Raw genomic sequence first — 57,671 nt, forward strand, 5'->3', positions numbered from 1 at the left:
GTGAACGACGATCCCAACGCGCTCGCACGGGTCTGGGTCGACGTGGTTGCAGAACTCACGAGTGATGACCCCGGAAGTAATCTTCCGGCTTTGAGCAGCAAGCAGAAGGCATTTGTCCGTCTGGTGAGGCCTCTTACACTTGCTCAGGGTTTTGCACTCCTCTCGGTTCCATCGCCATTTGCTCAAGAGACGATCGAGCGCGATCTACGCGAGCCGATCCTGCAGGCACTCGGACGCCACCTCGGCGGCCAGGTCGAGGGACTCGGTGTCCGCATCGCACTCGAAGACGATGCCGACGCACCCGCCGAACCGGTCGAGGAGCGCACGGGCAGCCGTCAGTTCGAGTCGGTCAACTCATCGGGCGCATACCGTCGGCGCAGATTCACCGAAGGCGACGGCGAACCTTCGGACTCCGAGACTGCCGAGACCGAAGAAGTCGACGACGACCGCGAAGCACTCGCGAGCGTTCACGAATCGTGGCCGTCGTACTTCACGAAGCCGCCCGCTACTCCTTCTGCTTCGGGGTCCGGCGCCAACAGCCTCAACGCGAAGTACACCTTCGACACTTTTGTGATCGGATCGTCCAACCGATTCGCTCATGCCGCTGCCGTCGCGATCGCGGAGGCGCCGGCGCGTGCCTACAACCCCTTGTTCATCTGGGGAGCTTCGGGCCTGGGCAAGACGCACCTTCTTCACGCCGCCGGCCACTACGCACAGCGACTGTTCCCCGGCATGCGGGTCAAGTACGTCTCGACCGAAGAATTCACCAACGACTTCATCAACAGTCTTCGTGACGACCGCAAGGTCGCGTTCAAGCGTCGCTACCGGGAAACGGATGTCCTGCTGGTCGACGACATCCAGTTCATCGAAGGCAAGGAAGGTATTCAGGAGGAGTTCTTCCATACCTTCAACACCTTGCACAACGCGAACAAGCAGATCGTCGTTTCCTCGGACCGTCCGCCCAAACAGTTGGCAACCCTCGAGGAGCGTCTGCGGACGCGCTTCGAATGGGGCCTGATCACCGACGTTCAGCCGCCTGAGCTCGAGACGCGTATCGCGATTCTGAGCAAGAAGGCGAGGATGGATCGCCTCGAGGTCCCGCACGACGTCCTCGAGTTGATCGCCAGCCGTATCGAGCGCAACATTCGTGAACTCGAGGGCGCGTTGATCCGCGTCACCGCTTTTGCCTCGCTCAACCGCCAGCCGTTGGATCTGACGTTGGCCGAGGTGGTCCTGCGCGATCTGATGCCCGATTCGTCGAGCCTCGAGATCAACGCGGCGACGATCATGGCGGTGACGGCCGAATACTTCAACATGTCGATCGACGACCTGTGTGGGCCGGGTAAGGCCCGGCCACTCGCTCAGGCCCGCCAGATCTCGATGTATTTGTGCCGTGAGCTCACTGATTTGTCCTTGCCGAAGATCGGTCAGACGTTCGGCCGTGACCACACGACGGTCATGTACGCCGACAAGAAGATCCGTAAGGAAATGACGGAACGCCGCAAGGTGTACGACCAGGTTCAGGAGTTGACCGCAAGGATCAAGCAGCGCTCCAAGCGTTGACCTGCACTTATTTCGATCGATGCCGCTCGAGGCAGAGGTTCCCTCGAGCGGCATCGGTGTATTCGAAGGGTTCCACGTGCGGTCCCCTCGAGGGCGGTTGGCCACCTCGAGGGACGACACGCCGGAGTCAGACACGCCGATGAGAACAAACTCTTCGTTTCTTGTGAAAAGTATTCACATCTGTGGATAAGTGTGTTGATAACTCCGAAAGTCTGTGGAGTTCTCGAGGAGGAATCCGAAAACTTTCAGAGAGTGCACAGAGGGGGTCGATTGGTCCTCGAGTCTGTCCTCGAGAAGTGCACAGGCCCTCGAGGGGACCTACCAGCGTCGACAACCGTTGCTCCACAGATTGCACAGGACTTATTACTACTACTGAGAATTTCCTAGGAAAAGCTCTTTGAAAATAGTTCTGGGGACAACTCCTGTTGAGAACCTCGCCTCAGGCTGCGCTCGCCGCGGCTTCGGCTTTCCACTTGCGCCCTCGAGGGCATACGGTGGGCATCGCTTGGTCTGTGTCAGACTTCAAGTGAGCTGATGCAGATCCGCAGCAGACGAACATGCCTACCGAGAGGAATAACCCGGCGATGGAGCTTGGAAGCCTGAAGTTTCGCGTTTCCCGGGAAGAGTTCGCTGATTCAGTAGCGTGGGTTGCTCGTAGCCTGCCCTCGAGGCCGCCCGTGCCGGTTCTCGGCGGAGTTCTTCTCGACGCAACCGAAGCCGGCCTCACCGTTTCCGGGTTCGACTACGAGGTATCCGCGCAGGTCCGTGTCTCGGCAGATGTCACAACTGCAGGTCAGGCACTCGTCTCCGGTCGCCTCCTCGCAGATATCACCAAGTCGCTTCCCAACAAGCCGGTCGATGTGACCCTCGAGGGCACTCGCGTGCTCATCTCCTGCGGAAGCGCCAAGTTCTCCCTGCCTACGATGCCGGTCGAGGACTACCCCCAGCTTCCGACGCTTCCGCAGCAGTCCGGGTCCATTCCCGTCGACCTGTTCTCCGAAGCCATCAGCCAGGTAGCCGTTGCAGCCGGCAAGGACGACACCCTTCCGATGCTCACGGGTATCCGTGTCGAGATCGAACAGAATTCGATCGTCCTCGCCGCTACCGACCGCTTCCGTCTCGCCGTGCGTGAACTCGAGTGGACTCCGGCCAATCCCGACGTCCAGGCTGCTGTTCTCATCCCGGCCAAGACTCTGTCCGAGTCCGCGAAAACGCTTGCCGGCAATGCAAATTCGCCGGTCGAGTTGGCTCTCGGTTCCGGTACGACCATCGGAAACGACGGACTCCTCGGCATCGTCAACGACGGACGCCGCACCACGACGCGCCTCCTTGACGCCGAGTTCCCGAAGTTCCGTCAGTTGCTGCCCGCTCAGCACACCGCGATGGCAACGGTCGAGGTCACGCCTCTCATCGAAGCCATCAAGCGTGTAGCACTCGTCGCCGAGCGTGGCGCACAGGTTCGCATGCAGTTCTCCGCTGACGGCCTGCTCCTCTCTGCGGGTGGCGACGACGCCGGCCGCGCGGAAGAGACGCTCAACGCGTCGTTCCAGGGCGAAGCACTCACCATTGCGTTCAACCCCGGTTACCTGATCGACGGGTTGAATTCGCTTCACAGCGAAAACGTTCTGTTCGGCTTCACCACTCCCAGCCGTCCGGCTGTTCTTCGCCCCGCGGCCGAGGAAGAGCCCACGGCAGACGAGTCCGGTAACTTCGCTGCGCCCTCGAGCGAGTACACGTACCTGCTGATGCCGGTTCGCCTTCCGGGCTGAGTGGAACCCCGCACTTCAGTTCGCGCCTGACCAGGGAGAACAGTATGAAGATCGGACTCGTAGGTCTCGGCAAGATGGGCTTCAACATGCGTGAGCGCTTGCGCGCGCATGGCCTCGAGGTGATCGGATACGACCCTCGACCGGAAGTCACCGACGTCGAGTCTCTTGCCGAACTCGCTGCTTCCCTCGAGGGACCTAGAGTCGTCTGGGTGATGGTTCCGGCCGGTGACATCACCCAGAGCACCATTGCCGAACTGGCGGATGCCCTCGAGGGCGGCGATCTGGTCATCGACGGTGGAAACTCTCGCTTCACCGACGACGCTGTCCATGCCGAGTTGTTAGGTGCCCGTGGGATCGGTTTCCTCGACTGCGGTGTCTCCGGTGGCATCTGGGGCCGTGAGAACGGCTACGGCCTGATGGTGGGCGGATCCGAGACCGACGTGGCGAAGGCAATGCCGATCTTCGACGCTCTGCGCCCCGACGGCGACGCTGCAGACGGCTTTGTCCACGCCGGCCCCGTCGGTGCTGGTCATTACGCGAAGATGGTGCACAACGGCATCGAATACGGCCTGATGCAGGCGTATGCCGAGGGGTACGAGCTCCTCGAGGCGGAAAGCCTGATCGCGGACGTTCCCGGTGTTCTCCGAGCTTGGTCGAAGGGAACCGTCGTACGTTCGTGGTTGCTCGATCTGCTTGTCGACGCCCTCGAGGAGGATCCGGAGCTTGCGCAGATCACGGGCTATACCGAGGATTCCGGTGAGGGCCGCTGGACGGTAGAGGAAGCCATCAAGCACGCTGTCCCCGCTCCCGTCATCTCCGCTGCTCTGTTCGCGAGATTTGCTTCACGACAGGATGATTCACCGGCCATGAAGGCGGTGTCGGCCTTGCGCAATCAGTTCGGTGGTCACGCCGTCAAGAGCGCCTCGCCCAAGAATTCGGCTTCTGGAAGCTAAGTGTTCGTTCGTAGATTTTCGCTGCGTGACTTCCGATCCTGGGATTCGCTGACGCTTGACCTCACGCCGGGAACAACCGTGTTCCTCGGTTCCAACGGGCACGGTAAGACGAACGTTCTCGAGTCACTCGGGTATCTGTCGACGCTGTCGTCTCATCGAGTGTCCACGGATGCACCGATGATCCGCAGCGGTTCGACCAGTGCTTTTGCCGGTGCAACGGTGGTCAACAATGGGCGCGAACTGACCATCGACGTCGAACTGATCGAGGGAAAGTCCAACCGCGCCAGGATAAATCAGTCTCCGATGCGTCGTCCGCGGGAAGTGCTGGGGATTTTGCAGTCGGTGATGTTCGCGCCGGAGGATCTGTCGTTGGTACGTGGTGATCCTGGTGATCGTCGACGCTATCTCGACGAGTTGTTGACGTCGCGGATTCCCCGAATGGCTGCTGTCCGTGCGGATTACGACAAAGTGCTGCGTCAGCGCTCAGCCCTACTCAAAACTGCTGGTGCGGCTTTGCGTCGCGGTTCTCGTAGTGGTGAGTCCGACAACGTCCTCTCCACCCTCGAGGTGTGGGACGGGCATCTGGCCGCTCACGGCGCACAATTGTTGGCCGGGCGCCTCGAGTTGGTCCATGATCTGGCGCCGCATCTGGCGGAGTCGTATCGTTCCATCGCACCCGAATCCCGGCCGGCGTCGATTCGATACAAGAGCAGTCTGGGGTCCTCGTTGGATCCCGAATTCACCGATCCTGCAAGGATTTCCGGTATCGACGACGTTGCGTACCTCGAGGAGAGATTCCACCACGAGTTGGCACAGATGAGGTCGAAGGAAATCGATCGCGGAGTGTGTCTGGTCGGTCCGCATCGGGACGATCTGGAGCTGATTCTCGGTGACAGCCCGGCGAAAGGCTTTGCAAGCCATGGTGAATCGTGGTCTTTTGCGCTTTCGCTGCGGCTGGCAGGTTTTGCCCTGTTGCGCGCCGACGGCAGCGACCCGGTCCTGATGCTCGACGACGTATTCGCGGAGTTGGACCGTCGTCGGCGTCGTGCGCTCGCCACCGTTGCAGCCACCGCCGAACAGGTGCTGATCACGGCCGCCGTTCCCGAGGATGTACCGGACGAACTCGAGGCGGCCAAGTTCGGCGTCGAAGCCTCCGATACCGGAGACGGTCGGATATCCCGGATAGTGCCCGTAGGCTCGACGGATCAGGAGGTCGAGTTCGATGACTGAAGACAGCAGCGCGGCTCCGGAGCCCGAGCTCAAGGGGATCGATCTGGCGCGCCGTGCCCTCGAGGAGGCACGCGCGACAGCCAAAGCCAACGGCAAGGCCGTCGGGCAGGGGCGCTCGTCGCCCAAATACGGAAGTGGCCGTCCGCGTCGACGCAGCGGTTGGTCCGGCCCCGGCCCGGATGCGCGGGACCCTCAGCCGTTCGGTGCTCTCACCAGCGCTATCTCCAAATCGCGTGGGTGGTCCCCCAAGGTGTCCGAGGGCACGGTCCTCGGTCGGTGGCCGCAGGTCGTCGGAGAAGACATCTCCGCGCACGCCGAGCCGATCTCTCTGAAAGAAGGTGTTCTCAGCATCTCCGCCGAGTCGACGGCGTGGGCTACCCAGTTGCGCATGATGCAGTCCCAGATTCTGGCCAAGATCGCTGCTGCCGTCGGTGACGGCGTCGTGAAGACACTGCGGATCACCGGTCCGAGTGCGCCTAGCTGGCGCAAGGGAGAAAGGCATGTGAAAGGCCGCGGACCTCGCGATACGTACGGCTGAGGAAAACTCAACCAGGCCCTGGTTCTACCTATTACTTCGTGTTACAGTTAAAACTCGCTAGTGAGTGAACTGTGTCACAAGGCTGTCGTTCCCCACCGATCGGCAGGCATGAAGGAGTAGCTAGATGTCGCAGAAGATATCGACACCCGCTTCGTCGTTCGCCGAGCCGGATCACATCCTGTTGCAGGCTCGCAATGTCGAGTTCGACTGGTCCGATCTGCCCATGCACTGGATTCCGGGCGATCCGTTCAGCACACACGTTCTCAACGTGCTCCATCTGCTCCTCCCTGCCGGTGAGGAATGGTTTGTCGAGACCTTCAAGGAAGCTCTTCCCCTCATCGAGGACGAGAAGCTCCGTGAAGACGTCGTCGGATTCATCGGCCAAGAGGCGATGCACTCCAACGCGCACTCGGGCGTCCTGGTCCATCTCAAGGAGAACGGCCTCGATCCGACGCCGTACACCCAGCAGATGGAATGGACCTTTTCGAAACTGCTCGGACCGCGTCCGATGACAGGACTGCGTGCCGAGAATCACCTGGTGGAGCGCTTGGCGATCATCGCGGCAATCGAACACATCACGGCTTTTCTCGGCGACTGGGTGCTCAACGCCAAGGGACTCGACAAAGCCGGTATGCACCCGACCATGCTCGATCTGCTCCGCTGGCACGGTGCCGAGGAGGTAGAACACCGCTCCGTCGCGTACGACGTGATGCGCTACTTCGACAAGCGCGAGACACGCCGCATCCGAACCCAGATCGTCGTCACGCCGGTACTGGTGTGGCTGTGGATTCGTGGCACCAGGTTCCTGATGCGCAACGATCCCGAACTTGCCGCTCAGGCCCCCAGCCGTCGACGCCCCCACCTGTCCGATTTCATCGCGGCGGGTAAGCGAGGCACAGTTCCCACGTCGTTCGAGCTGGCCAAGCGGATGTCGACCTACTTCAGCAAGTCGTACCACCCCAGTAAAGAGGGCTCGACCGCCCAGGCGGTGCAATACCTGGCGTCGTCACCCGCAGCCCAGGCGGCCGCACGGTGATTTCACTCTCGAGGGTCAAGGACGTCATCTCCGGTCACGACGGGTTGCCGCGTTTTCCGGCTCCACCCGATCTGTCCGGGAAGAACCGTCCCGACCGCGCCATGCGCATCACGGAGTTGTTGGCGGACAAGTACCTTCGCGTGTTGACGGCCTACGACTACAACCCCGATATCGCGGGCCACAACCCTGACACGGCCATGAACATGGTGGTCAGCAAGCGTGAGGTGGTGGCGACCGACGAGAACGTCGTTCGCCTGCGCTTCGAATCCGCGGACGGCTCACCGATTCCGCCGTGGCATCCGGGTTCGCACCTGGACTTCCATCTACCTTCGGGTCTGCGGCGTCAGTATTCGCTGTGCGGCGACCCTGCCGACCGCACGGGGTACAGCGTCGCGGTGCGCCGGATCCCCGACGGCGGTGGCGGTTCCATCGAGATGCACGCTCTCCAGCCCGGTGAGCACGTCACGGTACGCGGACCACGCAACGGCTTCCCGTTTGTCGGAGAAGGCAGCGCGTTGTTCGTCGCCGGCGGCATCGGTATCACGCCGATCATCGCAATGGTCCGTGCGGCAAGAGAATTGGGGATGGACTGGTACTTCGTGTACTCGGGCCGCTCCCGTGAATCCATGCCGTTCCTCGACGAGATCGCAACCTGGGATCCCGAGCGTGTCTTCGTGCGCCCGGACGACGAGTTCGGATTGCCCACCACCACAGACCTTCTCGGACGAGCGCCGGTCGGCGGCGCCGTGTACTGCTGTGGCCCGACGCCGATGCTCGATGCCGTCCGCCGCGGTTTCCGCGATACACCCTCCACCGCTTTGCATTTCGAGCGGTTCGGGGCTCCGCCGGTGATCGACGGCAAGGAATTCGAAGTGCAGCTTGTCAATTCGGGTCAGGTACTCGCCGTGCCCGCCGACGAGTCCGCGCTCGACGTCATCAAGAAGGCATTGCCCGGTGTCGGGTACTCGTGTCAGCAGGGTTTCTGCGGAACCTGTCGTGTGAAGGTGCTCGCGGGTAAACCCGATCACCGCGAAAGGCGTCTGACCGACACCGAACAGGAAACGGAGATGCTCATCTGCGTATCCCGTTCCGACGGTGGACGTCTCGTTCTCGATCTCTAGATATTTCCCGACTCCGAAGGGTTCGACAATGTCGAAGCACTCTCCTGTCCATGCCGTGACCGCGCGTCGCGTGACCAACGGTTCCGTCAGCCTGGCCGTGTTCGAGCAGGGCAAGGCGGACGGCGAGACCATCGTCCTGGTGCATGGTTGGCCCGACACCCATGAACTGTGGAACCGCATCGTGCCTTTGCTGGCAGACGACTTCCGCGTCGTCAGCTACGACAGCCGCGGGGCCGGTGAGAGCACAATCCCCTCGAGGGTGCAGGACTACCAACTGAGCGCACTGGCCGGCGATCTTTTTGCCGTCATCGACGCGGTCAGCCCGGGCAAGCCGGTGCACGTCCTCGCGCACGACTGGGGATCCGTCGAAACGTGGGAAGCGGTCTGCGAGCCGGGTGCCGAAGAGAAGATCGCGTCGTTCTCGTCCATCTCGGGCCCCAATCTCGATCATCTCGGCAAGTGGATCCGGGCGAGCGCGTCCAAGCGTCGTTTCCTCGGCCCGGCGGCGCAGGGAATTGCGTCGGCCTACACCGTTCTGTTCCAGATTCCCGGGCTGTGCACCCTTCCGTTGCGTCTGTGGTTCTCCAAGCACTGGCCGGCATTTCTGGGCTTCTTCGACGGTCTGGACCCCCGTGTGGTCAACACCGCGCCCACCATCGCCGACGACATGGTGAACGGACTCAAGCTTTATCGCGCTAACATCCGGCCGTCTCTCGGCAAGCCGCGGGATCGGTACACGGACGTGCCTGTTCAGCTCATTCTGAACAAGTACGACAAAGCCGTTCGTCCGGTGGGATACGAAGACACCGAAAAATGGGCCTCCGACCTGCAGCGACGTGAAATTGCCGCGGGACACTGGTCACCGTTTTCACATCCGGGCGAGGTTGCCGAACATGCGCGGGCATTTATCGCGAGCCTGAGAGAGCGTCGCTCGGAGAAGCAAAGTTCCTAGCGTTTCACCTTCCGGGGATCGTAAAAATTCGTCTGCGGCGCAGCCAGGGGTGTCATTGGCCGCTTCTAGTCGGTGCTTACCAGTAAGATGGTCAACGGTAACTAGCGGCAACATTCTCGAACCCGCTCCGACGACACCCGCAAGGGCTTGCTGACGGCTGCGCTCGAGTATTGACGGAGAAGGAGAGCTACCCACCCGTGGCTGCCCAGAAGTCAGATACAAGCACTTCCAGCAAGGACTACAACGCGTCGTCCATCACCGTCCTCGAAGGACTCGAGGCGGTACGTAAGCGTCCAGGCATGTACATCGGTTCCACCGGTGAACGCGGCCTGCACCACCTCATTTGGGAGGTCGTCGACAACTCGGTCGACGAGGCGATGGCCGGACACGCCACCAAGGTCGAGGTCACCCTCCTCGAAGACGGCGGAATCCGCGTCATCGACGACGGCCGTGGCATCCCGGTCGGCATGCACGCCTCCGGAGTCCCCACCGTCGAGGTCGTGCTGACCCAGCTGCACGCCGGCGGCAAGTTCGACTCCGACTCCTACGCCGTCTCCGGTGGTCTGCACGGCGTCGGTATCTCGGTGGTCAACGCGCTTTCCACCCGGCTCGACGTCGACATCAAGGTCGACGGCTACCGGTGGCAGCAGACGTACACCGATTCCAAGCCGGGAGAGCTCGTACAGGGCGACCCGACGAAGGAGACCGGCACCACCGTCAGTTTCTGGGCGGATCCCGAGATCTTCGAGACCACCCGCTACAACTTCGAGACCGTTGCGCGTCGTCTGCAGGAAATGGCCTTCCTCAACAAGGGCCTGACCATCACGCTGACCGACGAGCGCGCCGAGGTCATCGACGACGAAGCTGCCGAGGTGGCCGAGGCTCCCAAGTCTGCTGCCGAAGAAGCCGAAGAAGCTGCTCAGGCAGCGCCGCGTAAGTCCAAGACCCGTATCTACCACTACCCCGGTGGACTCGAGGACTACGTCCGGCACATCAACAAGAGCAAGACCCCGATCCACAACTCGGTCGTCGGATTCACCGCCAAGGGCACCGGCCACGAGCTCGAGGTCGCAATGCAGTGGAACTCCGGCTACTCGGAGTCCGTGCACACCTTCGCCAACACGATCAACACCCACGAGGGTGGTACCCACGAAGAGGGCTTCCGCGCCGCACTGACCGCAACGGTCAACAAGTACGCGCTCGAAAAGAAGCTGCTCAAGGACAAAGATCCCAAGCTCACCGGTGACGACATCCGTGAAGGACTCGCGGCCATCATCTCGGTGAAGGTCGGTGAACCCCAGTTCGAGGGTCAGACCAAGACCAAGCTCGGCAATACCGAGGTCAAGTCCTTCGTGCAGAAGGCGTGCAACGAGCACCTCGCGCACTGGTTCGAGGCGAACCCCGCCGACGCGAAAACCATTGTGAACAAGGCTGTTTCGTCGGCGCAGGCCCGCGTCGCCGCACGTAAGGCGCGTGAGCTGGTCCGCCGTAAGAGCGCGACCGACCTCGGTGGCCTGCCAGGCAAGCTCGCCGATTGCCGCTCCAACGATCCGGAGAAGTCCGAGATCTACATCGTGGAGGGCGACTCCGCAGGCGGCTCGGCCAAGTCCGGCCGAGACTCGATGTACCAGGCGATCCTCCCGCTCCGCGGAAAGATCATCAACGTCGAGAAGGCGCGTATCGATCGCGTCCTCAAGAACACCGAAGTCCAGTCGATCATCACCGCGTTCGGCACGGGCATCCACGACGAGTTCGACATCGCCAAGCTGCGCTATCACAAGATCGTGCTCATGGCCGACGCCGACGTCGACGGTCAGCACATCGCAACGCTGCTGCTCACGCTGCTGTTCCGCTTCATGCGGCCGCTCGTCGAGCACGGCAAGGTCTACCTCGCGCAGCCGCCGCTGTACAAGCTCAAGTGGCAGAAGGGTGCGCAGCCGGAATTCGCGTACTCCGACCGCGAGCGCGACGCGATGGTCAAGGCCGGCCTCGAGTCCGGCAAGAAGATCAACAAGGACGACGGCATCCAGCGCTACAAAGGCCTCGGCGAGATGAACGCCAAGGAGCTGTGGGAAACCACGATGGACCCGACGGTGCGCGTTCTGCGTCTCGTCACGCTCGACGACGCGGCTGCTGCCGACGAGCTGTTCAGCGTGCTGATGGGCGAAGACGTCGAAGCACGACGCAGCTTCATCACTCGCAATGCCCGGGACGTTCGTTTCCTCGACGTGTAGGCCTGCGGCCCTGTGCGTGGTTGAGGAGTCCCCGGACTCCTTTTCCGCGCACAGGGGCTTGCCCCCTCTTTTAAGAAAGTGAGCTCATGACCGACACCACGTTGCCACCGGACGGTCCGCAACACGACCGGATCGAACCGGTCGACATCCAGCAGGAAATGCAGAACAGCTACATCGACTACGCCATGAGCGTCATCGTCGGTCGCGCTCTGCCGGATGTCCGCGACGGACTCAAGCCGGTGCACCGCCGCGTGCTCTACGCGATGTACGACAACGGATATCGCCCCGACCGCGGATACGTGAAGTCTGCCCGACCGGTCGCCGAGACCATGGGTAACTACCACCCCCACGGCGACTCCTCGATCTACGACACGTTGGTCCGTATGGCCCAGCCGTGGTCGCTGCGTTACCCGCTCGTCGACGGTCAGGGAAACTTCGGATCCCGCGGCAACGACGGCGCAGCCGCCATGCGTTACACCGAGTGCAGGCTCACGCCGCTCGCGATGGAAATGCTGCGCGAAATCGACCACGAGACAGTCGATTTCACCCCGAACTACGACGGCAAGACGCAGGAACCGACGGTTCTGCCCAGCCGTATCCCGAACCTTCTGATCAACGGTTCCAACGGCATCGCCGTCGGTATGGCCACCAACATTCCGCCGCACAACCTGCGTGAAGTTGCCGAGGCCATCTACTGGGCGCTCGACAACTTCGAAGCGGACGAGGAAGCCACCCTCGCGGCCGTCATGGAGCGCATCAAGGGACCCGACTTCCCCACGCACGGGCTCATCGTCGGTGGACAGGGCATCCAGGACGCCTACACCACCGGCCGTGGCTCCGTTCGTATGCGCGGCGTCGTCGAGATCGAAGAAGATGCCAAGGGCCGCACCACGATCGTCATCACCGAGCTGCCCTACCAGGTCAACCCGGACAACCTGATCACCTCCATCGCGGAGCAGGTTCGTGACGCCAAGATCGGTGGCATCTCCGACATCCACGACGAGTCCTCGGACCGCGTCGGCATGCGCATCGTCGTCACCGTCAAGCGTGACGCCGTTGCCAAGGTCGTGCTGAACAACCTTTACAAGCACACCCAGCTGCAGACCAGCTTCGGCTGCAACATGCTCTCCATCGTCGACGGAGTGCCGCGCACGCTGCGCCTCGACCAGATGATCCGTCTGTACACGGCGCATCAGCTCGAGGTCATCGTCCGTCGTACCAGGTACCTGCTTCGCAAGGCACAGGAGCGCGCCCACATCCTGCGCGGTCTGGTCAAGGCCCTCGACGCTCTGGACGAGGTCATCGCCTTGATCCGTGCGTCGCAGACCGTCGACATCGCTCGCGCCGGATTGATGGAACTCCTCGACGTCGACGAGATCCAGGCCGACGCCATCCTCGGCATGCAGCTGCGTCGTCTGGCCGCCCTCGAGCGTCAGAAGATCGTCGACGAGTTGGCAGAGATCGAACTCGAAATCGCGGACCTCGAAGACATTCTGGCTCGCCCGGAGCGTCAGCGCGCGATCGTTCGTGACGAGCTCAAGGAAATCGTCGACAAGTACGGCGACGACCGTCGTACCCGCATCATCGCCGCCGACGGAGACGTCAACGACGAGGATCTGATCGCCCGCGAAGACGTCGTCGTCACGATCACCGAGACCGGTTACGCCAAGCGCACCAAGACCGACCTGTACCGCTCGCAGAAGCGCGGCGGCAAGGGTGTTCAGGGTGCCGGCCTCAAGCAGGACGACATCGTCTCGCACTTCTTCGTCACGTCGACGCACGACTGGCTGCTGTTCTTCACCACGAAGGGCCGCGTCTACCGCGCCAAGGCTTACGAACTGCCCGAGGCGAGCCGTACAGCTCGCGGTCAGCACGTTGCCAACCTGCTGGCATTCCAGCCGGACGAACGCATCCAGTCCGTCATCCAGATCAAGACGTACGAAGACGCGCCTTACCTGGTGCTCGCCACTCGCAACGGTTTGGTCAAGAAGTCCAAGCTCACCGACTTCGATTCCAACCGCAGCGGTGGCATCGTCGCCATCAACCTGCGCGGTGAAGACGAACTGGTCGGCGCTGTCCTCTGCTCCGCCGAAGACGACCTCCTTCTCGTCTCGGCACAGGGCCAGTCGATCCGCTTCTCGGCCACCGACGAGGCACTGCGTCCGATGGGCCGCGCCACTTCCGGTGTCCAGGGCATGCGTTTCAACGGTGACGACGAGCTGCTCTCGCTCAACGTCGTTCGTGAAGGAACGTTCCTCCTGGTCGCCACGTCGGGCGGTTACTCCAAGCGAACCGGCATGGAGGACTACCCGGTGCAGGGTCGCGGCGGCAAGGGCGTGCTCACGATTCAGTACGACAAGAAACGTGGCACTCTGGTCGGTGCGCTCATCGTCGACGACGACGACGAGCTGTACGCGATCACCTCGGGCGGCGGCGTCATCAGGACGGCTGCCAAGCAGGTTCGTAAGGCGGGACGCCAGACCAAGGGCGTGCGTCTGATGAACCTCGGCGAAGGCGACACACTGCTCGCGATTGCGCGCAACGCCGACGAGCCCGAAGAGCTCGCTGCAGAGACCACCGACAACGCAGACAATGCCGATGGAGCTAAGGAGTCCTAGTGAGCACTCCCAACCAGCCGGGCAGTGACCAGAAGAGCGAAAGCACTTCAGGTTCGACGCCACCGAAGCCGGAGCAGGCAACTGCTCCGGCGGGGCCGCAGACCTCGAAACCTGCAGCTCCAGCGGACGGCGGACCCAAAGCTTCCGAGGCAGCTCCGGCGCCCAAGGCACCGGAGCCGCCTCGCGGCCCGTCGGCTCAGAAGCCGGCGGGTGGGGCTTCCGACGTCGCGGGTGCGGCCAAGGGTCAAGCTCCTTCCGCTCCTTCTGTGGCTCCGGCTGCGCCGGTAACTCCGGCAAAGGGTGACGGTCAGGCTCCGCCGCAACCGGTGGCCAATCAGGCTCGTGGCAGCCAGGCGCCGCCGTGGCAACGCGGACCCCAGCCGTCGGGTCAGCCGCAGGGGCAGCCAGCTCAGAACCCCGCTGCTCAGAACCCCGCTGCTCAGAACCCGGCGTCCAAGGCCCCGGCGTCGAAGGCTCAGCCACCGCAGAATCAGGCTCCGCAAAGTCAGCCGCAGACCAACATCACGCGCCCAGCCGGCGCTGGTGCTCCTGCGGGTCGACCGGCAGCTCCTGCCGGGGGTAAGCCGCCTGCGGGTCCGCAGCGTCCTGCAGCGGCAGGCCCGGCGCAGGGTGGTCCGGCGCAGGGTGGTCCGGCCAAAAACCCCGCGCAGGGTGGTGCGCCGAAGGGACAGCCACAGGCGGGTCGCCCCGCTGCCGGTGCACAGACGGGTCGTCCTGCCGGCAACCCGTCGGCACGTCCCGTCGTGACAGGAACGGCGGCTGCCGCAGCTACCGGTGGCGTCGCCGGCGCGGCAGCAGCCAAGGCTGTTGCACCCTCGGGCGCAAATCCCAAGGCTGCAAACGCCACGGTCGCTAATCCGAAAGCAAAAGCCGCCGCGATCGACGGGCCGACTCGGCACATCGATCGCAAGGATCTACCGAAGGACATGCCTGACCTCTCCGAGGCCAAGCATCCGTTGCCTGCTGCGGTGAAGGGTGAGAAAACTCACGCCGTATCGGCTTCGGTCGTGGACGGTGCGCCACTGCGCGCAACGGTCCAGATCCGTCGTATCGACCCGTGGTCCACGCTCAAGATCACATCCGTGATCTCGGTGTCGCTGTTCTTCGTGTGGATGGTGGCCGTCGGACTGCTCTACGTCGTTCTCGACGGCATGGGCGTCTGGGATCGCCTGAACAACGCGTTCACCGACATCGTTGCCGACGGCGGCTCCGACGGTCTGGTGACGGCCGGCCAGGTGTTCGGCTACGCCGCACTGATCGGTATCGCGAACATGGTGCTTTTCACGGCACTCGTCACGATCGGATCGTTCATCTACAACCTCTGCAGCGACCTGGTTGGCGGCGTCGAGGTAACTCTCGCCGACCGCGACTGACCTGCGAAAACATTGCTCCGCCGGGCCCGTTTTGGTGTCAGCGGCCCGGTGGGGTAATCTTTGGAATCGGTTCAGGGGCCTATAGCTCAGGTGGTTAGAGCGCTTTACTGATAATGAAGAGGTCGGAGGTTCAAGTCCTCCTAGGCCCACTCCCATGTGCCGAAGAAGGGTTGCTGGAATGAAGGTTTTCCTGCTTGTCGGGGCCGGAATTCTGGTAGCTCTCGGGGTCACCAAGCTGATCAAAAGTCAGCGCGGAGACAAGGTTTGGCACGATTTGGAAACAGGATAGAACCTAGGTACTCTGACTCCGGTCAGAAAACCGAACGGGGCCTTAGCTCAGTTGGTAGAGCGCTGCCTTTGCAAGGCAGATGTCAGGAGTTCGAATCTCCTAGGCTCCACAGTAAGAAAACACCCTCCCGGGATCCGGGAGGGTGTTTTTGTATGCCGATGTACCCGATCTCTGCTCGCCCCGGCCGGTGCCCGACTTGTGTGGTTCCACCCCACCCCTTCTTGAGCGAACGGCACTTTCGGCGCACTGGAGGCGATGAACATGCCGTTCGCTCGGAGTGGGGTGGCCGGAACCGCGCCCACTATGGACCGTTCGTCCCGAATTCTCCGGAAAGTCTAGTGGTCATAACCAGCCGGGCGTAGCGTGAGGAGAACCCAATTTCAGGAGGTTCGTAGTGCTTCACAACGACATTCCCAGCCACGGTGAAATTGCCGCACTCGCGGAGGTGGAGGGGCCCACCTGCATCACCATCGTGACTCCGACTGAAGATGCGCCTCAGGATTACGACAAAGCGCGCATCGCCTTCAAGGACCAGGTCCGCTCGGCACTCGCATCGGTGGAGGATCCGGCCGAGCGCAAGCAGTTCGAGGCCGAATACGCAGAACTCGACGACGACGACGATTTCTGGCGCTTCCAGTCGCGCTCATTGGTCACGTACGCGACGCCGGACCGTCTGGTGACCTTCCGCCTCCCCAACCGTCTGCAGGCGCTCGAAACGGTCAGCGATCGGTTTCATCTCAAGCCACTGCTCCGTTCGGTGACGTTCCCCCAGACGGCGTTTGTTCTCGCTCTGGCAGAGGGTTCGGTGCGACTGATCGAGATCGCCGCCGATCAACCGGCCGACGAGGTCCGTGTTCAGGGAATGCCGAAGAACGCTGCGGATCACGCGGGCAAGTCGTCGATCAACAGCCGTACCGAAGCGGGTCGGCTCTCGGGTTCGGACAGCCGAAAGCTGCGCGTCAATCAGTACGCCCGCGCAGTCGATCACGAGGTCCGCGGTGTGCTCGCCGGCCGTGACGTCCCCTTGATTCTGGCCGCTGCGGAACCCATCGCGTCGGTGTATCGCTCCGTGAATTCGTACCGCCACCTGGTCGACAAAACCGTCGAGGGAAACCCCGAAGCCTTGTCGACGCAGGAAGTGGCGGACGGTTCGCGTCCGGCGCTCGACGACTTCCATGCCGAGCAGCTGGCGGCGGTGCGGGACACCTTCAATGTGCGCACGGAACAAGGTCGCACTCAAACCGACGTCGCCGACGTGGCAACAGCCGCGACGTACGGACAGGTCGACACCGTTTTCATCGACATAGATTCCGTCGTACCCGGAAGTCTCGATCCCCAGACGGGCGCTCTCACGACCGGTGAGTCGACCAACGGAAGCACCTACGGGGTCGTCGACGAGATCGCTCGTCGTGCGCTCCTGACGGGTGCGCGGGTGCTCGCTGTTCGCGCGGAGGACATTCCGGGCGGCGGCGCAGTTGCCGCGATTTTGCGCTTCGCCCCGTAAACAGACTGGACGCGTGTGCGCCTCGTGACCTGATTCGGGCACGGGGCGCATACGATTCCGGCATGAAACGTGTGTGGGAACGGCTGCGCCTCTACTGCAAGACGCTGCACCCGGTCGGGCTTGCCTTTGCTCTGGTCTTCTTCACCTGGTCGATGAGTCCGTCCCTGTTGCCGCGCGCGTGGTACCTGCAGGGCGTTGCGACGGGCATCTCGCTCGCCATGGGATACGGCGTCGGCGTGACGGTCGCCTGGATGATCCGCAAGTGCGGCGTCGAACCGCAGTGGTCGGATCGCACCAAGAAGATCGGCTGGCGAATCCTGTTGGTCGCGGCCGTCATTCTTGTGCCGACGTTCTTGGTCCTCGGTTCGTGGTGGCAGCAGATCGTTCGCGATCTCGTGGAAGCTCCACGCACCAATCAAGCGAATTATCTTCTGGTGCTGATGATTTCGCTCGGAATCTGGTTCATCCTGCTCGAGGCAGGCCGTGGTCTTCGGTTCACCACCAACAAGCTCACCGCCGTCGCACTACGGTTCGTTCCCCTCGAGGCGGCGAAGGTCGGCAGCTTGATCGTCATCTTCGCCCTCGGCATCTTCATCGTGAACGGTGCGCTGTACAACGGGCTGATCGCCTTCGCGAACTGGAGTTTTTCCGGTGCGGATCACGAAACACCGGACGGCATCGAACAGCCCATGATTGCAGAGCGGAGCGGTTCGCCGATGTCCGCCGAGGCTTGGGATTCTCTCGGCCAGGAGGGTCGCACCTTCATGGGTAGCGGTCCCACTGCAGCCGAGATCTCTGCATTGACCGGACGTGAAGCGAAGCAACCGATCCGGGTGTATGCCGGACGTGAATCCTCGGACTCGATCAACGGTGTCGCACAGCGGGTCGTCGACGAGTTGGAGCGCACCGGCGGATTCGACCGCGGAACTCTCGCAGTTGTCACGACCACCGGTCGCGGTTGGGTGAACGAGGACGTCGCGTCGGCGTTCGAGTACGTCGAGGGTGGGGACACGGCGATCGCGTCGATGCAGTACTCGTTCCTTCCGAGTCCGTTGGCCTTCATCGCCGACCGTGAGACGCCGATGATCGCCGGCCGCGCGCTGTTCAACGCGGTCTACGCCAAGTGGATCGACTTGCCCGTTGAGACGCGACCCGAACTGGTTGTCTTCGGTGAGAGCCTCGGCTCCTACGGTGGCCAGGCCGCATTCGCCGGCGCTCAGGACATGATGACGCGCGTCGACGGCGCACTGTGGGTCGGAACCCCCAACTTCACTGCTCAGTGGCAGGAAATCACGGACAGTCGTGACTCGGGCTCACCGGAGATTCTGCCGGTGATCGACGGTGGCCAGGCAATTCGGTTTGCCGGTGATCCGGAAGATCTGGAGCTGAAGTCGGACTGGGACGACGATCGCATCGTGTACTGGCAGCACGCCAGCGACCCGATCACGTGGTGGTCCTTCGACCTGCTGCTCAACAAGCCGGACTGGCTCAAGGAACCGCTGGGTCGCGACGTGGATCCGGGAATGACATGGGTTCCTCTCGTGACCTTCTGGCAGGTCACCCTCGACATGGTCTTCTCGGCTGACGTCCCGTCCGGGCACGGTCACAATTACGGCGAGGATGCAGCGGACATGTGGGCCAAGATCCTGCACCCCGAGGCCTGGACCTCGGCTGATACCGACAAGCTTCGTTCGCTGCTGACCACCAATCTGGAGCCCACGAAGTAGTCGTAAACGGTTGTAATTCAGCCTGTTAAGGCGAAAACCTCACGAAAAAGTGTTACGTGAGGTATGTGTTACTCTGCGTTCGCTGTGTGCCAAGCCACAGCGCAAGCGAACGTGGGGAGATCGAAACGTGAAGAGCAGAGCATGGTGGGCGGCCGGGGTCTCCGTCGCGGCACTGGTCATGGGTGCTGTGACGGCCCCTGCCGCAACGGCGGAGCCGGCGGATTTCTACACGCCGCCGTCGGAGCTTCCGGCAGGTGCCAACGGAGATCTCATCAAGAGTGAGCCGTCACCACTGCTGCTGAGCGTGCCCGGATCGAACGGTGCGTGGCCGGCAACCGCCACCAAGATCATGTACCGAAGCGAGGACGCCAAGGGCGCCCCCGTTGCCGTGACGGGCACCTATCTCGAACCGTCGAACCCGTGGACCGGGCAGGGGGCGCGTCCACTGGTTGCCGCAGCGGTAGGAACGCATGGGCAGGGCGATCAATGCGCACCATCCAAGCTGTTCAACACCGGTATCGAGTACCAGTTCCCGACGGACGTCATGGTCGGCTACGAGTCCATCTGGGTGAACACGTTGCTGCTCAACGGCATTGCCGTCGTCGTCACCGATTACGAGGGCCTCGGAACTCCGGGCGATCACACCTACGTCAACCGTGAAGCCGAAGCACACGCGGTTCTGGACTCAGTGCGAGCCGCTCAGCAACTCCCGAACACGAGCATTCCCGCCGACGGCCCCATCGGACTGTGGGGTTACTCGCAAGGTGGTGGAGCTGCCGCTGCCGCAACGGAATTGAAGCCGTCATATGCTCCCGAGCTTGATCTCAAGGGCACGTATGCAGGCGCTCCGCCCGCCGATCTGGCGGCGACGCTGCAGCAGGTCGACGGCACGTTCCTCACCGGAGTGATCGGATACGCGCTCAACGGGATCCTTGCCCAGTACCCCGAGGTTCAGTCGCTGCTCGACGCCGAGATCAACGATCGCGGCCGACAGATGTTGGCCGCCACCAAGAACCAGTGTGTCGCCGAAAGTGGATTGCAGTTCGGCTTCCAGCAGTCGTCGAGCTTCACCAATTCCGGTGAATCACTCTCCGCAGTTCTGGCGCGTCTACCCATGGCGCAGGCAATCCTCGACGAGCAGAAGATCGGCAAGCTGACGCCGGAGTCGCCCGTGCTCATTCAGCATGGCCGCTCCGACGACATCGTTCCGTTCGGCCAGGGACAGCAACTGGCGCGAGACTGGTGCGGCAAGGGCGCGACGGTGCAGTTCTCCGTCAACGAACTGCCCCCGATCATTCCGGGACTGGCAATCAATCACGCGACGCCGTACCTGGTGGGTACCCCCGAATCCATCGGATACATGATCGATCGCTTCAACAATGTCCCGGCGCCGTCCAACTGCTGACGGCCAGGCATCGAAAAGCCCCGGAACACAGTGTGTTCCGGGGCTCTTGTATGTCGACTACGCGGTCTTCTCGGCCGAGTTCTCCTCGAGGCGCGGGGGTGCGGAAGCGACCGGCGGATGCTCGCGTCGGCGGCTCTTGAAGAACACCGCGCCACCGATCACCGCAACACCGGCGATGACGAACACCGTGACGCGCTTGCGGCCGCGAGGCTTCTCGGTGCGTTCCGCGGACTTCGTGGGGATAGCCTTTGCGCGCTCGACGCCCTTCTTGGCGAGGACTTTGCCCTGACGGCCCAGGAACAACCCGACCTGCCCAGCGCCGCGAGCGACCGACGTGGCGACCACCGCAGCGATGCGGCGAGCGTTGTCGGCTGCCTCGGACTCTTTGATGCGAGCCGCTGTCTCTTCGAGGTAGGCGGCAGTCTCGTCGAAGGTGTCCTCGACGCGGGCGCGCGCGTGATCGAAGGTGTCGGGCAACTGCGTGCTGAGGGACTCGGTCACTCGTGTCATGACTTCACTTTGCCACAAGGGCTGTGCCGGGGTAGGTCGGTCGCAGATCGGACTTACGATGGATGAATGTCGACCTCCCCTGCACGGTCCCGTCGAAGCCCAGGCCGACCTGCGATTACGTCGACAGACGAGATTCTCGATGCAGCGGAACGGGTGGGTTTGGACCGCCTGACGCGGGCGGAGGTCGCACAGGTCCTGGGCGTTTCCGCTGCGACGATTCGCCATCACGTCGACTCGACAGATCGTCTGTACTCGTTGGCGTGTGCGAGAGCTTTCGGACGTCTGCAGTTGGATTCGGATTCGAAGTCCTGGCAGGACTACCTTCGGACGTTAGGTCAGCGGTTCGCTGAACTCGTGACTGCCACGCCTGGGCTCGAGGACTACGTGCTTCGAGGGCCTTACGAAGAGCGCACTCTGGACCAGTTCGAGCGAATCATGAATGAGGTACTTCTACGGAAGCCTGAATTCGACCGTGCAACAGCACATTTGCTCGGCTCTCGGACACTGATCATTTCGGCGGCACTGCATACACCGGCGCGCAATCGTTACCCGGATTCGCAGTATCCGAAGCCGGACACTCTCTCGGCTGTTGTTTCCTGGACGCTCGACGCCTTCCTTGTCGGTGCCGAAACGATGATCGATTCCGGCCTCGTTCCTGCGGTCGTTCCAACTCCTGACGCGTCTTGGACTCACATTTCGGATCACTGATGCCCTTCCGGGATAGGAAGGTTAGGCAACCCACATTAATTATTGCTACTGTGGCAATTATGAATAGACACAGGTGGAGGCCAAGATTCCTCGGCGCGGCCGGGGCCGCGTTAGTGCTCGCCCTCGCTGGATGTTCGTCATCGAACACGAACCCGGACGCTGACGGAAGTCCCGCAGCGAGCGGAAGCTATCCGGTGACCGTGAGCACGGAATCCGGAGACGTGATCATCGAGTCGGCACCTGAACGGATCGTGACCTTGGGGAACCCGGCGTTCGAGAACGTCGTGGCGCTGGGATCGCACCCCGTGGCCGCGAGTGTGACCAACATCGACAAGCTTCCCTATCTGGCGGACTACGTGGGAAACGAGGCGCTCGACGAGTCCTTGGCTGACATCTATGCAGGGCAAGTGAATTTCGAGCGGATGCTTGCGGTCGAACCGGATCTCATCATCGCGCCTGCCTGGCCGGTTTTCACCGAGCCCGCCACGTTGGAGCGGCTCCGAACGATCGCTCCCACTTTGATATTCGACATGCAGGACGCAGACAACGATTGGAGAGTCGGCGTTCAGCAGGTCGCGGATGCGTTGGGCAAATCCGAGCAGGGTGGCGAGTTGATCACCTCGGCAGTCGACGAATTTACAGGTGTGGCTGAGTCGAACCCAGGACTTGCGAAGCGGCCGTACTCATTCGGGCTCTACTACAAGGAGCAGATTTCGTTGGGATCGGGCGGAAACATACTGCGCCTCTTCGGAATGAAGCCGGCGGAGGACCAAGCCGCGGTGGAATCGACGGGAACTCCGGTGACGTATTCGGGTGAGACTGCGGGTGACGTCGACGGTGAAGCGGTACTTCTGATGCCGTCACCACGGGATTCCATCGCGAACCTCGAACAATCGCCTTTCTGGGAGTCGAATCTGAAATCCCGCGTCGTATGGCTCAGTGATGCGCAGGGTGAGGCGATCAACAATGCGGGTGTACTTGGAAAGACGTGGCTGCCGGGAAACCTGGGTACCGCGTTGGGACAGTTGGGTTAGTCGAGCGTGGACAGGGCGAGAGAATCCCGGCTACCTGCGGGCATGGTCATGACCGTTGCCTCGATTGCCGAGGTTGAACAGCGAACGGACGACACCGTTCGAGTTGTGTTGCAGTCGAGCGAGTTCGGAAACCTGAGCGTTCGTGGGGCGGCGCCGGTGTTCAAGTTGTTCGTGCCTCGGGAGCCGGCGGACGAGATGATGCTCCCCACCTTGGGGTCGGACAAACTCGCGGTTCCCAGTTGGGAGGCCGACCCCCGGCGTCCGATCGGGCGTTCCTACACAGCAATCGATTTCAATCCTGGCGATCGAAGGATCACGTTCGATGTCATGGATCTTGGGAAGCCGGGTTGGTGGCTCAACCGGACGGGCGTAGGCAGTCGCGTTGGGGTGATCGGATTCAAACACGAACTCGTCCTTGTTCCGGGCGTCACTGACGTCGTTGCAGTCGGCGACAGATCTGCGCGCCCTGCTGTCGGATCCTTGACGAATCTCGCCGAACAAGTCCGAATACACAGTTTCACGGGTCCGTCAGGCGAGCACGGATTCCCTGATATCGAGTGGGTGGACATAGTCGATCGGACCAAGGCGCAGACAGAATCGACAATGTTGTGGATCGGCGGAGAGAAAAGCTGTGTCGCCCGCTTGCGCAACCAAGCGATCGAAAACGGCCTACCGCCGTCCCGGATTGTCGCATTGCCGTACTGGTCGGCGGGGCGAACGCGCGACGAGTTCGATCATGCTCTGTACCGGCTGTACCAACGCGCAGCTGCGGACGGAATCGACATTTCCGATCCGGTCGTTGCCGCCGACATCGAACTGCAGTGACGCATGCCCCGTCGCACGGAATTGGCAGGCTCACATCCGCGAGAACGCCGGCAATGGCACGATGGTGGTGTGACTTCAACTCATCAGACCGCAACCGCAACGCTGCACACGAACCGCGGCGACATCAAGATCGCTCTGTTCGGCAACCATGCGCCGAAGACCGTCGAGAACTTCGTCGGCCTCGCCGACGGCTCGAAGGAGTACACCACCGCAAACGCCGCCGGCACCAAGACCGGCCCGTTCTACGACGGTGCCATCTTCCACCGCGTCATCGACGGCTTCATGATCCAGGGTGGCGACCCCACCGGAACCGGCACCGGCGGCCCGGGCTACAAGTTCGGTGACGAGTTCCACCCGGAACTGCAGTTCGACCGTTCCTACCTGCTGGCCATGGCCAACGCAGGCCCGGGAACCAACGGCTCGCAGTTCTTCATCACCACCGGCCCGACGCCGCACCTGAACCGTCGCCACACCATCTTCGGTGAGGTTCTCGACGACGATTCCAAGAAGGTTGTCGACGCTATCTCCTCCACCGCCGTCGATCGTGGCGATCGTCCGGTCGAGCCCGTCGTGATCAACAGCATCACCATCTCCTGAACAGGTAAAACAAGCAGATGACGAACCCCGGTTGGGGCGGCGGTGCGAGTGAGGGCATCCCGCCCCAACCGCGGTGCGTCCGCCATCCAGATCGACCCACCGCACTTTCCTGCAATCGTTGTGGACGTCCGGCGTGCCCGGACTGCCTCCGCGAGGCGGCGGTGGGATACCAATGTGTTGACTGTGTAGCTGCCGGCCAACGCGATGTCCGCCCCGTTCGGGGCGTCGCCGGAAACACCGTGAGCCCCGCCCGTGCGATCCCGATCGTGACGTACACCTTGATGGGGCTCAACGTCCTGGCGTTCCTCGCCACCTTCGCGCAGTCGCGAAGCATCATGAACAATCAGGTCGGCTCGTCGATCTTCGCGAACTGGGCACTCAATCCGGGTCTGGTCGCCAGCGGTGACTGGTTCCGGCTCATCGGCTCCGGGTTCTTGCACTTCGGCATCTTGCACCTCGCGGTCAACATGTACGCCCTCTACATCCTGGGGCGCGACACCGAAATCGTGATGGGCCGCTCCCGGTACGTCGGCATCTACCTGGTTTCGCTCCTCGGCGGTTCCGCCTCGGTGATGGCGTTCCAGCCGGTGTTCTCCTCGCTCACGGCCCTGTCCTGGACCGCTGGAGCGTCGGGTGCAATCTTCGGCATCATGGGCGCACAGGCCGTCCTTCTACTGCGTTTGCGTCGAAGCCCGGTCCCGATCATCTCGGTGATCGCGATCAATGTGATCATCAGCATTTCGCTGCCCGGGATCTCGTTCTGGGGTCACGCGGGAGGTCTGGTGGCAGGTGCTGCAACGGCCGCTGCATTCCTGTACGCCCCGCAGTGGTTGGGCGCCGGTGAGAACCGCGTGAAAGCAGTGCGTATCGGCTGGATCGCTTTTGGTGCCGTCACCGTGGTGACAATCGGAGTCATCGTGCTCCGCGTCGTCCAACTGCGCGAACAGTTGGGAATCAGCTAGCAAGAATCCTAGGGCCCAGCCGTTCTATGGCTCAGCCGCCGATGATGGACTCGCAGGCGAACGTGATCTCGAAGCTCGACGTCGCCGTCGGGTTGCCCTTGTCCCGGGCGCCGATTCCCTCGCCCGTCACCACGAAGGTACTGCCGTCCTGCTTGGCACTGGCAGATCCGCCGGGCAGGCCTGGTGCGTATCCGGCGGTGTACGGCAGACCGTTCGATCCACCCTCGCTTCCGGCGATTCCAGCAGTCTGAACCGTGCCGGATTCATCGACGATGGCCGAGACGGTCAACATGCCGTAGGTGGCATTTTCCGCGTCGAGCAGTGTCATAACTGTCGTGCCGCCGTCCTTTGCGCACTTCGTCTCGAATTTGGCGTCGAGTGTCTTCCCGCCGACGGTGGCCGAGGATGTAGCGGACGAGGCGCCGGCAGCGCTCTTGTCGGAGTTGGTCTTGTCGGAGTCGCTGCCGCAGGCGGAGGCGAATAGAGCGACCGCCGCGATGGTGGCAGCGACTGCGGTGGAGGACCGGCGGGTCATCGTGGTCCGAACCAACTTCGTCATGTTCTGTCCTTCAAGTCACGCGGTGCGTCCGCACTTGCTCTGGCTGTTTCGCCGACAACACTAGCCAGTGACTTGGTGCTCGTAGCTCTAAACCCCCAGCTCAGACGGGTTTGTCGCCTTCGGCTGTTCAGGGACGTTCGTCGGGCTGCCCGGGATCATCTGTCGGATCTTTGGGAGCAATCGCACATGCAGAGACGGCTTCTGTAGAGATTGTCCACATAGGTTGGGCTCGGTCGTGCTTCTACTGTGGCTTGAGTCACTTCGTAGATAGCAACGCTGACCTTTTCCGAGGAGTACCCCTGCCATGACCTCCACCGATAGCACCACCACTGACGGTGGGGTTGCGCCGAGCGAGATCGAATCTCGCGTGGTGAAGAAGGTAGCGCGACGACTGATCCCCTTTTTGATCCTGCTCTATTTCGTGAACTATCTGGATCGTACGAACATCGCTTTCGCCAAGCTCACCATGAGCGCCGACCTCGGTATGACCGAGACGATGTTCGGGCTCGCATCCGGTCTCTTCTTCGTCGGCTATCTGCTGTTCGAGGTGCCGAGCAACCTGGCCCTGCACCGCTTCGGCGCCCGGCTGTGGATCGCGCGGATCATGCTCACCTGGGGCATCCTCGCCGCTGCGCTGGCATTCGTGCCGAATGTCGGCAGCCTCTATTTCCTCCGCATACTGCTGGGAATCGCCGAGGCCGGCTTCTTCCCCGGAGTTCTTCTCTACCTGACCTTCTGGTTCCCGAAGAAGTACCGCGTGCGCCTGATGGGTCTGTTCCTGCTGACGCTTCCGCTCTCGTCGGCGCTCGGTGCCCCGCTCTCGGCGGCCATCATCCAGTACGGCGACGGACTGTTCGGCCTCGCCGGATGGCGCGTGATGTACCTGATCGAGGGTCTGCCCGCCGTGATCTTGGCGTTTGTCGTCTGGTTCTACCTCACCGATCGTCCCGCCGACGCAAAGTGGTTGACCCTCGAGGAGCGCACCTGGCTGATGAAGTCGATGGCCGACGAGGAGAAAGAACTCGGCGACGCCGGTCACCAGTCGGCCGGTAAGACCCTGCGCGATCCCCGCGTCATCGGTTTCGGTCTGGTCTACTTCGGAATCACATACGGGCTCTACGCTTTGAGCTTCTTCCTGCCCAGCATCGTCGCGGGATTCAAGCAGACGTTCGACACCGATTTCTCGCTCGTCGAGACAGGCCTGATCGTGGCCGTCCCCTACGCGATCGGCGCTGTCGCGATGGTGCTGTGGAGCCGCCATTCCGACAAGACCGGTGAACGAATGTGGCACGTTGCAGCCCCGACGCTCCTGGGCGCGGTATCCATTCCGATTGCGCTGTATCTGGATTCACCGTTCACCGTCATGATCGCGGTCTCGCTCACCGCCGTCGGCGTGCTCTGTGCGCTCCCCGTCTTCTGGTACCTGCCCACCACGTTCCTGACGGGAGCCAGTGCGGCCGCGGGTATCGCAATGATCAACTCGATCGGCAATGCGTCGGGCTTCGGTGCTCCGTACATCACCGGCTGGCTCACCGATGTGACCGGAAATGCCAAGGCAGGACTGTGGGTGGTGGGCGCCGTGATGCTCTGTGCCGCAATCCTTGTGGTGGCGCTGGCAAAGCGATCGAGCAAGCCCGCTCAGATCTGACCGAGTTTCCCGGCACTGGCACGCAGCCGGATCAGGAGCGCAAGATCGAGCGCCTGGTCCGGCTGACGCCACTGTGTACCGATCAACCTGTCGATCGACTCGAGCCGTTGGTACAGGGTGTTGGCGTGAATCGCGAGCGCGGCGGCGGTCGCGGAGTGCTTGCAGTTGTGCGACAGGTACGACGCGAGGGTGTCCAATAGCGGAACGCCGCGTCGCTGCTCCTCCTCGAGGAGAGGACCGAGGGAACGCTCTGTCAGGGCTTCCAGTTCTTCGCGGCCGGTGCGGCTGAGGAGAATTCGGTAAATGCCGAGTGAACTTGCCGGTTCCACGTGGGAGGCCCGCCCGAGAGTCTCGAGGACGTCGACGGTGTGCTGCGCCTCGACATACGCCCGCGCCAGACCTTCCGCTCCCACCGCGGGATCGGCGATTCCGACGGTCGGGTTCTCCGCCGGCTGCACCCACGCCGCCGCAACTGCTGCCGGTGACATTCCGGGAATCAGTGCGATGACTCGTGAACCATGTTCGGCAACAACGGTTCCCGAGGGGAATGCAATTTCCTCGATACTGCGACGCGCACGGTCGACGGCGTCGGCCGGGCGGGCCACCACGACGATGTACGAGCGGTCAGGATTGAGCCCGGCCAGGCGGAACTGACCGGTGACCTCGGCCGGCGTCGGCGCAGGCCTGGTGATCAGATCGACCAGAAATGCATCGCGTGCTCGGCGGGTGGCTTCCCGGGCTGCCCGTTCGCCGACCAGTGCCAGCGCAATGGCGGGAGCAGACCTTTCGAGTGCCAATCTCATGGCGGCGGTGGGTTCATGACGCGAGAGTAGGAACAGAACTCCGAGTTGGTCACCGGCACTGCGTACTTCGGTGGCGAACAGGAACTGCTCACCGACGGTGAGCGTCACCTCCTGCTCGCGTCGGTCAGCGGCAAAGATGTCGAAGACCCGATGCACGCTCTCGCTCACCCGTTGCAGTCCCGGTGGAATCTCGGATGTTCCGGTCACGAAGAACACCGGCGAACCCGTCGACGCCGAGGTTTCCTCCACGAGTTCACGGACTCCACCGCCGCGCAGGACAACTTGTGTGAGCGATCGGTCCCAGGTCAGTGTCTGTTCGAGAAGTGCTGTGCGCTTAGCAAGTTCGGTGTTCGCTGCGTTCACTTCCGCAACCGTCGCGCGATAGCGTTCGAGAGAGCGGGCATTCTCGATGGCTACCGAGGCATGAGCTGCGAGGGCGGACAGCAACGCAACTTCCTCGTTGCCGAATCGGCGCTCCTGACGCTTGCACGCGCAGAGGGCACCCAGGATCTTGCCGTTCAAAGTCAGCGGAACGGCCAACAGGCCGCGCATGTTCTCGGCTCGCGCTGCGTCGTCGGCGGGCCCGATGTGTGCAAACGAGGGATCGTTGCGGTAGTCGGGAGACCAAGCAGGAGAAGAATTCTCGACCACACGACCGATGAGGCCTTCTCGGAACGGAACCGTGAGGCCGAGCAGTTGCGAGGTGTACGCCCCGCTGGTGACTTCGATGATCAGGATGTCGTCGTGGATCAGTGCGAGGTACGAAAGATCTACGCCGAGTAGCCGTTTGGCCTGGTCCACGATCTCCTGCAGAAGGGCGTGGTGATCGTGCATCGTGGTCAGCAGCGACGCGATGTCGTTGAGTGCGCCCAGCTCGGTGGCACGTTGTCGGCGCTGAGCCAGGAGACTACGCAGTTGGAGTGCGGATCGGGCTTCTCGCTCGATTTCGGCAGCGGCCTCGGGGGCTGACCCGGCGGCCAACTGATCGCGGTGTTCGATCAGTTCCTCGGTGGATGCCTCGGCCAGGAGAAGCTGTAGCCAGTTCTCGTGCATCCGCACTCCCTTGTCAGGCCAACTTGTCAGGCCAACGATGAGTATGGAGAGAATGTCCATACGGTTTCCGGTTTCTCGGAGTAAATCTACATGGGGTGGTGTAGCCGCCGTCACTATCGTGGAGACATGACACTCCTCGAGGCGCTCGGCTCGCAGATCGATGCGGATCGACTGATCACCGACCCCGACATCATGGCGAGTTACATCCACGACGACGCCGAGTGGGCTCCCTACGAGATGCCTGTCGCAGTGGTCCGCCCGCGCACAGCCGAGCAGGTACAGACAGTTGTGCAGGCGTGCATCGCCCACGGTGCGCCCGTCGTCACGCGCGGCGCCGGAACCGGTCTGTCGGGCGGAGCCAATGCAGTCGCCGGCGGCGTCGTGATCGCCTTCGACGCGATGAACGCCATCAAGGAGATCAACACCCTCGAGCGTTTGGCCGTGGTCGAACCCGGAGTGGTCAACGATCACCTCCGCGACGCCTGCGCCGAGCACGGCCTCTGGTATCCACCCGATCCGGCGAGCGCACCCTGGTCGACGATCGGCGGCAACGTCGCGACCAATGCCGGCGGCCTGTGTTGCGTCAAGTACGGCGTCACCAAGGACTACGTACTGGGCATGCAGGTGGTCACCGGAACCGGTGAGCTGGTTCGGCTCGGGCGTCGAACTGCCAAGGGAGTGGCTGGGTTTGATCTCTCGGCACTCATGGTCGGCTCCGAAGGCACTCTCGGGGTGATCACCGAGGTGACCGTCAAGCTTCGTCCTCAGCGCGATCCCGAACGCACCATCGTCGGATACTTCGACTCCATCGTTGCTGCGGGCAAGGCAGTCGAAGCCGTCGCCGCAGACGGTCTCACGCCGTCGGCCCTCGAGTTGATCGATCGGCAGTGCCTGCTTGCCGTCGACGCCTGGAAGAACATGGGCCTCTCGGCCGATGCCGAGGTGGTCCTGCTCGGCCGAATCGACACACCGGGCGAGATCGGCGACGCCGAAGCCGAGCGAATGTTGGCCTGTTTCAACCGTTCCGGGGCTACCTGGAGCGCCAGATCCACCGACCAGGAGGAAGCCGACGCCCTGTTCTCCGCCCGGCGTCTGGCATACCCCGCCCTCGAGCGGCTCGGCCCGGTGCTCACCGAGGACATCTGTGTCCCCAAGGCAGCGGTCCCGGAGATGTTGGCACGGATTGAGGCCATTTCGGCCCGGCACGACACGCACATCGCGAACATCGCGCACGCGGGTGACGGCAACCTGCACCCGCTGCTGATCACGCCACACGGCGACGAAGCGGCGCGGAGGCGCGCTCAGGCCGCTTTTGCCGAGATCATCGACAACGCCCTCGAGTTGGGCGGAACCGTCACCGGTGAGCACGGCGTCGGCCTGTTGAAGATGGGTGGCCTGGCGCAAGAACTGTCACCGGCCGTCGTCGCGATGCATCATGCAATCAAGGGCGCACTCGACCCTCACGGAATCATGAACCCGGGCAAGGTGATCTGAAAGGCTGGCTCCGTAACCGAATCGGTTTCCGGAGTTACGCCGTCGAAATGACGAGTTCCTACGCTCGAGTTGAACCGTTTGGCCAACTCGACGTATGGAGTCATGAATGTTCTCTTCCGATTTGACGCTGGCAAGTGTTGTTCCGCGGCGCGTGGAGACGGTCGAGGCCGTCCGGGCGGCAATCGCTCTCGACGGCGCCGCGGTCTTCGGTGGCCTGCACACCGAGGAAGATGCCATTGCTTTCGCGTCGAAGTTGCTCGGTGAGAAGTGCATTCGCGTCGGCCGCCAGTTCGAGGCGAGTGCCAAGAGTCAGGATGCCGAAGCAGCTGTCGTCGACACGCAACCGGTGGACGAACGCGGCCGTAAGCGCTCGTTCGGTATCTCCGGCGAGCGGATGACCGCCCACAACGACGGTTTCGCGTTCGGCGATTACGCTCCCGACTATCTGTTTCTGTGGTGCAAGCGCCCGGCGTACCCGAGTGGCGGCGACTCGTTTCTCATCGACGCGGTCAAACTGACCCAATTGCTCGCCTTCGATCCCGCAACAGCGGAGCTGGCCGAATTCTGTTGGAGCACAGACATCGACCATTCGGAACCGAACTTCCCGCAGAACACATTTGCGCCGATCGCCAGGACGGTGCCGAGTGGACGCAACCAGGTTCGCTATCACCCGTACCTCGCGCCGATCGCCGGTGAATCGGAAGTAGCGCAGTGGCCGCTGGTGAAGCAGTGGAGTGAGGCTGTGATTCACGTGCGCGACAGCGGTCCGATGTTCCGCGCCGAAGCCGGCGAGATGATCTGCATCGACAACTACCGGGTACTGCACGGCCGCGACGGATACACCGACCCCGGCCGTGAGCTGTACTCGATCTGGGGATGGTCGAGCGACGCAGTCGCGGTGCCGCAGCAGGCTCTCGACATCGTGCAGCCGGACCTCGCGGCACTGGCCATGTAACCAGCGCTTATTTCTCGAGCGGCACCAAACCGTGGACGGCGAGCACGTCCAAGACGTCCTCCGGCGACGTGCCGAGATCCCAGCGTCCGAAGATCAACAGCTTCTCCGTGTCGGTGGGACGGTCGACGATGTCGATCTCGAGCATAGGGACGCGTCGACCCAGACGCGGGTAGCGGACGAGACGGACCCGGTCGATCTGTTCGCGGGTGAACTCGTGGCGGGCGCGCAGTCGCTGCACCGCCATCGACTTGGTTCCCGCGTCTTCGATCACAGCCAGGCGGGGACGCTGACGCAGGGCGAGTCCGCCCATCACGAACAGACCGATCACCGCGAGGGCGAGCAGGAAGCGGCCGGCCGGCTCCGTGGGCGCGATTATCGAGGCGATCGCGAGGGCAATTCCGCCGCCGAACATCGCGTAGACAACACCCATCGGAGTGGCCCACGAGATCACCTCCGTGACGTTGTCACGAGGCTGTGGATGAAATTCATCCTCGAGCATGTGGATAACTTCCTAGGTTGTCCACAGGAGTTATCCACAATGGGGATGAATGACACCCATGTAATTGAATGACGGTCACGATCCGGGTCGAATCAGATACTCGCTGGTCAGCGCCATCTCATGGTCATCACAAGGCCGACAACCATGAAACCGAAGCCGACGAGGAAGTTATAGTTTCCCAAGTCGTTCATCCACGTGATCGAATCCGCGGCCAAGTAGTACACAATCAGCCACGCCAGGCCGACAAGCATGAATCCGAGCATCACCGACACGTACAACGTGCTCGACGGACCCATCTTCACCTTCACCGGAGTGCGGTTTGCCGGGTTGACTGTGTAGTCGTTCTTCTTACGGACCTTCGACTTGGGCATGACGTCCTCGCTCTACGGTGTGACCTGCATGTGTTACCTACACGCTAACGTAGCTGTGTCCAGTTGGTCACCGGCCGACCTGCACAATCCGGGAGGAGCCACGTGTCTTCGGGTGAATCTTCACGAACCGTCTGGCACATCGGTGTACTTGCCGTCTGCCTGGTAGCCGGTCTGATGGTCGCCACGGCGCAACGATCCGCCGAGGAGAACCAGCTCCAGGTCACCGAAAGCACCAGGCTTTCCGATCTGGTTCGCAGCGCCCAGGCCAATGCCGAAAAAGTCTCGGCCGACCGGGACGAACTTGCCGCTCAGCTCGATTCGCTGCAGCAAGACGCCGCTCGGTCCGACGCCGGAGTGGCCGCCGCGCTCGGTGACATCAAGAACATCTCCGCCGACGCGGGACTGACGGAGATGACCGGCCCGGGTGTTGTCGTCACCATGACGGACGCCCCGCGCAACGCCGACGGCAAGTATCCGGTCGACGCCACCCCGGACGACCTCGTCGTGCATCAGCAGGACGTCCAGAGCGTGTTGAACGCACTGTGGGCCGGCGGGGCCGAAGCGGTGGGCATGCAGGACCAACGGATCATCAGTACGTCGGCGCCGCGGTGCATCGGAAACACTCTTCTTCTGCACGGCCGTACCTACAGCCCGCCGTATGTGATGAGCGCGATCGGCGACGTTGCGCGCCTCGAGGCGGCACTCGCTGCCGAACCGGGCATTCGGATCTACAAGCAGTACGCGACCCGCTTCGGCCTCGGGTACACGCAGGCAACGCCGTCGCAGATCACGGTCCCCGCCTATACCGGCGGATAGCACAGGCGTTTACCCTGCTCTCATGAGGATTCTCGTCGTCGACAACTACGACAGCTTTGTGTTCAACCTGGTGCAGTACCTCGGCCAGCTCGGAACCGAAGCCGTGGTCTGGCGCAACGACGATCCACAACTGACGGCAGACCTCGAAGGTGCAGTAGCGCAGTTCGACGGCATTCTCCTGAGCCCGGGCCCCGGAACTCCGCAGCGCGCGGGAGCGACGATGGATCTGGTGAAGGTCTGCGCCGATACCAAGACTCCGCTGCTCGGCGTCTGCCTCGGACATCAGGCGATCGGTGCGGCTTTCGGCGGAACCGTCGACCGCGCGCCCGAACTGCTTCACGGCAAGACGAGTCTGGTTCACCACAAGGACGTCGGCGTCCTGGCCGGGCTGCCCGATCCGTTCACCGCTACCCGCTACCACTCGCTGACGGTTCTCGAGGACACCATTCCCGAGGAACTCGAGGTGACCGCCCACACCGAGAGCGGCGTCGTGATGGCGATGCGCCACCGCGAACTGCCGATTCACGGCGTCCAGTTCCACCCCGAGTCCGTACTCACCCAGGGTGGACACCGGATGCTCGCGAACTGGCTCGCAGTCTGCGGTGAGGCGCCGCCGGAAGGGCTCGTCGCAGCCCTCGAGGCCGAGGTCGCGTCGGCGCTCGGCGGCGCATTGCCCGCAATTCTCTGACACCTGTCCACAAAAAAGTGCCTCCCGGAAATCTCCGGGAGGCACTTTTTCACTTTGCTAGCGGCCGGGGATTCCGAGCGCTCCGACGCTGACGGTGATGACTGCGTCCTTGGAGATCTCCGAGCCCGGAGGCTGCGTCTGCGAGACGATCTTGCCCACCATTTCCGGGGTGAGCGTCGTGCTCTGGTTCTGCACCAGCTGCGATGCAGTTCCCGCCCAGCCGGCTGCGCGAAGCGTGCTCAACGCCTCCGACACCGTCTTGTTGGTCAGATCAGGCATCGCGACCTGGTTGCCGTTGGACACTCGTAGCGTCACGGTCGAACCCTTGGTGGCCGAAGTACCGCCGGTCGGGTCGGTCGAAACAACCTGTCCCTTGGGCAGTCCCGAATCGATCTCCGTGATCTGGACGACGAACCCGGCACCTTCGATGTTGGGCCTCGCCACCTCTTCACGCTGACCGGTGACATCCGGGACACGAACCTGCTCCGGTCCGGTGCCGACGGTGATCGAGACCGCGGAATCGAGAACAACCGACACTCCGACGGCCGGGTCCTGATTGACGATCTTGTCGACCTCGGCGACGGTCGATGCCGCCTTGCCGATGGTCGGATCAAGTCGGAGTCCGACGGAGTTGAGCTTCTTCTCCGCGTCGTCCTGGCTCAGCCCGGTCAGGCGTGGGATCGCGACCTGCTCGGGTCCGGTGGACACGTCGATGGTGACGGTGCTGCCCTTCTCGATACGCACCCCGGCAACCGGACGCGTCGTGATGACGTTTCCGGCGGCGATCACCTTGTCCGTCTTCTGCTGACGCTCCACCTGGAATCCGGCGTTGGTCAGCGTCGCCTCGGCGACGTCGGCGGGCTGGTTGGTGAGGTCGCCCGGAACGGTCACCATCTCGACCTTCGGCGAGTTCACCCGAATGAGGAAGAACGTCACCAGACCGATCACCAGAAGCGCTGCGATGCCCATCAGGGCGTAGCGTCCGCCCTTCTTCTTGGCAGGCGGCTCGGCGGCGCGAGTTGTCCTCGCAGGAACCGGCTCGACCGGATCGGGAGCGGTGCGGTAGTTCCCGGTGTCGGAGCCGACGGCGCCGAGGATGGTGGTGCGGTCCTCGTCGTTCATCACCATCGGAGCACTCGGACGCTGACCGCCCAGGACACGTACCAAGTCGCTGCGCATGTCGCCGGCGCTCTGGTAGCGGTTGGCCGGGTTCTTGCTCATCGCCTTGAGAATGATCGAATCCAGCTCGCGCGGAATGTCGGGATTGATCTCCGACGGCGTCTGCGGATCTTCACGAACATGCTGGTACGCCACGGCGACCGGTGAATCACCCTTGAAGGGCGGCTCGCCCGTCAGAATCTCGAACAGCACACAACCGAGCGAGTACACGTCCGAACGCGCGTCGACCTGCTCACCTCGCGCCTGCTCCGGCGAGAGGTACTGAGCGGTGCCGATCACGGCGGCCGTCTGCGTCATCGGGCTCGACGCGTCGGAAATGGCACGGGCGATACCGAAGTCCATCACCTTCACGGCGCCGGCACGGTTGATCATGATGTTGGCGGGCTTGACGTCGCGGTGCACGATGCCGTTGCGGTGGCTGAAGTCCAAAGCGGCACAGACGTCCGCGATCACTTCCATCGCCTTGCGCGGAGCCATCGGCCCGGTGCTGCGCACGATGTCACGCAACGTGTCGCCGTCGACGTACTCCATGACGATGTACGGCAGCGGCCCGGCGTCGGTCTCGGCTTCACCGGTGTCGTAGACGGCCACGATCGCCGGATGGTTCAGCGCGGCAGCGTTCTGCGCCTCACGACGAAACCGCAAGTAGAACGTGGGATCGCGTGCGAGGTCTGCACGCAGCACCTTGATCGCGACGTCGCGGCTGAGTCGGAGGTCGCGCGCCAGGTGAACCTCGGACATTCCGCCGAAGCCGAGAATCTCACCCAGCTCGTAGCGGGAGGAGAGATTGCGGGGTGTCGTCATTGGTCTTGTCCTAGCGGTTCTTCAGCGTCTCCGGGATCCGCCAACGGCTCAGTGGTCGTTGTGGTCGTCGTTGTCGTCGTGGTGGTGGTTGTGGTCGTCGGAGTTGTTGTGGTCGTGGTCGGCGTTGTCGTGGTGGTTGTCGGCTCGGTCGTTGTGGTCGTCGGCCGAGTCGTCGTTGTTGTCGGCTCGATGGTCGTCGTCGTCGGCCGAGTCGTCGTCGTGGTGGGCTTGGTCGTCGTGGTGGTCGGCAACGTCGTGGATGTGACGACGGGTGGCGTCGGGTCGCTCGGACCGTCGGTCGCGATCCAGACTCCGCCGATGATCAACGCCAACAAGATCAATCCGCCGCCGGCCCACGCCACGGCCTTCTGTCCACTGGTCAGTCCGCCGGCTGCCGCGTCGTCCGCAACAGCTGCGCCCGTCACCGGGCCCGCGTACGTCGGCGGCATGACCTGCGTGGCACCCGTTGCCGGCAACGCGCTCGCGGCACCGGTGGCGAGCAGACCGGGCGGCGGTGGACGTCTCCCTGCCCGAACGGCTGCAACGGCGTCGGCGAACTCGCCGCCACTGGCGTAGCGGCCGGCCGGATCCTTGGTCAACGTGATGTCGATGAGCTCGCGGATGTTCGGCGGCAGGTCGGCCGGCATCGGCGCCGGGGTTTCCTGCACGTGCTTCATCGCGACGGTCAGCGCGCCGTCACCGGTGAACGGGCGTCGACCCGAAAGTGCTTCGTATCCGACGATTCCCAGCGAGTACACGTCACTCGCCGCGGTCGCGTCCTGACCGAGGGCCTGCTCGGGCGCGATGTACTGGGCGGTGCCCATCACCATTCCCGTGCGCGTGACAGGTGAGTTCTCGACGGCCTTGGCGATGCCGAAGTCCGTGATCTTCACCTGGCCAGTCGGCGTGATGAGGATATTGCCCGGCTTCACGTCGCGGTGCACGACACCGGCGTCGTGTGCGACCTGCAGGGCGCGGCCGGTCTGCTCGAGCATGTCGAGGGCATGCGGAACGGCCAGGCGGCCGACGCGTGCCAGGACAGCGTTGAGCGGCTCGCCGTTGACGAGTTCCATCACCAGGTACGCCGTGGAATCACCCGAGCTGTCGCGGGTCTCGCCGTAGTCGTAGATTCCGGCGATACCGGGATGGTTGAGCTGTGCGGTGGTGCGGGCCTCGAAGCGGAAGCGCTCCAAGAACTCCGGATCGGAAGAGAACTCGGACTTGAGTACCTTGACGGCGACGCGACGGTTGAGCCGGGAGTCGGTGGCTTCCCACACCTGACCCATCCCACCGGTGGCGATGAGACGGATCAATCGGTAACGATCGGCGATCAAAGCGCCGTTGTTCAACGCCACGGTTCAGCCCCCTTGGATTCCGGCTGCGATGACTGCACGACCGATCGGCGCAGCAACCGAGCCACCGGTAGCGGCGAGTCCGCGGTCACCACCGTTCTCGACGATGACGGCCACGGCGACCGTCGGATTCTGCGCCGGTGCAAAAGCGATGTACCACGCGTGCGGCGGGGTTTCCCGCGGGTTCACGCCGTGCTCGGCGGTACCGGTCTTGGAGGCGATCTGAACGCCGGGGATCTTGCCGTCGCCGCCGGTGAAGTTCTCCGAGCCGATCATCAGATCGGTCAGCGTGGCCGCAACTGCCGGCGAGATCGCCTGACCCATCGACACCGGTGACGGCGTACTGAGATCGGTCAGGTCGGGTGCCTGCAACTGGGAGATCAGGTTGGGCTGCATCCGCACACCGCCGTTGGCGACGGTCGCGGCGATCACTGCATTCTCGAGCGGGGTCACCGCGACGTCGCGCTGGCCGATGCTGGTCTGGCCGAGAGCCGCGTCGTCGGAGATGTCGCCGACGGTGCTGTCTGCAACCGGCAGCGGGATCGCGGGAGTGTTGGGTCCGATGCCGAAGGCGCTGGCCTCGTCCTTGATGGCGTCGGCGCCGTCCTTGATGCCCAGTTCGACGAAGGCGGTGTTGCACGAGCGCGCAAACGCGTCACGCAACGACGCCGTCGGGTTGGGGCCGCAGGTGCTGCCGTTGTAGTTCTCGAGGGTCGTGCTGGTGCCGGGCAGCGTGATCTGCGGAGCCGCGGTCAGCTGGTCGTCCGGCGTCGCACCGTTGCCGAGAGCTGCGGCCGTGGTGAGCACCTTGAACGTCGAGCCGGGCGGGTAGGTCTGCGAGATAGCGCGGTTGACCAACGGATCGTTGGGATCGGCATTGAGCTCGTCCCACGCCTTCGTGGTTTCGGCGCCGTCGTGGCTGGCAAGCAGGTTCGGGTCGTAGCTCGGAGTGCTGACCATCGTCAGGATGCGTCCGGTGCTCGGCTCGATGGCGACGACGGAACCGGTGTAACCCTTGCTGGTCAGCTGGTCGTACGCCACCTGCTGCATCGCCGGATTGAGCGTCGTGACGACGTTGCCGCCGCGCGGATCGCGTCCGGACACCAGGTCGAAGAAGCGCTGACTGAACAACCGGTTGTCCGAGCCGTTGAGAATCGGATCCTCGGTGCGCTCGAGGCCGGCGCTGCCGTACTGCATCGAGTAGAAGCCCGTGACCGGTGCGTACGGGTACGGATTCGGATACTCACGCAGGTACTTGTACCGGTCGTCGGTGGCGCGGGAGGCGGCAAGCACCTGACCGGAAGCCGAGATCTGACCTCGCTGGCGTGAGTACTCGTCGAGCAGCACCCGCGAGTTGCGCGGGTCGGCTCGCAGGTCGTCAGCTTTGATGACCTGTACGTACGTGGCGTTGGCGAGGAGCGCGACGACCATCACCATGACGGCCATCGCGACGCGGCGCAGTGGAGTGTTCATACGCGCGGCATCATCTCGGTATTGGCGTCAGCGATTGGGGGCGGACCTTTCTTCTTCGTCACTACCGGCGCACGAGCCGCGTCCGAGATCCGGACGAGGATGGCCAGCAGTAGGTAGTTCGCGAGCAGCGACGAGCCGCCGTACGACATGAACGGTGTTGTCAGACCCGTCAGCGGGATCAGCTTGGTGACGCCGCCGACGACAACAAAAATCTGGATCGCGATGGTGAACGACAGACCGGCGGCGAGCAGTTTGCCGAAGCTGTCGCGCACTGCCAACGCCGTACGTAGGCCGCGCACGATGAGAAGCAGGAACAGCATCAACACAGCGGCCAGGCCGATCAAGCCGAGCTCTTCGCCGATCGTCGCGATGATGAAGTCCGTCTTCGCGAACGGAACCTGGTTGGGCCGGCCACTGCCCAGACCTGTTCCGGCGATACCACCGGTGGCCAGGCCGAACAGCGATTGCGAGATCTGATATCCGGTATTGGCGTAGTCGCCGAGCGGGTCCAGCCAGGTGTCGACGCGCACCCGCACGTGGCCGAACATCTTGTAGGCGAAGAAGAATCCGATGGCGAGCAGTCCGCCGCCGATCACCAGCCAGCCCACACGTTCGGTCGCGATGTAGAGCATCACCAGCACGGTGCTGAAAAGCAGCAACGACGTACCGAGGTCGGTTTCGAAGACGAGCACGCCCACCGAGACTATCCAGGCGAGCAGGATCGGACCGAGGTCTCGGGCACGCGGAAAATCCATGCCCAGGAAGTGTTTACCGGCCGAGGTGAACAGGTCGCGCTTGGCGACGAGCACGGAGGCGAAGAAGATGATGAGCAGGATCTTCGCGAACTCACCTGGCTGAATGCTGAATCCGGGCAGGCGAATCCAGATTTTTGCGCCGTTCACGCTCGAGAACTTCGCCGGCAGGATCGCGGGAATCGCCAGGAACACCAGGCCTGCGAGGCCGAGGGTGTAGCTGAACCGCGCCATCAGGCGGTAGTCCTTCAAGAACACGAGCAGCAACACGAATCCGGTGATCGCCAGTGCAGTCCACATGACCTGCTGGTTCGCATCCGGTGACGGTGCCTCGACGCCGTTGTAGAGCGCTGTCTGTTCGTCGGCGAGGTCGAGTCGGTGGATGAGCACCAACCCAAGGCCGTTGAGCAGGGCGACGATCGGCAGTAGCAGTGGATCTGCGTACGGCGCATACCGCCGAATTGCCAAGTGCGCGATCAGGAACAGGCCCGTGTACGCGAGCGCGTACTTAGCCAGATCGAGAGTGATCTTCTGTTCCTGGCTCGCTTCGACGAGCAGAAGCGAGACCGTCGTGATGATGACGGCGAAGCCCAGGAGCAGTAGCTCCATGTTTCGACGGGTCGACTGGACCGGCGCCGGGGCAAAACCTCCGGGCGGACTCGGAAAAGCCGTCCCCGCAGCTGCGTTGGACGACATCAGTTGACCGTCCTGCAAGTCTGACCGGGAACTTCGGTCGGCGTAGGCGTAGTCGTGGGTGCTGCCGTCGTCGGCGTAGCAGGCTCCGCGGGCGGTGCGGGGGGCGGCGTGGTCTCCGGTGCCGGCGGGGGAGTGGGCGTGGCCGTCGTCGTCGGAACCGGCTCACAACGAGGCAGCAGATCGCCGCCGATGAGACGGATCATCTGGCTCTGCGCATCCTCACGCTTGCCGGACGGCAACCCGGCGCGCACCTGCTCCTGCGCCGACGGCTGCAGATCGGTGACCTCGAGGATGTTGCAGTTGCTGGGAATCGCGTCGGGGGAGACGAGGGTCAGGACGTCGTCGTCGCCGACGCAACCCACCAGATCCGCGTCTTGCAGCGAGTAGCCGAGCACCGAACCGGGGATGCCGCGCAGCACCGTCACGCGGCCGTTGTCTTCGCCGACGTAGTAGTTGTTGCGGATGACGGCGCGGCCGATCACGGCGCCGACGCCGACCAGCGCGATCAGCACCACGGCGAGGACCACCCACCACAACCGGTTCCGCTTCTTCTTCGGTTCCGGTTCGGGTTGGGAGACAACTCGCTTGGGCGTCGCGCGCGGCGGACGCATGGCAGCGGCGCGGCCGGCAGCGGTGTTGGGGGGAGGGGCGTCCTCTTCCTCTTCCGTCGACGCGGCGCCCGCGACGATGGGATGCGACTGGCCGTAGTCGAGGTCGATGACATCGGCGACGACGACGGTGACGTTGTCGGGACCGCCGCTGCGCAGCGCCAATTCGATGAGACGGTCGGCGCACTGCTCCTGAGAGCCCTCGCGCATCGTGTTCTCGATGGTCTCGTCGCTGACCACGTCGGAGAGGCCGTCGGAGCAGAGCAGGTAACGATCGCCGGCGCGGGCTTCGCGCACGGTGAGCGTCGGCTCGATCTCGTTGCCGGTCAACGCCCGCATGATCAGGGATCGCTGCGGGTGCGTGTGTGCCTGTTCGGCGGTGATCCTGCCCTCGTCGACCAACGACTGCACAAAGGTGTCGTCGCGGGTGATCTGCGTCAGGTGGTCGTCGCGCAGCAGGTAGGCGCGCGAGTCGCCGATGTGCACGAGACCGAGCTTGCTGCCGGAGAAGAGGATCGCGGTGAGCGTGGTGCCCATGCCGTCGAGTTCGGGTTCTTCCTCGACGTGATCGGCGATGGAATCGTTGCCCTCGCGGGTGGCTGCCTCGAGCTTGCCGAGCAGATCCTCGCCGGGCTCGTCGTCGTCGAGATGCGCCAGGGCGGCAATCATCAACTGCGACGCGACCTCACCGGCCGCGTGCCCGCCCATACCGTCGGCCAAAGCCAACAGGCGGGCACCGGCGTACACGGAATCTTCGTTGTTGGAGCGCACGAGACCGCGGTCGCTGCGCGCCGCGTAGCGGAGAACAAGGGTCACGGGCGTAGCTCGATTACCGTCTTGCCGACGCGAACCGGGGTGCCCAGCGGGACGCGCACCGCAGTGGTGACCTTGGCGCGGTCCAGATAGGTGCCGTTGGTCGAACCGAGATCCTCGACGTACCAGTCGGCGCCGCGCTGCGAGAGTCGTGCATGGCGCGTCGACGCGTAATCGTCGGTGAGAACGAGTGTCGAATCGTCGGCGCGGCCGATCATCACCGGCTGTGAGCCCAGGGTGATGCGGGTACCGGCGAGGGCGCCCTGCGTGACCACCAGGTACCGAGGCACCTTCGCCTTGCCCAGCGAGGGCAGGACCTTTCCCGCGCGGGTGTACCGCGGCGGAACCCTGACCCCGGAGCCGGCATAGATGTCGGAGCGGAGAGTGCGGAGGACTGCCCAGACGAACAGCCACAGTAGGAGCAGGAAGCCCGCCCGTGTGAGTTGCAGAATCAGGCCCTGCACGGCTGTCCACCTCCTTCTATGGCTCGAGCCCCGCCGCAGCGGGGTTCGAGCATTGTCGACTGGCAGCATCATAGGGGGCTCTGGGCCCCGAAGATCACGATACTGACAGCCGCGTGACGGCGGCGCGCCGACGGACCGCCGAATGTTCGATTGTTATCGGAAAAATCCTGGCGTCCGTTTCTCAGCTCAGAGAATGCGAACCAGAATCTCCGAGTGACCTGCACGAATGATGTCGCCGTCTGCCAGCTGCCAGTCCTGGACCGGTGCTCCGTTGACGGTGGTGCCGTTCGTGGATCCCAAATCGGACAGCATCGCGGTGCGGCCGTCCCAACGGATGTCGATGTGGCGACGTGAGACGCCGGTGTCCGGGAGGCGGAACTGAGCTTCCTGGCCGCGGCCGATGACATTGCTGCCGTCGCGAAGCTGGAAGTGGCGTCCGCTGCCGTCTTCGAGCTGCAGGGTTGCCGTCAGGCTCTGGGCCGTCGGTGCGTAACCGCCCTGCGGCTGGGCATAGCCCTGCTGCGGGTAGGCCTGCGTCTGCTCGAAGTTGCCGCCCTGCTCGTAGCCGGCCTGCTCGTACGGCTGCTGTGTGTACGCCTGCTGGTCATAGCCGCCCTGCTGGTAGCCCTGCTGGTCGTAGCCCGGCTGATCGTAGGACTGGCCGTTGTACGGCTGCTGGTAGCCCTGCTGGTCGTAGCCGCCCTGCTGGTAGCCCTGCTGGTCGTACCCACCCTGGTACGCCTGCTGGCCGTAGCCCTGCTGCTCGTACGGCTGCTGCTGGTAACCCTGCTGGTCGTAGCCGCCGCCCTGCTGGTCATAGCCCTGCTGGTCGTAACCGGCCTGCTCGTACGGCTGCTGCTGGTTCGGGTACGCCTGCTGGTCGTAGCCACCCTGCTGCTGGTTGTAGCCCTGCTGGTCGTCGCCCGTGCGGTAACCGTCGCCGCGGTCGTAACCGTTCTGGTACGGCGCTTCCTGGCCCTGCGGAGCGGCGTAACCGCCGTCGTCGTGGGAGTACCCGTTCCGTGCCGGCTGCTGCGGTTCGGGCTGGCGACCCGCCGGTTCGCGGCTTGGTTCGTAGCCTGAGTTCTGCGTCATGGGGCCGGCTCCTGGTTGTGACGGGACTGGATTGGAAACAGGGGGAACAATCGGTGCGGGTCGCTGAGGCGGCCGTTGTGGCGGCCGCGACGAAACCTGCGGAACATGCGACGGCGGCGTTGCCTGCTCGGCGTCACCATCCGGGTCGACGGTTCCGCGGGTGCGGAACTGACCGGTGTGGAGCGTAGGCGAAGGCTCGAAGGTGACCGAGATGTCGCCGTACGTCTGCCAACCCTGATCGCGGATGAAATCCTGCAGGTGTCGGCTGAAAGCTTTTGTCGTCAGTTCGCGATCTGCTGCCAGCTCTTCGTGATCGGAGTTGTTGATGGTGATCACGTAGTTGTTGGGGGCGAGAAGGATTCCGCCGCCGAGGTGCTCGACGCGGTCACGTGCCTCCTGCTGGAGCGCCGCCTCTACTTCCTGCGGCACAACACCACCACCGAAGACCCGCGCGAATGCGTCGCCGACAGCTCCTTGGAGCTTTCGTTCGAAACGCTGCACGATGCCCATCGGGCCCTCCTCTCGCCTCGCATCTACGACAGCAAAATGCTCGGCAAGTAGCGCCGGCACCGCCTTGTCGCGTGTCGTCCAAACTGCTGTACAGGTTCCACGGTACTGTCAAATGACGCTTCGGCAGTACCTGGCCGCTGTTTCAGCATGGTATCGGTTCTGGGCTTTCGGGTGCTCGGTGTTCATCGATTCGTGCCCTGAGCTGCACGAATAGAACTTTCAAAGTTTGTCGTGATAATGTTTCGGCGTTGCTCGGGCGAGTGGCGGAATGGCAGACGCGCTGGCTTCAGGTGCCAGTGTCCTTCGGGACGTGGGGGTTCAAGTCCCCCTTCGCCCACCACAAGACGAGGCCCTAACTCCTTTGAGTTGGGGCCTCGTTTTTTTGTTGTCGGCTAACTGGCCGCAGCCTGAATGAAGCTCAGAACGAAGTCCAATGCGGTGCCCGCAAACGGGTCGCCGACTGGTTGAGGGGCCGCGGCGGGCGCAGGGATCTGAGGGGTCATCATCCCTGGCGGCAGTGTGCCGGGCGGGAGATTGATGATGGCGTTGATGTCGTAGATGGTGTTGCCGGGACCGTTGGTCACCGCGAAAGAGATACTGCCGAAGTCGACGACCGGAGTGTCGGCTGATGCAGTACCCACTGCACTGCCGAAGGTGATCGCGGCAGCGAGCGCGCCAACGCCGAGGGCGGCGGTGGTTCGGGACAAACGAGTAGGCGTTTCGAGTCCATTCACAGATGTGCTCCCTTTCGTGGTGACAGCATCCGTGCGTGGACGCCGAGCAGCCAGGAGATTGCAACTACTGCCGAGGAAGATAACGGACATTCACCCCATGGCGGAGTGGTTCGGCACGAAGTGCTTCGTCGTTCCCAGCAGTCAGAGACTTGGGACTTGCCCAGGAGATTCTTGTCGTCTTGGTTGAACGTCTGTTGGCCGACGAACCCTCAGTAACGGGTAAAACGTGACGTTCTCGCTCGACGCTGACCCTTTTCGTATGTACGTATATCCGTAGATGCGGACATACACGGAAAGCTAAATGGGGGTCCCACAAGGAGGCAACCCGGCGAAGCTCCAGACCGGGAACCTTTGGAAGACATCTCACGGGGTGTAGGAGTCAAGCCGCGATCGGGAGGGGAGGTGGAAATGCGTGCAGTTCGTCGAAGAATTCGCGGGTGGTAAGGCAGTGGTGGAGTTGGCCGAGGAATCGGTTGAACAGGTGTCGTTGGGCTTGGTGGTTCCAGTCTCCGCCGGCGCGGCGAGCGTCGAAATGTCGTCGGGCGCCGGGGGACGCTTGCAGGGCGCTGAACGCCCAGATCGTTCCCGCTGCTGCCAGTCGCCGGTTCTTGACGTGCCGGTGCAGGACGAAGGTTTTCTTCCCGCTGGCACGGGTGATCGGGGCAGCACCGGCGTAGGCCTTGAGGCCGCGCGCGGTCGCGAACCTGTTTCGGTCGTCACCGATCTCGGCGAGCACGCGAGCACCTGCGAGCGGCCCCAGACCGGGAAAGCTGGTGATGATCTTCGCATCCGGGTGCTCGGAGAAGAGCACGCTCACGTGCGCGGCGAGGGTCTCGGCGGCTGTGCAGGCGGCGTCGAACTGCCGCAACAGGGTCATCAGGCTGATTCCCATCGCTGCTTCGATCTGCGGTGGCTGGCGAAGCGCCGGGGCGCGCATGATGGCCCGCAGTCGTTCGACGTCTCGGTCGAGGAATCGGGAACGTCCGGCTCTTTTGAGTGCTGCTTTGAGTTGGGGCCGGGTCAGGGCGGCAGCTGCGGTCGGAGTCGGAGCTGCAGCGAGCACGCTTCGGGCATCAGGGCGGGTCAGCCCGTCTTCGAGCGACTGAAACGCGGTCAACGCTGCCGGGAAATATTCCTTGAGCAGCGAGCGGATCTCGTTGCCGAAGCGTTGCCGAGACCAGACGGCGTCCTGCTGGGCGCGGGCGAGAACCCGAATGGCCAGAGCGCTGTCGGTATCCGCCGGCAGTGGGCGGTGCGCGACGGCGTCGGTGCGCACGATATTCGCCAGCATGACCGCGTCGGCGGAATCGGATTTCGATCCGGAGACCGAATGCCGGGACCGGTACCGGGAGGCCGCGAGCGGATTGATCGGGTAGATCACCCGGCCACTCGCGCGCAGTCCGGCAACCCACAGGCCGTGATCGGTTTCGATCCCGACTGGGATCGGATCTTCGGCGGTGTCGCCGGCTTCGGCGAATGCCTCGAGCAACCGGGCGAACCCGGCAGCGTCGTTGTCGACTCGTCCCCGGCTCACGACTTCGCCCAGGTCGTTGAGGATCGCGAAGTCGTGATGGTTTTCGGCCCAATCGATTCCGCAGTACAGTCCCACCGCGCCTCCCAATGTCGATGTGCAGGTTGCGAACCCGTGTGGTGCACGCGGCGACCTAATTGCAGGACTCGACGGTCCGTCATCTCACCAGCCGTTCGTGACACCAGCGCACCGCAGGGCGCTCGATCTGCCGAAGAGCTCACGGCTCGGGAACACAGAAGAAGAGATCATCCCTGCGGCGGGCTCGTACCACGACATTTCACCACGCCGAATGGTGCACTGCCCGGCGCTGCCTCTCTTCCAGAAGGCGTCGCATGCGCCGGGAAAACCCTGGAGTCCGCCTGGCAGTGCACCCGCAGAAACAGCAGACCAGCGTGAGCGTTGTTGCCCGTCGGTCCGTGCTTCTACACACCAATTAGGAAAAACCCGATCATGAACGACTTTAGCCTCCGGGCTGCCCGTATCCAGCTAGGCGCATTGCTCGCCGCACTCGCACTCGCGATCGTCATTGCACTCGGCATCACCACCGGCGCATTCGTACTTTCCTTCGCCGTACAACGCGACCTTGCAAGGCAAGCGCTGATCCCCGAACACCTGACCTGGATTTTCCCGGCGATCGTCGACAGTGCAATCCTCGGCGCGACCATCGCCATCGTCATCATCAGCAAGCTCAACATGAACAAACGCGACAGAGGCTTCTACATAGCGCTTGCAGTCAGCGTTGTCGTGATCAGCATCCTCGGAAACGCGTACCACGCCTATCACGCAGCAATCGCCGCACGGCAGTTCATCGTCGGTGGGGGAGACCTCGGGTTCAGTCCCCTCGCGAGTACAGCACCGCCCTCGACGTCGAGGCTCAACTCCTGTGCTCGCTGCTCTGGGCGCCGGCTGAGAGCGCGAAACGTGCCGTCGCAGCTCTGACCAGCGCAGACTTCTACCGGCCCGTGAACGCGGCACTGTTCACCGCCATCGAGGAGCTAGTCACTTCCGGCAAACCGCACAACAGTGCCCATGTCTTCGCCACCTTGCAGCAGGAAGGACGCACCAGCGGGCACCTCGGGAAACAACTCACCAAAGCACTCACCGACATCAGCACCATCGGCGTCCCGTCCGCTGAACTCGAGCACAAGATTGCCGCAGTCCTCATCCAGGCCTACCGGCGCGGATTCCGCGAAGCAGCACGATCCCTCGCCCAAGCCGCCGAAGAACTCCCCGAAGACCAACTGTTCGAACACCTGCTCAGCATCGGCCGCGAACGCCGCGCAGCCTCCCAACGCCTCGCAGCCATCCGCGAAGGCCGCCCATGACTAACAAACCGAGAGTGTTGAAACACAGCATCTTCGGAGTCCTCGCGCTCGCCGTCGCAGCCCTGGACTTCACCATCGGCACCAAACACATGATCACCGCCGGAATCATCGCCCTCACCGCCTCCGTCTACAGCTTCACCAAAGCCGCCAGCCTCCGAAAAGCCCCAAACGACAAAGGGAATCGACCATGACGACCGAAAAAGACACCAGCAAACCCGGCTGGAAAGCGCACACCGTCGTCGCGCTGATCAGCCTCGCCGTAGGCATCATCTTCCTCACCGGCGGAACAACCATTTCACTCATCGCCGGAACAAGCCTCCTCGGGCTTGCCGTCTACCACTACGTCGTAGCCCTACGCCTCCGCCGAGAACTCAAGACACCCGCCGAAGAGGAGGGTTGAACGTGAGCGACGACGAACACGATGCCTGGCAACTGCACCACCACGGAGCCAGCTGGGACGACATCGGCACCGAAATGGGATGCAGCCCCACCACCGCGCAAACCCTCGCAACCGCCTACGAGAAACGCACCGACAACGCCGCCGCACAAACCCAAAACACTCTGTTCTGAAAACCCGTCCGTAGGTCCGTGTCGGAGCTACCAGGCACAATCGCCGGAAACGACAGAAAGGAACGCCATGAACAACGAGATCACGAATGGCGGAATTGGCAGCGAACCCGATCGACGGACACTTCGACTTCGCGCACCTGCAAGCAATCCACCGACACCTACTCGGCGACCTGTACGAATGGGCCGGTGAAATCCGCACCATCGACACCGCGCCAGGCGATCTCGGCATCCTCCACGACCCACCCGCCGCCATCCCAGGCGAACTCGACCGAGTGTTCACCGACATCAACAGCGGTGTCTACGTCAACCACCACAGCCACGAAGCGTTCGTCCAGGACCTCGCCGGACACTGGGGAGATCTCACCAGTGTCCACCCGTTCGTCGACGGAAACTCCCGCACCCAAAGGGTTTTCTTCGACCAACTCGCACGCGACGTCGGATGGGCAATCGAATGGCGCGAACTCAGCGCCGACGCCGTCCAAGCCGCCCGCAACTTCGCCTACATCGACGGCGGAACCATCCTCGCCGACGTCCTACGACCCGCGATCAAACCTGTCACCGAAGTGCCCATGGACTCCATCGCCACCGCACCCCGCGAGAACGTCATGACGTTCCCCGCGCACTGGCAGGCGATGATCGAGCACTACGACACCATGCCCGAACAGACCTATACCTGGGCGAGCCAGATCAAACCCGAAGCACCACAACATGACCCACAGACCACCGAGATCCGGCCAGCCCCCAAGCCGGCCGCTCCGGAACCGGAACTAGCCGACCTCGACACCACCAAGTTTCACACCCACTGGAGCCCCGAGGTCGACCACCAACTCATGAACAGCCGCACCATCCCACAACACAGCAGCAGACCAGAAGGACCGAGACTGTGAGCATCATCGGATACGCCCGCGTCTCCACCCTCGAACAAAACCCCGAACTGCAAGAACACGCACTCCGCCAAGCCGGAGCGATCCGCATCTTCACCGACTACGAATCCGGCTCCAAAACGCAGCGCCCCCAGCTCACCGAATGCCTGAACTACCTACGTGACCACGACGGTGATGTCCTCGTCGTCTGGAAACTCGACAGGCTCGGACGATCCGTCCGCCACGTCATCGACACCGTTCACAACCTCGGTGAGCGCGGCATCGCATTCCGTTCCCTCACAGAAGGATTCGATACCACCACCGCAGGCGGCGAATTTCTCTTCCACATCATGGCAGCCCTTGCCCAAATGGAACGCCGCATGATCGTCGAACGTACTCATGCCGGCCTCGAAGCCGCCCGACGTCAAGGTCGACGCGGCGGCCGGCCGACTGTCATGACCCCGGAACGCACTGAACTCGCCCGTGCACTGCGCGAGCAAGGGAGGAGTCTTGACTCCATCGCTTCGACACTGGGCGTCGGTCGGTCCTCTGTCGGCCGTGCACTCCTGACGGCCATCCAATAGCTCGATCTTTTTCGGAAGACGGTAGTTCAGTTGTGAATCTTGTTGCAGTCTCTACGAATACCGATGGTACCGGTTGGCTCGGTGAGTGTCCTCTCGGAGGTTGAGGGGCTCGATCACGGTGGACTGGCCGAGACTGATACCGACCGAAGCTCCTCAACAGTTTGTGGGCCACCGACTGCACCCGCCAGTGAGCCTAATCATGAAGGCTACGCGTTCGTCTCCGTCTCGTTGGAACGGAGACACGGAGACTTTAGCGCTGAACCGCGATGTAATTCGCTGTTGGAAGGGTGCTCCGCGAGGCTGGAGGAGGACTTCGGGACGGGGAGCCGTCCGGAGTCGAGGAAGATGATGCGACGTTCGATGTCGACGTGTGATTGCAGAATCGTCCGCAGAACCGTCCGAGGAGGGTGAAGCCGACAGCTGTTTGTACTCCGTGTAGCCACTACAGGTGTGGGGAGGCGCAGACCGGCGATCTTGGCTACGTAGGTGCGTCTGGTCGGTAGTGGGTCCGCATGGATGTGGCGTTGCGGCGTTTCCCCATACCGTTGAAGGTCTGTGGTCGGGGCGGGTTTGCGTTGGTGGTGTGTGGGATACCTCTGGGTTGCGGTATCGGGAGCACTCGAAAAGGATTTCGGGGCGCCGCGCAGACGACCTGCCTTCCGGCTGTCCGCTCGCCGGGGGTGGGTCAGCCCCGAAATGGGGCATCCTGGTACGGGCAGTGCCGGGATGCGCATCGGGTTCGCTGGCGTCGGCGCTCACACCTCGGCGCCGGCGAACCACCCTTTGGTTCGGGTTGCTGGTGCGGCGGGACCGCGGCGTCGTGGTGGGGTTTGGTGGTGGTGTGTTCGGGCATTCGTGAGTTGTTGACAAGTGGAGATCGGGGTTTTGCCCATTTTCGTCGTGTGCCGTCACGGTCTCGTGGGAGTGCGTGTGAGGTGTGGGATGGATGTCGTACGAAGCGCTGCTGTCGGTGATGGGTGGTTTCCTCCGCTCGATGCGGCTGCCGAAGCGTTGCAGGATCTGTATCGGGTGTTGAATCCGGCCGGTCACATCGAGAAGTATCTGAACCGGTTGTGTGAGCATGCGGTGGAGTTGATCGAGGATGCGGACATGGCGGGGGTGACGGTTCTCGATGAGGAGGGTGCTGCGTCGACGGCGGCGCGCACGTCCCGTGAGGTCGTCATAGTAGACGAGCTGCAGTATCGGTCGTGGGCGGGTCCGTGTATCGAGGCCGCGGAGAGCGAGCAGATCGTGGTGGCGGACCGCACGACTGCCAGTGAGCGGTGGCCGGGTCTGGCGTCCGAGGCCCGGCGATTCGGGGTGCAGAGTTTCCTGTCGATTCCGTTGCCTGCGCTCGAGCCCGGGGTGCGTGCGGGTGCGGTCAACGTGTACGGCAGCCGTGCGGACGGGTTCGCTCGTTCTGAGGTGGCGTTGATGAATTTGTTCACCACTGCCGCTGGGTATGCGATCGGCAGTACCGAACGTTACCGGGGTGCCCGGCAGTTGGCTCTGCAGCTCGAGCGTGCTCTCGATTCGCGGGCGGTGATCGATCAGGCGAAGGGGGTGTTGATGGCGGTCCACGGTGTCGATGCGGATGCGGCGTTCGCGATGCTGGTCGAGAGATCCCAACGCACCAACACGAAACTGCGGGCGGTGGCAGAGGATCTGCTGGCGAGTGTGCGCATCACCTAGAGATGATGACAAGCCCTCGCCGATGCCGGGCAATGAGCGTGCGAGGGTCCGCGTCCGGGGTCGTGCTGATCGGTTGATGTGAGGTGTGACTCCTCCGACCTGCCGCTGGGCCACCCTACGATCGGCACACACACACCGCACCCTCGTTGTGGGGCCGGAACTGTCTGGGTTTCCGAAACCAATGAGAGAGCACTGCATCACACGTGTCGCATTTCAGTCCGGTGAGGGCTGGTACTTTCAGCCGATCGGGTGCAGGGTGAGAATCGTCCCGGTCTGTGCTGGCTCGGGACTGTTGTTCTGCCGGACGTCGACTCCCATCCCCGTCCGGCAGAGCCCGTTCGTAGCGAATCGAGAACCGTTGGTTCGGTGACAAAGCAGGCTCCTCGGCAACAGACGCCTCGTTACCGAGCCACGGACGCGCTCGGAGTTCAGCGCTGGTCGTCGAGCGGGGAGATCGATTGTTCGAGCAGATATTCCTCGGGTGCCGGCCATAGGGTATCGAGTTCGGCGGAGAAGGCTTCCATAAATTGCCTTGCGCGAACTCCGTTCTGCCACAGGATGAACGAGGAGCTAGCTGCGACATTGCTCGACGAGTGTGTGAGTGCTTGACACCCCACCGTCAGTGGCACCACCAGGTCGTCGTCGGTGCCGGCAGGTCGTCGTCGGAACGAATGCGATCGTCCAGTTCCCCAAGGCCTCGGCGCCGACGACTGAACTTCTTCCCAGCCGAGTTCGTTGACGTCCTGCAACCGCGCGGATCTCCCAGAGCGCACGGTCATTGCCACGTCACGTTTCCTCAGTGCGTGAGCTGGGTAACAAATCGGGGGTCGGTGAAGGAGGGCTTGTGGTGGATGTCGCGTCGTGGACGGAGTCCGAAGAGCACGAAAGGTGGTGGCGCGAGATCGTGGGAATCGCACCTTTCGAAGACCGCCGTGTGGCAAGAGATGTCGGAGACTTGCCGTGTGCCAAGGATTCCACGGCCTCCGCAGGCACGAATGGAAGCCCGCTGCGTTTCGCGGCGTGACGGCGGCCTGAGAGCCGGCCTCATAGAAGGGTGGATGCACGGTGCTGAATGTTGTTCTGTTGCTTGTGATGCTGAGTATCGGCATGGGTGTGGTGATGTGTCTGGACTTCCGATGGCTTCGCTCTTCGGCTCGAGATGATCGTCGACGGTTTGCGTATCGGGGAGATGCGGGGATCCCCAAGTCGTAAATCTGTTTCTGACGGCTCAGGTCGCATACCAGCGACCTCTCTGATCGCCTCGCGCACTTCGTGTGTGAACCGTACAGTCGGCGTACGACGCGCGGGGTCAGCGCCTGAGCGTCCATGGTGACGGTACGGGTTGATACGCCGTCGTCGCAGTCGATGATTGAAGAAGCATCGGCTGGGGAAGCCGACCCGAATGGCTACTTACAGAGTGATCAATCCTGCAGGCGACGTCACCGCGACGCGCGAGATCGACAGCGCTGACGATGCGCATGCCTGGTTCGTCGATGCCCGCGCCGACAACTCGGAACTGGGATGGCGCATGGAAGTCCAGCATGACGGTGAATGGTCGTTCTTCGACGACACCGAGGGCGCATCCAGCTGAGCAGTCGCTCGACGGTTGTGACGAAGATGAGGGAGGACGTTCAAGCATGAGTCGACTACTCGCAGGAAAGAAAGTGGCATTCCTCGTGGCGACGGAGGGAGTCGAACAAATCGAGTTGACGGACCCGTGGGATGCGTTGGTTGCCGAACACGCTCAGCCGTCGATTGTTTCGACAAAATCCGGAACTATTCAGGCATTCAATCATCTCGACAAAGCTGACGTCTTCGACGTGGATGCGGTGGTCGAGTCGGCGAAGTCGTCGGAATACGACGCACTCGTCCTACCCGGTGGTGTGGCCAACCCTGATTTCCTTCGTGTGAATCCAGGGGCGGTGGCGTTCGCCCGGAGTTTCTTCGACGCCGGGAAGCCTGTCGCAGTGATCTGCCACGGACCGTGGACGCTGGTCGAAGCCGGCGTGGTCGCCGGTCGCACGCTGACGTCGTGGCCTAGTTTGCGTACCGATATCACGAATGCGGGCGGCACGTGGGTGGACGAAGAAGTCGTGGTCTGTACTTCAGGACCGAATACGTTGATATCGAGCCGCAACCCCGATGATTTACCGGCGTTCTGCGCGACACTGACCGACACGCTTCGGCAGCCCCAGGCATCGACGAGGACTTCCGAGGGAAGTTGACCGGGAGGTACATCGTGACTTCTACACCGCCCGAACCAGATCCGGACAATACCCCTGACCTGGAACCCGGAGGCGGGGTCAAGCCGGGGAGCACCCCGCCCGATGCTCCCCAGACGTCGGGATTGTCCGAACCCGAACCCGCGACCGTCAAACGCTTTTCAGGAACCGGAATTGCAGCGATGGTCGCGGTCGCGTTGGTTGTCATCGTTTTCGTCATCGCCGCGGTGGCCATACTGGCATGATTTCTGCGCTTCGGACCGAGCGGTGTCGCATGGCGATTCGTACACAGAAGCCGAGTGTCGGGGTGGACCTGACGCCAAGGGCGAGGTTCAGTGATTTCGGAGGGTATCGATCAGTTCGCTCTTCTTGAGTTTCGAATAACCGTGAAGATCCAGCTCTTTGGCACGCTTCTTCAATTCCTCCACCGTCCAGTCTTCGTACGGCGAAGACTTGCCCCCGGATTTACCCACACTCGACCGCCCACGATTGGCGGCCGCGTTGGAAATCCGTGCCGCCTTCTGCTTCGAATCCCCTTTCTTTCGTAATTCTTCGTAGAGGTCCTGATCCTTGAGTTGGGGTTGTGAGTCTTGGCGAGCCACTGGTGCGTCCTCCCACTGTGCCTTTGAACTGAGGGTCCGGTCTCGTACAGGTGCTACCCGTGAGGTGGACGATCAAACCGGAAAACAAGGCACCCTGTGTCACCACCCGAAAGCAGTCGAGGAGTCGGTCGCATCAGGCACGGCCGTACCTGCGCCCAGCCCGTTCCAAGTGTTTGAGGACTGTGACCAGCGGGTACGTCGCCCTCGATGGGTGATCCGTGTCGAAGGAGGGTCCATGATCATTCTCGGAATTGTCTTGTTGATCGTCGGCTTCTTGACTGGCATCTCGATCCTGTGGACGATCGGCATCATTCTCGTGGTGATCGGGGTCGTTCTGTTCGCGCTCGGCGCCGCCGGACATGCTGTCGGTGGTCGGCGGCACTACTACTGACGCTGCGGCGCCGGCCCCTCGGTCACCGCGGAACTCACGTCCATTGCGCATCTGACATGTCACGGTTGTGCTCTGGGCTCCGTCATTTTTCCTGTTGGGCACCATCGTCACCTGGCAACTGATCATCACCACCGTCACCACCATCGTCACATTCCTCCTCGTGGCGTTGCTCCAAAACACCCAGAAACGCTCCGACGACGCCGTTCAGCACAAACTCAATGCCATCGCAGACGGCCTCGCCGACCTGATGAAGCAGCTCTCGAAAGAGCACCTCGAACTCGGCAAAGACCTCAAAGAAACTACGCATGGCCGGTGGACTCGAAGATCACGAAAGTGCGTCCTGAGCCATCTTGTCCACCGTATGCGTCCGCTTCGCCTGCAGAACCTATGATTCAGTGCCGGATCAGGCCGAACTCATGGGCACACGATCGAATCGGGAGCACATCACACCATCATCCGAAAGCAGTCGAGTGAGTCCTTCGAGTTACCGCGGACCGGGGCGAGCTTCCTTGTCCGTCCTGTTTCGTGCCCATCGTCCCTCAATTGGTGACTTCGCCGATTTCGCGGCGCAGGGACTCGAGAGACCGGCTGAGCAATCGTGAAACATGCATCTGGGAAAGGCCGACCTTCTCGGCGATTTCCGATTGAGTCAGTTCCCCGAAGAACCGGTACACGAGGATTGTCCGTTCGCGTTCAGGCAGAGCGAGGAGCGCAGGCCGGAGGGTTTCGTGGTTGTCGATTCCGTCGAGCGCGGCGTCGTACTCGCCGAGCGTGTCTCCGATTGACGCCCCGTCGGGCGCAGTGACGGCGTCTAGCGATGCGGAATGATAGGAATCTCCGGCCGCCGCGATGTTCACGATGTCGGCCGGTTCGACACCCAGATCTGCCGCGAGCTCGGGGATCGTGGGCTCGCGACCGAGAGTCTGGGTGAGCGTGGCTCGCGACCTTTTGAGGCTTAGGTAATTCTCCTGGAGTGAGCGTGGAACTCGGACATCCCAACCCCGGTCACGAAAGTGCCTGCGCACCTCACCCATCATCGTCGGGACGGCAAAGGACAGAAAATCTTTACCTTTCGCAAGGTCGAAGCGATTGACTGCATTGACCAGACCCAGACTGGCGACTTGGACGAGATCCTCGTGTGACTGGCCTCGTCCTCGATACCGCCGGGCAATGTGATCGGCGAGGGGCAGACAGATTTCGATGATTTCGGTGCGAAGCCGTTCGAAATCGAGATCGTCGGCGGGCAGGGCGGCAAGGCGCACGAACAGAGCGGTGACCTGCGTGTACTCGTTGTCCTCGAGGCCGGGCGGGGTCACGAACCCGCCTGCAACGCCTTGGTGAGTGTGATCGTGGCCATCCAGTTTTTCTCTGGAAGGGTGGGCGGGACCTGCTCGAGGACTACGCCGTCGGCCAGAGTGTCAAGGACGTGCCATATGAAGGACGAGGTGCTCGTGGTGATCTGACCCGTCGTTGTCGTCGAGAGGATTACCTGCACAGTGGCGACGTTTCCGTCGAATGTGCACGTCAAGGTGCTGAAGGGGAGAGCACGGGAGATGAGAATGGTTGCAGCTTCGTCTGCCGCGAGGACCAGGTCTGACAACCTGCTCAGCGAGAGTGCATAGTGGGCGGCCACGGTCCGGATCAGTGATCGCAGTACTGGGAGTTGGTCAGGTGATGCGGAGACGGACAGTGAAGGTGTCGTTGCGGCCGGTGAAAGGATGGCCCGCTCGAAGGACGTCACGTGAGTGTGCTCCTGTACCTGAGGGGTGCAGGCTGCTCCTGGTGAGAGCCACGGTCGCACACCCGCATAGCCTGACAAACCGTTCAACTGCCCAGCCGTTTTCAACTACGCAGTGGATCGGCGGTCAAACATCGAGCTTAACGCTGTTGACGGTTCTGCAACAGGACTCGATCGAAGTGAGCGTATAGCGCCGGGGAATGGAAATCCCCAGCAACCCGTACGAGGAGCCACGATCTATAGCGGTGCGGCTTCCTGGCTATGAATACCGCCCGTTTCGAATCCTGCACATCCGCCAGTCGACCTCCCCGGACGACACTGACCACCGGAAACGAAGGGCAATTGGCACCACATCAGAAGCATCAATCTTGCATCTGATGCAACCCGTCTCCCTGGCCCAGATATGACGAAGCCGCCGGCACCGAAGGTGTCCAGTGGCTTTTCAGGATCGGTGCCCGTCTTGCGCTTATCGGCAAGCGGCCGCTCGAAGCGGCATTTCTTTCGGTGATACCCCGGCAGAACCGAACACCGACAGGTCAGGCGATCACCGCTGTCCGCGCCGGATGCGCCGCAGCAATCGACGCCGAACGCTGGCTGCTCGACAGCGGCGGCATCACCGCCAACACGTTCCACTCGGCCGGCCATACCGTAGACGCCGTCTGACTCTTACACCCAGCGAAAGGAACTTTGAGCGTGCTCTCGATTCGCGGGCGGTGATCGATCAGGCGAAGGGGGTGTTGATGGCGGTGCACGGTGTCGATGCGGATGGGGCGTTCGCGATGTTGGTCGAGACGTCCCGACGCAGCAATACGAAAGTCAGGGTCGTCGCGGAGGAATTGTTAGCGAGCGTGCGCACACCTAGAGATGACGAGGCCCCTCGAACGCGGCGATGGTGAGTTCTCCCGCCTATCGACGGCACGCCGCTTCGTGCCGTCGCAGCGTTCTGACCGGTCGATCGGAAGCTCTATGTGCGTTGGTCGTCGGCTGAAATGATTGTCTGACGTGCAACGTCCAGTAAATCCCGCGACTGATGACGTGCTGAAGCCTGTAGTTCGGAAAGCGCGGTCTGGGGGTCTGTATTGCGGCGGATCATTAAGATTCCGACTGCTCGTTCGATGTCGGCACGTGAGTCGATTCCTCGGCGCAGGGCGTTGGCGGCATGTTCGAGTCGATGGTCTGTTGCGATGGCGTCGAGCCCCGCTCCCAGATATTCGGCGATGACGACGACGAGATCGCGGTCCCGGTCCGTCTCTGCCACCGCTGAATGCGAGTACAGGTTCAGCGACCCGACCGGCACGTCGGCGTTGAACAGTGGTATCGCGAGAAAACCTTCCAATCCGGCGTTGCGCGCAGCAATGCCGAGAGTTGGCCACCGTGTGCCTAATTGTTTGACCGACATTCGGACCGACCGACCCGTGCGCGATGCTGACAGGCAGGGTCCGTCACCGAGGAGATATTGCGTGCGATCGAATTCTTCTACACGTTCATCGGTAGGGGCGAGGGTGAACGGTTCGCTGTCCAGGGATGCCGTGACACCGGCGTGATCAACACCGACAACCAACTCGACGGCGGCGATCGTGCATCGAATCATCAACTCCACGACTCGATCCGGGGAATCAGCCGGTATGGAGAGAGATTGTTCGAGGCGATCGATGAGTCGCGGCTCGCGACCTTGTGCTCGTACGAAGGCGGCCGACGGTCGCGCGCGCGGATGAGAACTGTCGAAGTTCATGATTTCTTGCCCGATCCGCGCGGTGGAAGTGGTCCACCAACGAAAAGTGGCACCGACGCGGCCGACTCGGCCGCGCGCCTGAGAAG

55 protein-coding genes, 3 tRNA genes and 3 pseudogenes are annotated in these 57,671 nt (G+C 62.8%); 42 read left to right on the top strand and 19 right to left on the bottom strand.

Features of this window, described 5'->3' with window-relative positions; translation table 11 throughout:
• The 16 genes from dnaA (at position 1) to RHP72_RS00080 (ending at position 20,333) form a co-directional block, all read left to right on the top strand.
• Complete coding sequence (gene dnaA / locus RHP72_RS00005) at positions 1-1,563, top strand: chromosomal replication initiator protein DnaA (protein WP_003942491.1); 1,563 nt, start codon at positions 1-3, stop codon at positions 1,561-1,563.
• Positions 1,564-2,147: 584 nt separating this feature from the next.
• On the top strand, positions 2,148-3,332 hold the full coding sequence (dnaN, locus tag RHP72_RS00010) for a DNA polymerase III subunit beta (protein ID WP_007729165.1): 1,185 nt from the start codon (positions 2,148-2,150) through the stop codon (positions 3,330-3,332).
• 44 nt (positions 3,333-3,376) lie between these two features.
• Positions 3,377-4,285: a phosphogluconate dehydrogenase (NAD(+)-dependent, decarboxylating) gene (gene gnd / locus RHP72_RS00015; protein ID WP_042453377.1), complete on the top strand. Its 909-nt coding sequence runs from the start codon at positions 3,377-3,379 to the stop codon at positions 4,283-4,285.
• Positions 4,286-5,515 (top strand): DNA replication/repair protein RecF, encoded by a 1,230-nt coding sequence (recF, locus tag RHP72_RS00020; protein WP_311094164.1) that lies wholly within the window; start codon positions 4,286-4,288, stop codon positions 5,513-5,515.
• Positions 5,508-6,053 (top strand): DUF721 family protein, encoded by a 546-nt coding sequence (locus tag RHP72_RS00025; protein ID WP_003942471.1) that lies wholly within the window; start codon positions 5,508-5,510, stop codon positions 6,051-6,053. Before recF ends, RHP72_RS00025 begins: the two co-directional genes overlap by 8 nt.
• Before the next feature lie 124 nt (positions 6,054-6,177).
• Positions 6,178-7,089, top strand: coding sequence for a metal-dependent hydrolase (locus RHP72_RS00030; RefSeq protein WP_003942578.1), 912 nt, complete (start codon positions 6,178-6,180; stop codon positions 7,087-7,089).
• Positions 7,089-8,210, top strand: coding sequence for a PDR/VanB family oxidoreductase (locus RHP72_RS00035; RefSeq protein WP_063315979.1), 1,122 nt, complete (start codon positions 7,089-7,091; stop codon positions 8,208-8,210). Before RHP72_RS00030 ends, RHP72_RS00035 begins: the two co-directional genes overlap by 1 nt.
• Before the next feature lie 28 nt (positions 8,211-8,238).
• Positions 8,239-9,162: an alpha/beta fold hydrolase gene (locus RHP72_RS00040; protein ID WP_063315340.1), complete on the top strand. Its 924-nt coding sequence runs from the start codon at positions 8,239-8,241 to the stop codon at positions 9,160-9,162.
• A 197-nt stretch (positions 9,163-9,359) separates the two neighbouring features.
• A complete protein-coding gene (gene gyrB, locus RHP72_RS00045) occupies positions 9,360-11,396 on the top strand; it encodes a DNA topoisomerase (ATP-hydrolyzing) subunit B (protein WP_003942515.1) in 2,037 nt (678 codons plus the stop codon).
• An 86-nt stretch (positions 11,397-11,482) separates the two neighbouring features.
• Positions 11,483-14,014 carry a DNA gyrase subunit A gene (gyrA, locus tag RHP72_RS00050; RefSeq protein WP_047272672.1) on the top strand — a complete coding sequence of 844 codons (2,532 nt, stop codon included), beginning with the start codon at positions 11,483-11,485 and terminating at the stop codon, positions 14,012-14,014.
• A complete protein-coding gene (locus tag RHP72_RS00055; RefSeq protein ID WP_311094165.1) occupies positions 14,014-15,408 on the top strand; it encodes a DUF3566 domain-containing protein in 1,395 nt (464 codons plus the stop codon). The genes gyrA and RHP72_RS00055 overlap by 1 nt, the downstream gene beginning before the upstream one ends.
• A 75-nt stretch (positions 15,409-15,483) precedes the next feature.
• Positions 15,484-15,557, top strand: a tRNA-Ile gene (locus RHP72_RS00060).
• A 176-nt stretch (positions 15,558-15,733) separates the two neighbouring features.
• Positions 15,734-15,806 (top strand) — tRNA-Ala (locus RHP72_RS00065).
• A 285-nt stretch (positions 15,807-16,091) separates the two neighbouring features.
• Positions 16,092-17,201 carry a hypothetical protein gene (locus RHP72_RS00070; RefSeq protein WP_054828211.1) on the top strand — a complete coding sequence of 370 codons (1,110 nt, stop codon included), beginning with the start codon at positions 16,092-16,094 and terminating at the stop codon, positions 17,199-17,201.
• Between the two features lie 62 nt (positions 17,202-17,263).
• Complete coding sequence (locus tag RHP72_RS00075) at positions 17,264-18,928, top strand: alpha/beta-hydrolase family protein (RefSeq protein WP_003942500.1); 1,665 nt, start codon at positions 17,264-17,266, stop codon at positions 18,926-18,928.
• A 127-nt stretch (positions 18,929-19,055) separates the two neighbouring features.
• Entirely contained in the window at positions 19,056-20,333 is a 1,278-nt protein-coding gene (locus tag RHP72_RS00080; RefSeq protein WP_064075688.1) for a lipase family protein, read from the top strand.
• Positions 20,334-20,390: 57 nt separating this feature from the next.
• Here the strand turns inward: RHP72_RS00080 and RHP72_RS00085 are convergent, their stop codons facing one another.
• The gene (locus RHP72_RS00085) at positions 20,391-20,843 is read right to left on the bottom strand and encodes a hypothetical protein (RefSeq protein ID WP_042453366.1); all 453 of its coding nucleotides are present in this window, start codon (positions 20,841-20,843) and stop codon (positions 20,391-20,393) included.
• 66 nt (positions 20,844-20,909) lie between these two features.
• Between RHP72_RS00085 and RHP72_RS00090 the strand changes: the two genes are divergently transcribed.
• The 5 genes from RHP72_RS00090 to RHP72_RS00110 all read left to right on the top strand — a co-directional run bounded on the left by RHP72_RS00090 (position 20,910) and on the right by RHP72_RS00110 (position 24,969).
• Complete coding sequence (locus tag RHP72_RS00090) at positions 20,910-21,551, top strand: TetR/AcrR family transcriptional regulator (protein WP_311094166.1); 642 nt, start codon at positions 20,910-20,912, stop codon at positions 21,549-21,551.
• A 194-nt stretch (positions 21,552-21,745) separates the two neighbouring features.
• Positions 21,746-22,585, top strand: a complete 840-nt coding sequence (locus tag RHP72_RS00095; protein WP_162793425.1) for an ABC transporter substrate-binding protein — start codon at positions 21,746-21,748, stop codon at positions 22,583-22,585.
• A gap of 6 nt (positions 22,586-22,591) precedes the next feature.
• Positions 22,592-23,410 carry an SIP domain-containing protein gene (locus RHP72_RS00100; RefSeq protein WP_311094167.1) on the top strand — a complete coding sequence of 273 codons (819 nt, stop codon included), beginning with the start codon at positions 22,592-22,594 and terminating at the stop codon, positions 23,408-23,410.
• A gap of 69 nt (positions 23,411-23,479) precedes the next feature.
• Positions 23,480-24,007: a peptidylprolyl isomerase gene (locus RHP72_RS00105; protein WP_007729190.1), complete on the top strand. Its 528-nt coding sequence runs from the start codon at positions 23,480-23,482 to the stop codon at positions 24,005-24,007.
• 17 nt (positions 24,008-24,024) lie between these two features.
• Positions 24,025-24,969 (top strand): rhomboid family intramembrane serine protease, encoded by a 945-nt coding sequence (locus RHP72_RS00110; RefSeq protein ID WP_311094168.1) that lies wholly within the window; start codon positions 24,025-24,027, stop codon positions 24,967-24,969.
• A 31-nt stretch (positions 24,970-25,000) separates the two neighbouring features.
• Here the strand turns inward: RHP72_RS00110 and RHP72_RS00115 are convergent, their stop codons facing one another.
• Positions 25,001-25,528: a lipoprotein LpqH gene (locus tag RHP72_RS00115; RefSeq protein WP_125050136.1), complete on the bottom strand. Its 528-nt coding sequence runs from the start codon at positions 25,526-25,528 to the stop codon at positions 25,001-25,003.
• Between the two features lie 304 nt (positions 25,529-25,832).
• Between RHP72_RS00115 and RHP72_RS00120 the strand changes: the two genes are divergently transcribed.
• Entirely contained in the window at positions 25,833-27,176 is a 1,344-nt protein-coding gene (locus tag RHP72_RS00120; protein WP_042920739.1) for an MFS transporter, read from the top strand.
• Here RHP72_RS00120 and RHP72_RS00125 read toward each other — a convergent pair.
• A complete protein-coding gene (locus RHP72_RS00125) occupies positions 27,167-29,032 on the bottom strand; it encodes a GAF domain-containing protein (RefSeq protein ID WP_311094169.1) in 1,866 nt (621 codons plus the stop codon). The two genes, RHP72_RS00120 and RHP72_RS00125, sit on opposite strands and share 10 nt — an antisense overlap.
• A gap of 126 nt (positions 29,033-29,158) precedes the next feature.
• On the opposite strand from RHP72_RS00125, the gene RHP72_RS00130 reads away from it, so the two are divergent.
• Both RHP72_RS00130 and RHP72_RS00135 read left to right on the top strand, forming a co-directional pair.
• Positions 29,159-30,526: an FAD-linked oxidase C-terminal domain-containing protein gene (locus tag RHP72_RS00130; RefSeq protein ID WP_311094170.1), complete on the top strand. Its 1,368-nt coding sequence runs from the start codon at positions 29,159-29,161 to the stop codon at positions 30,524-30,526.
• 106 nt (positions 30,527-30,632) lie between these two features.
• Positions 30,633-31,481 carry a TauD/TfdA family dioxygenase gene (locus tag RHP72_RS00135; RefSeq protein ID WP_030536704.1) on the top strand — a complete coding sequence of 283 codons (849 nt, stop codon included), beginning with the start codon at positions 30,633-30,635 and terminating at the stop codon, positions 31,479-31,481.
• 7 nt (positions 31,482-31,488) lie between these two features.
• On the opposite strand, the gene RHP72_RS00140 is transcribed toward RHP72_RS00135, so the two are convergent.
• Both RHP72_RS00140 and crgA read right to left on the bottom strand, forming a co-directional pair.
• The gene (locus RHP72_RS00140; RefSeq protein WP_311094171.1) at positions 31,489-31,980 is read right to left on the bottom strand and encodes a PH domain-containing protein; all 492 of its coding nucleotides are present in this window, start codon (positions 31,978-31,980) and stop codon (positions 31,489-31,491) included.
• 107 nt (positions 31,981-32,087) lie between these two features.
• Positions 32,088-32,351 carry a cell division protein CrgA gene (gene crgA, locus RHP72_RS00145; RefSeq protein ID WP_003942576.1) on the bottom strand — a complete coding sequence of 88 codons (264 nt, stop codon included), beginning with the start codon at positions 32,349-32,351 and terminating at the stop codon, positions 32,088-32,090.
• A 102-nt stretch (positions 32,352-32,453) separates the two neighbouring features.
• On the opposite strand from crgA, the gene RHP72_RS00150 reads away from it, so the two are divergent.
• Together RHP72_RS00150 and RHP72_RS00155 are read left to right on the top strand one after the other, a co-directional pair.
• A complete protein-coding gene (locus RHP72_RS00150) occupies positions 32,454-33,167 on the top strand; it encodes a DUF881 domain-containing protein (protein ID WP_003942461.1) in 714 nt (237 codons plus the stop codon).
• A gap of 22 nt (positions 33,168-33,189) precedes the next feature.
• Positions 33,190-33,855, top strand: coding sequence for an aminodeoxychorismate/anthranilate synthase component II (locus RHP72_RS00155; RefSeq protein ID WP_003942537.1), 666 nt, complete (start codon positions 33,190-33,192; stop codon positions 33,853-33,855).
• Between the two features lie 57 nt (positions 33,856-33,912).
• Here the strand turns inward: RHP72_RS00155 and pknB are convergent, their stop codons facing one another.
• The 7 genes from pknB to RHP72_RS00190 all read right to left on the bottom strand — a co-directional run bounded on the left by pknB (position 33,913) and on the right by RHP72_RS00190 (position 43,601).
• Positions 33,913-35,838 (bottom strand): Stk1 family PASTA domain-containing Ser/Thr kinase, encoded by a 1,926-nt coding sequence (gene pknB / locus RHP72_RS00160; protein WP_042453355.1) that lies wholly within the window; start codon positions 35,836-35,838, stop codon positions 33,913-33,915.
• Positions 35,835-37,193: a protein kinase domain-containing protein gene (locus RHP72_RS00165; RefSeq protein WP_311094172.1), complete on the bottom strand. Its 1,359-nt coding sequence runs from the start codon at positions 37,191-37,193 to the stop codon at positions 35,835-35,837. The genes pknB and RHP72_RS00165 overlap by 4 nt, the downstream gene beginning before the upstream one ends.
• Before the next feature lie 3 nt (positions 37,194-37,196).
• Positions 37,197-38,663: a penicillin-binding protein 2 gene (locus RHP72_RS00170; RefSeq protein ID WP_007735774.1), complete on the bottom strand. Its 1,467-nt coding sequence runs from the start codon at positions 38,661-38,663 to the stop codon at positions 37,197-37,199.
• Entirely contained in the window at positions 38,660-40,111 is a 1,452-nt protein-coding gene (locus tag RHP72_RS00175) for an FtsW/RodA/SpoVE family cell cycle protein (RefSeq protein ID WP_007735775.1), read from the bottom strand. Before RHP72_RS00175 ends, RHP72_RS00170 begins: the two co-directional genes overlap by 4 nt.
• Positions 40,111-41,535: a PP2C family serine/threonine-protein phosphatase gene (locus RHP72_RS00180; RefSeq protein WP_162114235.1), complete on the bottom strand. Its 1,425-nt coding sequence runs from the start codon at positions 41,533-41,535 to the stop codon at positions 40,111-40,113. The genes RHP72_RS00175 and RHP72_RS00180 overlap by 1 nt, the downstream gene beginning before the upstream one ends.
• Positions 41,532-41,996: an FHA domain-containing protein gene (locus tag RHP72_RS00185; RefSeq protein ID WP_003943418.1), complete on the bottom strand. Its 465-nt coding sequence runs from the start codon at positions 41,994-41,996 to the stop codon at positions 41,532-41,534. The genes RHP72_RS00180 and RHP72_RS00185 overlap by 4 nt, the downstream gene beginning before the upstream one ends.
• Positions 41,997-42,182: 186 nt before the next feature.
• A complete protein-coding gene (locus RHP72_RS00190; protein ID WP_311094173.1) occupies positions 42,183-43,601 on the bottom strand; it encodes an FhaA domain-containing protein in 1,419 nt (472 codons plus the stop codon).
• A 254-nt stretch (positions 43,602-43,855) separates the two neighbouring features.
• Between RHP72_RS00190 and RHP72_RS00195 the strand changes: the two genes are divergently transcribed.
• Positions 43,856-43,941 (top strand) — tRNA-Leu (locus RHP72_RS00195).
• A 52-nt stretch (positions 43,942-43,993) separates the two neighbouring features.
• On the opposite strand, the gene RHP72_RS00200 is transcribed toward RHP72_RS00195, so the two are convergent.
• Positions 43,994-44,335, bottom strand: a complete 342-nt coding sequence (locus RHP72_RS00200; RefSeq protein ID WP_311094174.1) for a hypothetical protein — start codon at positions 44,333-44,335, stop codon at positions 43,994-43,996.
• Positions 44,336-44,714: 379 nt separating this feature from the next.
• Positions 44,715-45,944, bottom strand: coding sequence for an IS110 family transposase (locus tag RHP72_RS00205; protein WP_044480144.1), 1,230 nt, complete (start codon positions 45,942-45,944; stop codon positions 44,715-44,717).
• Positions 45,945-46,316: 372 nt separating this feature from the next.
• On the opposite strand from RHP72_RS00205, the pseudogene RHP72_RS00210 reads away from it, so the two are divergent.
• The 8 genes and pseudogenes from RHP72_RS00210 to RHP72_RS00245 all read left to right on the top strand — a co-directional run.
• Positions 46,317-46,712: pseudogene (locus tag RHP72_RS00210) on the top strand (DUF2637 domain-containing protein); the annotation flags it as partial.
• A gap of 44 nt (positions 46,713-46,756) precedes the next feature.
• Complete coding sequence (locus tag RHP72_RS00215; RefSeq protein ID WP_232330067.1) at positions 46,757-47,191, top strand: DnaB-like helicase N-terminal domain-containing protein; 435 nt, start codon at positions 46,757-46,759, stop codon at positions 47,189-47,191.
• Between the two features lie 14 nt (positions 47,192-47,205).
• Complete coding sequence (locus tag RHP72_RS00220; RefSeq protein ID WP_172403474.1) at positions 47,206-47,382, top strand: hypothetical protein; 177 nt, start codon at positions 47,206-47,208, stop codon at positions 47,380-47,382.
• The gene (locus tag RHP72_RS00225) at positions 47,379-47,591 is read left to right on the top strand and encodes a hypothetical protein (protein ID WP_054781723.1); all 213 of its coding nucleotides are present in this window, start codon (positions 47,379-47,381) and stop codon (positions 47,589-47,591) included. The genes RHP72_RS00220 and RHP72_RS00225 overlap by 4 nt, the downstream gene beginning before the upstream one ends.
• A gap of 2 nt (positions 47,592-47,593) precedes the next feature.
• Positions 47,594-47,761, top strand: coding sequence for a hypothetical protein (locus tag RHP72_RS00230; RefSeq protein ID WP_165638552.1), 168 nt, complete (start codon positions 47,594-47,596; stop codon positions 47,759-47,761).
• A gap of 86 nt (positions 47,762-47,847) precedes the next feature.
• Positions 47,848-48,648 carry a Fic family protein gene (locus RHP72_RS00235; protein ID WP_063315327.1) on the top strand — a complete coding sequence of 267 codons (801 nt, stop codon included), beginning with the start codon at positions 47,848-47,850 and terminating at the stop codon, positions 48,646-48,648.
• Complete coding sequence (locus RHP72_RS00240; protein ID WP_054781726.1) at positions 48,645-49,208, top strand: recombinase family protein; 564 nt, start codon at positions 48,645-48,647, stop codon at positions 49,206-49,208. The genes RHP72_RS00235 and RHP72_RS00240 overlap by 4 nt, the downstream gene beginning before the upstream one ends.
• 942 nt (positions 49,209-50,150) lie before the next feature.
• Positions 50,151-50,900, top strand: a complete 750-nt coding sequence (locus RHP72_RS00245; protein WP_054781727.1) for a GAF and ANTAR domain-containing protein — start codon at positions 50,151-50,153, stop codon at positions 50,898-50,900.
• A 428-nt stretch (positions 50,901-51,328) separates the two neighbouring features.
• Here RHP72_RS00245 and RHP72_RS00250 read toward each other — a convergent pair whose 3' ends face one another.
• A complete protein-coding gene (locus tag RHP72_RS00250; protein WP_054781728.1) occupies positions 51,329-51,685 on the bottom strand; it encodes a hypothetical protein in 357 nt (118 codons plus the stop codon).
• 617 nt (positions 51,686-52,302) lie between these two features.
• On the opposite strand from RHP72_RS00250, the gene RHP72_RS00255 reads away from it, so the two are divergent.
• The 3 genes from RHP72_RS00255 to RHP72_RS00265 are packed head-to-tail and all read left to right on the top strand — an operon-like array spanning position 52,303 to position 53,367.
• Positions 52,303-52,491: a hypothetical protein gene (locus RHP72_RS00255; RefSeq protein WP_058036953.1), complete on the top strand. Its 189-nt coding sequence runs from the start codon at positions 52,303-52,305 to the stop codon at positions 52,489-52,491.
• A 46-nt stretch (positions 52,492-52,537) separates the two neighbouring features.
• Positions 52,538-53,125: a type 1 glutamine amidotransferase domain-containing protein gene (locus tag RHP72_RS00260; RefSeq protein WP_054781740.1), complete on the top strand. Its 588-nt coding sequence runs from the start codon at positions 52,538-52,540 to the stop codon at positions 53,123-53,125.
• A gap of 14 nt (positions 53,126-53,139) precedes the next feature.
• Positions 53,140-53,367, top strand: coding sequence for a DUF6480 family protein (locus RHP72_RS00265; protein ID WP_054781741.1), 228 nt, complete (start codon positions 53,140-53,142; stop codon positions 53,365-53,367).
• An 87-nt stretch (positions 53,368-53,454) separates the two neighbouring features.
• On the opposite strand, the gene RHP72_RS00270 is transcribed toward RHP72_RS00265, so the two are convergent.
• Positions 53,455-53,724: a Rho termination factor N-terminal domain-containing protein gene (locus RHP72_RS00270; RefSeq protein ID WP_054781729.1), complete on the bottom strand. Its 270-nt coding sequence runs from the start codon at positions 53,722-53,724 to the stop codon at positions 53,455-53,457.
• A gap of 235 nt (positions 53,725-53,959) precedes the next feature.
• Between RHP72_RS00270 and RHP72_RS00275 the strand changes: the two genes are divergently transcribed.
• Both RHP72_RS00275 and RHP72_RS00280 read left to right on the top strand, forming a co-directional pair.
• On the top strand, positions 53,960-54,115 hold the full coding sequence (locus tag RHP72_RS00275) for a DUF6131 family protein (RefSeq protein WP_087503864.1): 156 nt from the start codon (positions 53,960-53,962) through the stop codon (positions 54,113-54,115).
• Between the two features lie 58 nt (positions 54,116-54,173).
• A pseudogene (locus RHP72_RS00280) lies at positions 54,174-54,459 on the top strand (low affinity iron permease family protein); the annotation flags it as partial.
• A gap of 195 nt (positions 54,460-54,654) precedes the next feature.
• Here RHP72_RS00280 and RHP72_RS00285 read toward each other — a convergent pair.
• Positions 54,655-55,431: a SigB/SigF/SigG family RNA polymerase sigma factor gene (locus RHP72_RS00285; protein ID WP_063315324.1), complete on the bottom strand. Its 777-nt coding sequence runs from the start codon at positions 55,429-55,431 to the stop codon at positions 54,655-54,657.
• Positions 55,428-55,856, bottom strand: coding sequence for an ATP-binding protein (locus RHP72_RS00290; RefSeq protein WP_139799826.1), 429 nt, complete (start codon positions 55,854-55,856; stop codon positions 55,428-55,430). The genes RHP72_RS00285 and RHP72_RS00290 overlap by 4 nt, the downstream gene beginning before the upstream one ends.
• Positions 55,857-56,390: 534 nt before the next feature.
• On the opposite strand from RHP72_RS00290, the pseudogene RHP72_RS00295 reads away from it, so the two are divergent.
• Positions 56,391-56,516 (top strand): annotated as a pseudogene (locus RHP72_RS00295) (thioredoxin-disulfide reductase); the annotation flags it as partial.
• Positions 56,513-56,749, top strand: coding sequence for an ANTAR domain-containing protein (locus RHP72_RS00300; RefSeq protein WP_311094910.1), 237 nt, complete (start codon positions 56,513-56,515; stop codon positions 56,747-56,749). The pseudogene RHP72_RS00295 and the gene RHP72_RS00300, both read left to right, overlap by 4 nt.
• Before the next feature lie 68 nt (positions 56,750-56,817).
• Here the strand turns inward: RHP72_RS00300 and RHP72_RS00305 are convergent, their stop codons facing one another.
• A complete protein-coding gene (locus RHP72_RS00305; RefSeq protein WP_058036957.1) occupies positions 56,818-57,585 on the bottom strand; it encodes a GAF and ANTAR domain-containing protein in 768 nt (255 codons plus the stop codon).
• Between the last annotated feature and the right edge of the window lie 86 nt (positions 57,586-57,671).

It is taken from the genome of Rhodococcus sp. SG20037, from assembly GCF_031763325.1.
Lineage (GTDB): Bacteria > Actinomycetota > Actinomycetes > Mycobacteriales > Mycobacteriaceae > Rhodococcus_F > Rhodococcus_F qingshengii.

Bases quoted from the DNA above. Each gene is read 5' to 3' on its own strand.
- RHP72_RS00025 (WP_003942471.1), top strand. From the start codon at position 5,508: ATGACTGAAGACAGCAGCGCGGCTCCGGAGCCCGAGCTCAAGGGGATC.
- RHP72_RS00085 (WP_042453366.1), bottom strand. From the start codon at position 20,843: ATGACACGAGTGACCGAGTCCCTCAGCACGCAGTTGCCCGACACCTTC.
- RHP72_RS00125 (WP_311094169.1), bottom strand. From the start codon at position 29,032: ATGCACGAGAACTGGCTACAGCTTCTCCTGGCCGAGGCATCCACCGAG.
- RHP72_RS00305 (WP_058036957.1), bottom strand. From the start codon at position 57,585: ATGAACTTCGACAGTTCTCATCCGCGCGCGCGACCGTCGGCCGCCTTC.
- RHP72_RS00040 (WP_063315340.1), top strand. From the start codon at position 8,239: ATGTCGAAGCACTCTCCTGTCCATGCCGTGACCGCGCGTCGCGTGACC.
- dnaN (WP_007729165.1), top strand. From the start codon at position 2,148: ATGGAGCTTGGAAGCCTGAAGTTTCGCGTTTCCCGGGAAGAGTTCGCT.
- RHP72_RS00120 (WP_042920739.1), top strand. From the start codon at position 25,833: ATGACCTCCACCGATAGCACCACCACTGACGGTGGGGTTGCGCCGAGC.
- RHP72_RS00135 (WP_030536704.1), top strand. From the start codon at position 30,633: ATGTTCTCTTCCGATTTGACGCTGGCAAGTGTTGTTCCGCGGCGCGTG.
- RHP72_RS00175 (WP_007735775.1), bottom strand. From the start codon at position 40,111: ATGTCGTCCAACGCAGCTGCGGGGACGGCTTTTCCGAGTCCGCCCGGA.
- RHP72_RS00260 (WP_054781740.1), top strand. From the start codon at position 52,538: ATGAGTCGACTACTCGCAGGAAAGAAAGTGGCATTCCTCGTGGCGACG.
- RHP72_RS00170 (WP_007735774.1), bottom strand. From the start codon at position 38,663: ATGAACACTCCACTGCGCCGCGTCGCGATGGCCGTCATGGTGATGGTC.
- RHP72_RS00075 (WP_003942500.1), top strand. From the start codon at position 17,264: ATGAAACGTGTGTGGGAACGGCTGCGCCTCTACTGCAAGACGCTGCAC.
- RHP72_RS00235 (WP_063315327.1), top strand. From the start codon at position 47,848: ATGGCGGAATTGGCAGCGAACCCGATCGACGGACACTTCGACTTCGCG.
- RHP72_RS00225 (WP_054781723.1), top strand. From the start codon at position 47,379: ATGACGACCGAAAAAGACACCAGCAAACCCGGCTGGAAAGCGCACACC.
- RHP72_RS00090 (WP_311094166.1), top strand. From the start codon at position 20,910: ATGTCGACCTCCCCTGCACGGTCCCGTCGAAGCCCAGGCCGACCTGCG.
- RHP72_RS00115 (WP_125050136.1), bottom strand. From the start codon at position 25,528: ATGACGAAGTTGGTTCGGACCACGATGACCCGCCGGTCCTCCACCGCA.
- RHP72_RS00030 (WP_003942578.1), top strand. From the start codon at position 6,178: ATGTCGCAGAAGATATCGACACCCGCTTCGTCGTTCGCCGAGCCGGAT.
- gnd (WP_042453377.1), top strand. From the start codon at position 3,377: ATGAAGATCGGACTCGTAGGTCTCGGCAAGATGGGCTTCAACATGCGT.
- RHP72_RS00255 (WP_058036953.1), top strand. From the start codon at position 52,303: ATGGCTACTTACAGAGTGATCAATCCTGCAGGCGACGTCACCGCGACG.
- RHP72_RS00155 (WP_003942537.1), top strand. From the start codon at position 33,190: ATGAGGATTCTCGTCGTCGACAACTACGACAGCTTTGTGTTCAACCTG.
- crgA (WP_003942576.1), bottom strand. From the start codon at position 32,351: ATGCCCAAGTCGAAGGTCCGTAAGAAGAACGACTACACAGTCAACCCG.
- RHP72_RS00275 (WP_087503864.1), top strand. From the start codon at position 53,960: ATGATCATTCTCGGAATTGTCTTGTTGATCGTCGGCTTCTTGACTGGC.
- RHP72_RS00110 (WP_311094168.1), top strand. From the start codon at position 24,025: ATGACGAACCCCGGTTGGGGCGGCGGTGCGAGTGAGGGCATCCCGCCC.
- RHP72_RS00245 (WP_054781727.1), top strand. From the start codon at position 50,151: ATGGATGTCGTACGAAGCGCTGCTGTCGGTGATGGGTGGTTTCCTCCG.
- RHP72_RS00130 (WP_311094170.1), top strand. From the start codon at position 29,159: ATGACACTCCTCGAGGCGCTCGGCTCGCAGATCGATGCGGATCGACTG.
- pknB (WP_042453355.1), bottom strand. From the start codon at position 35,838: ATGACGACACCCCGCAATCTCTCCTCCCGCTACGAGCTGGGTGAGATT.
- RHP72_RS00140 (WP_311094171.1), bottom strand. From the start codon at position 31,980: ATGCTCGAGGATGAATTTCATCCACAGCCTCGTGACAACGTCACGGAG.
- RHP72_RS00190 (WP_311094173.1), bottom strand. From the start codon at position 43,601: ATGGGCATCGTGCAGCGTTTCGAACGAAAGCTCCAAGGAGCTGTCGGC.
- gyrA (WP_047272672.1), top strand. From the start codon at position 11,483: ATGACCGACACCACGTTGCCACCGGACGGTCCGCAACACGACCGGATC.